At 66.8% G+C, this 54,548-nt stretch carries 59 protein-coding genes (1 of these 59 running past the window's edge); 27 read left to right on the top strand and 32 right to left on the bottom strand.

The features are described 5' to 3' along the window. Positions 1-985: the 5' portion of a choline-sulfatase gene (gene betC / locus VOI27_RS09355; RefSeq protein WP_323765067.1), read on the bottom strand. Its footprint begins 527 nt before the window's first position; only the first 985 of its 1,512 coding nucleotides appear in the window; its start codon is at positions 983-985; its stop codon lies beyond the left edge, outside the window. Positions 986-1,115: 130 nt separating this feature from the next. On the opposite strand from betC, the gene lepB reads away from it, so the two are divergent. Both lepB and rnc read left to right on the top strand, forming a co-directional pair. Then, positions 1,116-1,949, top strand: coding sequence for a signal peptidase I (lepB, locus tag VOI27_RS09350; protein ID WP_323765066.1), 834 nt, complete (start codon positions 1,116-1,118; stop codon positions 1,947-1,949). After that, on the top strand, positions 1,946-2,629 hold the full coding sequence (rnc, locus tag VOI27_RS09345; protein ID WP_323765065.1) for a ribonuclease III: 684 nt from the start codon (positions 1,946-1,948) through the stop codon (positions 2,627-2,629). Before lepB ends, rnc begins: the two co-directional genes overlap by 4 nt. 31 nt (positions 2,630-2,660) lie before the next feature. On the opposite strand, the gene VOI27_RS09340 is transcribed toward rnc, so the two are convergent. Next, on the bottom strand, positions 2,661-3,251 hold the full coding sequence (locus VOI27_RS09340) for a hypothetical protein (protein WP_323765064.1): 591 nt from the start codon (positions 3,249-3,251) through the stop codon (positions 2,661-2,663). A 299-nt stretch (positions 3,252-3,550) separates the two neighbouring features. On the opposite strand from VOI27_RS09340, the gene era reads away from it, so the two are divergent. From era to recO, 3 genes are all read left to right on the top strand, one after another. Further along, entirely contained in the window at positions 3,551-4,459 is a 909-nt protein-coding gene (gene era, locus VOI27_RS09335) for a GTPase Era (protein ID WP_323765063.1), read from the top strand. A 231-nt stretch (positions 4,460-4,690) separates the two neighbouring features. Then, a complete protein-coding gene (locus tag VOI27_RS09330; protein WP_323765062.1) occupies positions 4,691-5,014 on the top strand; it encodes a DUF1491 family protein in 324 nt (107 codons plus the stop codon). A 16-nt stretch (positions 5,015-5,030) separates the two neighbouring features. Beyond that, on the top strand, positions 5,031-5,747 hold the full coding sequence (gene recO, locus VOI27_RS09325; RefSeq protein ID WP_323765061.1) for a DNA repair protein RecO: 717 nt from the start codon (positions 5,031-5,033) through the stop codon (positions 5,745-5,747). Positions 5,748-5,893: 146 nt separating this feature from the next. Here recO and VOI27_RS09320 read toward each other — a convergent pair whose 3' ends face one another. After that, entirely contained in the window at positions 5,894-6,280 is a 387-nt protein-coding gene (locus VOI27_RS09320; protein WP_323765060.1) for an META domain-containing protein, read from the bottom strand. Positions 6,281-6,332: 52 nt separating this feature from the next. Continuing rightward, the gene (locus tag VOI27_RS09315) at positions 6,333-6,710 is read right to left on the bottom strand and encodes an META domain-containing protein (RefSeq protein ID WP_323765059.1); all 378 of its coding nucleotides are present in this window, start codon (positions 6,708-6,710) and stop codon (positions 6,333-6,335) included. 103 nt (positions 6,711-6,813) lie between these two features. Here VOI27_RS09315 and pgsA point away from each other — a divergent pair, with 103 nt between their 5' ends. From pgsA to VOI27_RS09300, 3 genes are read left to right on the top strand one after another with little or no spacing between them, the layout of a single operon-like run. Then, positions 6,814-7,479, top strand: coding sequence for a CDP-diacylglycerol--glycerol-3-phosphate 3-phosphatidyltransferase (gene pgsA, locus VOI27_RS09310; RefSeq protein WP_323765058.1), 666 nt, complete (start codon positions 6,814-6,816; stop codon positions 7,477-7,479). Further along, entirely contained in the window at positions 7,479-7,724 is a 246-nt protein-coding gene (moaD, locus tag VOI27_RS09305) for a molybdopterin converting factor subunit 1 (RefSeq protein ID WP_323765057.1), read from the top strand. Before pgsA ends, moaD begins: the two co-directional genes overlap by 1 nt. 5 nt (positions 7,725-7,729) lie before the next feature. Further along, a complete protein-coding gene (locus VOI27_RS09300) occupies positions 7,730-8,173 on the top strand; it encodes a molybdenum cofactor biosynthesis protein MoaE (RefSeq protein WP_323765056.1) in 444 nt (147 codons plus the stop codon). A gap of 42 nt (positions 8,174-8,215) precedes the next feature. On the opposite strand, the gene VOI27_RS09295 is transcribed toward VOI27_RS09300, so the two are convergent. From VOI27_RS09295 to VOI27_RS09280, 4 genes are all read right to left on the bottom strand, one after another. Next, entirely contained in the window at positions 8,216-8,803 is a 588-nt protein-coding gene (locus VOI27_RS09295; protein ID WP_323765055.1) for a YdeI/OmpD-associated family protein, read from the bottom strand. 73 nt (positions 8,804-8,876) lie between these two features. Beyond that, positions 8,877-9,311 carry a large conductance mechanosensitive channel protein MscL gene (gene mscL / locus VOI27_RS09290; protein WP_323765054.1) on the bottom strand — a complete coding sequence of 145 codons (435 nt, stop codon included), beginning with the start codon at positions 9,309-9,311 and terminating at the stop codon, positions 8,877-8,879. 122 nt (positions 9,312-9,433) lie between these two features. Beyond that, entirely contained in the window at positions 9,434-9,883 is a 450-nt protein-coding gene (locus VOI27_RS09285) for a YtoQ family protein (RefSeq protein WP_323765053.1), read from the bottom strand. Between the two features lie 132 nt (positions 9,884-10,015). Next, positions 10,016-10,708 carry a sugar transferase gene (locus tag VOI27_RS09280; RefSeq protein ID WP_416374663.1) on the bottom strand — a complete coding sequence of 231 codons (693 nt, stop codon included), beginning with the start codon at positions 10,706-10,708 and terminating at the stop codon, positions 10,016-10,018. A gap of 924 nt (positions 10,709-11,632) precedes the next feature. On the opposite strand from VOI27_RS09280, the gene VOI27_RS09275 reads away from it, so the two are divergent. The 6 genes from VOI27_RS09275 (at position 11,633) to VOI27_RS09250 (ending at position 15,547) form a co-directional block, all read left to right on the top strand. After that, entirely contained in the window at positions 11,633-12,244 is a 612-nt protein-coding gene (locus VOI27_RS09275) for a ribonuclease D (protein WP_323765051.1), read from the top strand. Positions 12,245-12,313: 69 nt separating this feature from the next. Continuing rightward, positions 12,314-12,937, top strand: a complete 624-nt coding sequence (locus tag VOI27_RS09270; RefSeq protein WP_323765050.1) for a hypothetical protein — start codon at positions 12,314-12,316, stop codon at positions 12,935-12,937. After that, complete coding sequence (gene lptA, locus VOI27_RS09265; RefSeq protein WP_323765049.1) at positions 12,934-13,428, top strand: lipopolysaccharide transport periplasmic protein LptA; 495 nt, start codon at positions 12,934-12,936, stop codon at positions 13,426-13,428. The genes VOI27_RS09270 and lptA overlap by 4 nt, the downstream gene beginning before the upstream one ends. Position 13,429: 1 nt before the next feature. After that, positions 13,430-14,188 carry an LPS export ABC transporter ATP-binding protein gene (lptB, locus tag VOI27_RS09260; RefSeq protein WP_323765048.1) on the top strand — a complete coding sequence of 253 codons (759 nt, stop codon included), beginning with the start codon at positions 13,430-13,432 and terminating at the stop codon, positions 14,186-14,188. 282 nt (positions 14,189-14,470) lie between these two features. Continuing rightward, on the top strand, positions 14,471-15,043 hold the full coding sequence (gene hpf, locus VOI27_RS09255) for a ribosome hibernation-promoting factor, HPF/YfiA family (protein ID WP_323765047.1): 573 nt from the start codon (positions 14,471-14,473) through the stop codon (positions 15,041-15,043). A 39-nt stretch (positions 15,044-15,082) separates the two neighbouring features. Further along, a complete protein-coding gene (locus VOI27_RS09250) occupies positions 15,083-15,547 on the top strand; it encodes a PTS sugar transporter subunit IIA (RefSeq protein ID WP_323765046.1) in 465 nt (154 codons plus the stop codon). 126 nt (positions 15,548-15,673) lie between these two features. On the opposite strand, the gene VOI27_RS09245 is transcribed toward VOI27_RS09250, so the two are convergent. From VOI27_RS09245 to VOI27_RS09200, 10 genes are all read right to left on the bottom strand, one after another. After that, positions 15,674-17,083, bottom strand: coding sequence for a nodulation protein NodH (locus VOI27_RS09245; RefSeq protein ID WP_323765045.1), 1,410 nt, complete (start codon positions 17,081-17,083; stop codon positions 15,674-15,676). 5 nt (positions 17,084-17,088) lie between these two features. Next, positions 17,089-18,789 (bottom strand): beta-1,6-N-acetylglucosaminyltransferase, encoded by a 1,701-nt coding sequence (locus VOI27_RS09240; protein ID WP_323765044.1) that lies wholly within the window; start codon positions 18,787-18,789, stop codon positions 17,089-17,091. Beyond that, positions 18,786-19,796 (bottom strand): glycosyltransferase family 2 protein, encoded by a 1,011-nt coding sequence (locus VOI27_RS09235; protein ID WP_323765043.1) that lies wholly within the window; start codon positions 19,794-19,796, stop codon positions 18,786-18,788. The genes VOI27_RS09240 and VOI27_RS09235 overlap by 4 nt, the downstream gene beginning before the upstream one ends. Before the next feature lie 42 nt (positions 19,797-19,838). Continuing rightward, positions 19,839-20,960 carry a glycosyltransferase family 1 protein gene (locus VOI27_RS09230; protein WP_323765042.1) on the bottom strand — a complete coding sequence of 374 codons (1,122 nt, stop codon included), beginning with the start codon at positions 20,958-20,960 and terminating at the stop codon, positions 19,839-19,841. Positions 20,961-21,015: 55 nt separating this feature from the next. After that, a complete protein-coding gene (galE, locus tag VOI27_RS09225; RefSeq protein ID WP_323765041.1) occupies positions 21,016-22,005 on the bottom strand; it encodes a UDP-glucose 4-epimerase GalE in 990 nt (329 codons plus the stop codon). A gap of 3 nt (positions 22,006-22,008) precedes the next feature. After that, positions 22,009-22,902, bottom strand: a complete 894-nt coding sequence (galU, locus tag VOI27_RS09220) for a UTP--glucose-1-phosphate uridylyltransferase GalU (protein WP_323765040.1) — start codon at positions 22,900-22,902, stop codon at positions 22,009-22,011. Positions 22,903-22,975: 73 nt separating this feature from the next. Further along, the gene (locus VOI27_RS09215; RefSeq protein WP_323765039.1) at positions 22,976-24,211 is read right to left on the bottom strand and encodes a glycosyltransferase family A protein; all 1,236 of its coding nucleotides are present in this window, start codon (positions 24,209-24,211) and stop codon (positions 22,976-22,978) included. A 6-nt stretch (positions 24,212-24,217) separates the two neighbouring features. Beyond that, complete coding sequence (gene cysQ / locus VOI27_RS09210) at positions 24,218-25,015, bottom strand: 3'(2'),5'-bisphosphate nucleotidase CysQ (RefSeq protein WP_323765038.1); 798 nt, start codon at positions 25,013-25,015, stop codon at positions 24,218-24,220. 138 nt (positions 25,016-25,153) lie between these two features. Next, the gene (locus VOI27_RS09205; RefSeq protein WP_323765037.1) at positions 25,154-25,684 is read right to left on the bottom strand and encodes a YcnI family protein; all 531 of its coding nucleotides are present in this window, start codon (positions 25,682-25,684) and stop codon (positions 25,154-25,156) included. A 45-nt stretch (positions 25,685-25,729) separates the two neighbouring features. Further along, positions 25,730-26,032, bottom strand: coding sequence for a hypothetical protein (locus VOI27_RS09200; protein ID WP_323765036.1), 303 nt, complete (start codon positions 26,030-26,032; stop codon positions 25,730-25,732). 246 nt (positions 26,033-26,278) lie between these two features. Here VOI27_RS09200 and VOI27_RS09195 point away from each other — a divergent pair, with 246 nt between their 5' ends. After that, the gene (locus tag VOI27_RS09195) at positions 26,279-27,100 is read left to right on the top strand and encodes an ABC transporter permease (protein WP_323765035.1); all 822 of its coding nucleotides are present in this window, start codon (positions 26,279-26,281) and stop codon (positions 27,098-27,100) included. A gap of 191 nt (positions 27,101-27,291) precedes the next feature. Here the strand turns inward: VOI27_RS09195 and radC are convergent, their stop codons facing one another. Next, complete coding sequence (gene radC, locus VOI27_RS09190) at positions 27,292-28,059, bottom strand: RadC family protein (protein WP_323765034.1); 768 nt, start codon at positions 28,057-28,059, stop codon at positions 27,292-27,294. A 128-nt stretch (positions 28,060-28,187) separates the two neighbouring features. On the opposite strand from radC, the gene VOI27_RS09185 reads away from it, so the two are divergent. Continuing rightward, entirely contained in the window at positions 28,188-29,042 is an 855-nt protein-coding gene (locus VOI27_RS09185; RefSeq protein ID WP_323765033.1) for a DUF6692 family protein, read from the top strand. Beyond that, positions 29,039-29,800: a MauE/DoxX family redox-associated membrane protein gene (locus VOI27_RS09180; protein ID WP_323765032.1), complete on the top strand. Its 762-nt coding sequence runs from the start codon at positions 29,039-29,041 to the stop codon at positions 29,798-29,800. The genes VOI27_RS09185 and VOI27_RS09180 overlap by 4 nt, the downstream gene beginning before the upstream one ends. Positions 29,801-29,964: 164 nt before the next feature. On the opposite strand, the gene dnaJ is transcribed toward VOI27_RS09180, so the two are convergent. Both dnaJ and dnaK read right to left on the bottom strand, forming a co-directional pair. Continuing rightward, on the bottom strand, positions 29,965-31,125 hold the full coding sequence (gene dnaJ / locus VOI27_RS09175; RefSeq protein WP_323765031.1) for a molecular chaperone DnaJ: 1,161 nt from the start codon (positions 31,123-31,125) through the stop codon (positions 29,965-29,967). Between the two features lie 94 nt (positions 31,126-31,219). Next, a complete protein-coding gene (dnaK, locus tag VOI27_RS09170; RefSeq protein ID WP_323765030.1) occupies positions 31,220-33,136 on the bottom strand; it encodes a molecular chaperone DnaK in 1,917 nt (638 codons plus the stop codon). A 210-nt stretch (positions 33,137-33,346) separates the two neighbouring features. Between dnaK and VOI27_RS09165 the strand changes: the two genes are divergently transcribed. Continuing rightward, entirely contained in the window at positions 33,347-33,949 is a 603-nt protein-coding gene (locus tag VOI27_RS09165) for an alpha-ketoglutarate-dependent dioxygenase AlkB (RefSeq protein WP_323765029.1), read from the top strand. Between the two features lie 496 nt (positions 33,950-34,445). On the opposite strand, the gene rnr is transcribed toward VOI27_RS09165, so the two are convergent. The 5 genes from rnr to dapE form a co-directional block, all read right to left on the bottom strand. Then, positions 34,446-36,713, bottom strand: a complete 2,268-nt coding sequence (gene rnr / locus VOI27_RS09160; protein WP_323765028.1) for a ribonuclease R — start codon at positions 36,711-36,713, stop codon at positions 34,446-34,448. Between the two features lie 31 nt (positions 36,714-36,744). Then, entirely contained in the window at positions 36,745-37,026 is a 282-nt protein-coding gene (locus VOI27_RS09155) for a YrhK family protein (RefSeq protein ID WP_323765027.1), read from the bottom strand. Between the two features lie 96 nt (positions 37,027-37,122). Next, positions 37,123-37,698, bottom strand: coding sequence for a TIGR04282 family arsenosugar biosynthesis glycosyltransferase (locus VOI27_RS09150; RefSeq protein ID WP_323765026.1), 576 nt, complete (start codon positions 37,696-37,698; stop codon positions 37,123-37,125). Then, on the bottom strand, positions 37,695-38,117 hold the full coding sequence (locus VOI27_RS09145) for a GNAT family N-acetyltransferase (protein ID WP_323765025.1): 423 nt from the start codon (positions 38,115-38,117) through the stop codon (positions 37,695-37,697). The genes VOI27_RS09150 and VOI27_RS09145 overlap by 4 nt, the downstream gene beginning before the upstream one ends. Beyond that, positions 38,114-39,259, bottom strand: a complete 1,146-nt coding sequence (gene dapE / locus VOI27_RS09140) for a succinyl-diaminopimelate desuccinylase (RefSeq protein ID WP_323765024.1) — start codon at positions 39,257-39,259, stop codon at positions 38,114-38,116. The genes VOI27_RS09145 and dapE overlap by 4 nt, the downstream gene beginning before the upstream one ends. 253 nt (positions 39,260-39,512) lie before the next feature. On the opposite strand from dapE, the gene VOI27_RS09135 reads away from it, so the two are divergent. Further along, on the top strand, positions 39,513-40,574 hold the full coding sequence (locus VOI27_RS09135; protein ID WP_323765023.1) for a Hint domain-containing protein: 1,062 nt from the start codon (positions 39,513-39,515) through the stop codon (positions 40,572-40,574). A 4-nt stretch (positions 40,575-40,578) separates the two neighbouring features. Here the strand turns inward: VOI27_RS09135 and VOI27_RS09130 are convergent, their stop codons facing one another. Continuing rightward, entirely contained in the window at positions 40,579-40,923 is a 345-nt protein-coding gene (locus tag VOI27_RS09130) for a hypothetical protein (protein ID WP_323765022.1), read from the bottom strand. Positions 40,924-41,087: 164 nt separating this feature from the next. Between VOI27_RS09130 and VOI27_RS09125 the strand changes: the two genes are divergently transcribed. Next, positions 41,088-42,143 (top strand): transporter substrate-binding domain-containing protein, encoded by a 1,056-nt coding sequence (locus tag VOI27_RS09125; RefSeq protein WP_323765021.1) that lies wholly within the window; start codon positions 41,088-41,090, stop codon positions 42,141-42,143. Between the two features lie 33 nt (positions 42,144-42,176). Here the strand turns inward: VOI27_RS09125 and dapD are convergent, their stop codons facing one another. Further along, positions 42,177-43,004: a 2,3,4,5-tetrahydropyridine-2,6-dicarboxylate N-succinyltransferase gene (gene dapD / locus VOI27_RS09120; protein ID WP_323765020.1), complete on the bottom strand. Its 828-nt coding sequence runs from the start codon at positions 43,002-43,004 to the stop codon at positions 42,177-42,179. Between the two features lie 136 nt (positions 43,005-43,140). On the opposite strand from dapD, the gene VOI27_RS09115 reads away from it, so the two are divergent. Beyond that, positions 43,141-44,019, top strand: a complete 879-nt coding sequence (locus VOI27_RS09115; protein WP_323765019.1) for a TIGR00730 family Rossman fold protein — start codon at positions 43,141-43,143, stop codon at positions 44,017-44,019. Here the strand turns inward: VOI27_RS09115 and VOI27_RS09110 are convergent, their stop codons facing one another. Continuing rightward, positions 44,020-44,229 carry a hypothetical protein gene (locus VOI27_RS09110; protein WP_323765018.1) on the bottom strand — a complete coding sequence of 70 codons (210 nt, stop codon included), beginning with the start codon at positions 44,227-44,229 and terminating at the stop codon, positions 44,020-44,022. It abuts the gene before it with no gap. Between the two features lie 176 nt (positions 44,230-44,405). On the opposite strand from VOI27_RS09110, the gene VOI27_RS09105 reads away from it, so the two are divergent. From VOI27_RS09105 to VOI27_RS09095, 3 genes are all read left to right on the top strand, one after another. Continuing rightward, positions 44,406-46,703, top strand: a complete 2,298-nt coding sequence (locus VOI27_RS09105; RefSeq protein ID WP_323765017.1) for a xanthine dehydrogenase family protein molybdopterin-binding subunit — start codon at positions 44,406-44,408, stop codon at positions 46,701-46,703. Further along, positions 46,681-47,784, top strand: a complete 1,104-nt coding sequence (locus tag VOI27_RS09100) for a DUF2235 domain-containing protein (RefSeq protein ID WP_323765016.1) — start codon at positions 46,681-46,683, stop codon at positions 47,782-47,784. Before VOI27_RS09105 ends, VOI27_RS09100 begins: the two co-directional genes overlap by 23 nt. A 226-nt stretch (positions 47,785-48,010) precedes the next feature. Continuing rightward, on the top strand, positions 48,011-48,478 hold the full coding sequence (locus tag VOI27_RS09095; RefSeq protein WP_323765015.1) for a CoA-binding protein: 468 nt from the start codon (positions 48,011-48,013) through the stop codon (positions 48,476-48,478). 10 nt (positions 48,479-48,488) lie between these two features. Here the strand turns inward: VOI27_RS09095 and VOI27_RS09090 are convergent, their stop codons facing one another. Both VOI27_RS09090 and VOI27_RS09085 read right to left on the bottom strand, forming a co-directional pair. Beyond that, complete coding sequence (locus VOI27_RS09090) at positions 48,489-49,274, bottom strand: 3'(2'),5'-bisphosphate nucleotidase CysQ (RefSeq protein WP_323765014.1); 786 nt, start codon at positions 49,272-49,274, stop codon at positions 48,489-48,491. Further along, positions 49,261-50,607 carry a TldD/PmbA family protein gene (locus tag VOI27_RS09085; protein ID WP_323765013.1) on the bottom strand — a complete coding sequence of 449 codons (1,347 nt, stop codon included), beginning with the start codon at positions 50,605-50,607 and terminating at the stop codon, positions 49,261-49,263. The genes VOI27_RS09090 and VOI27_RS09085 overlap by 14 nt, the downstream gene beginning before the upstream one ends. Positions 50,608-50,768: 161 nt before the next feature. Between VOI27_RS09085 and VOI27_RS09080 the strand changes: the two genes are divergently transcribed. After that, positions 50,769-51,377 (top strand): TetR/AcrR family transcriptional regulator, encoded by a 609-nt coding sequence (locus VOI27_RS09080; RefSeq protein ID WP_323765012.1) that lies wholly within the window; start codon positions 50,769-50,771, stop codon positions 51,375-51,377. Between the two features lie 45 nt (positions 51,378-51,422). Here VOI27_RS09080 and VOI27_RS09075 read toward each other — a convergent pair whose 3' ends face one another. Further along, a complete protein-coding gene (locus tag VOI27_RS09075) occupies positions 51,423-52,940 on the bottom strand; it encodes a DUF2125 domain-containing protein (RefSeq protein ID WP_323765011.1) in 1,518 nt (505 codons plus the stop codon). A 190-nt stretch (positions 52,941-53,130) separates the two neighbouring features. Between VOI27_RS09075 and VOI27_RS09070 the strand changes: the two genes are divergently transcribed. After that, positions 53,131-53,859: an SDR family oxidoreductase gene (locus tag VOI27_RS09070; RefSeq protein ID WP_323765010.1), complete on the top strand. Its 729-nt coding sequence runs from the start codon at positions 53,131-53,133 to the stop codon at positions 53,857-53,859. Then, the gene (locus tag VOI27_RS09065) at positions 53,856-54,470 is read left to right on the top strand and encodes an enoyl-CoA hydratase/isomerase family protein (RefSeq protein WP_323765009.1); all 615 of its coding nucleotides are present in this window, start codon (positions 53,856-53,858) and stop codon (positions 54,468-54,470) included. The genes VOI27_RS09070 and VOI27_RS09065 overlap by 4 nt, the downstream gene beginning before the upstream one ends. Positions 54,471-54,548 lie beyond the last annotated feature (78 nt).

The raw sequence follows: 54,548 nt of genomic DNA, 5'->3' as shown, positions 1-54,548 counted from the left end.
CTTCGACCAGACCGGGCGCCATCTGCGGTGCCGAGATCATCAGCGGCACCCGGGCCGAGCCTTCCAGAAAAGACATCTTGAACCACAACCCGCGCTCGCCCAGCATGTCGCCGTGGTCCGAGACGAAGAGGATGATCGCTTCCTGGCGGGTCGCCTCGAGCGCCTCCAAGATCTCGCCGATCTTGTCGTCGAGGTAGGAGAGATTGGCGAAATAGGCGCGTCGCGCCCGGCGGATGTCATCCTCGGTGATGTCGAAGCCGCGCCAGTCGTTGGCGTCGAGGATGCGCTGCGACTGCGGGTCGTGATCGGCGTAGGTGAGCGCCGGCACCTCGGGCAGCAGGTGGTCGCAACCCTCGTAGAAATCCCAGTACTTGCGCCGCGCCACGTAGGGATCATGCGGATGGGTGAAGCTGACGGTCAGGCACCACGGCCGGTCGTCGTGGCCGCGCGCCATGTCGTAGACCTTGGCGCGGGCGTGATGGGCGACCTCGTCGTCGTATTCCATCTGGTTGGTGATCTCGGCGACGCCCGCCCCGATGACCGACCCCATGTTGTGATACCACCAGTCGATCCGTTCACCCGGTTTGCGGTAATCCGGGGTCCAGCCGAAATCGGCCGGGTAGATGTCGGTGGTCAGCCGCTCCTCGAACCCGTGCAGCTGGTCGGGGCCGACGAAATGCATCTTGCCCGAGAGGCAGGTGTGATAGCCGGCCCGCCTCAGGTGGTGCGCGTAGGTCGGGATCGACGAGGCGAACTCGGCGGCGTTGTCATAGACCCCGGTGGCCGAGGGCAACTGCCCCGACATGAATCCCGCCCGCCCCGGTGCGCAGAGCGGCGAGGCGGTATAGGCATTGGCAAACCGGGTCGAGCGCCGCGCCAGCTTTGCCAGGTTGGGCAGGTGCAGCCAGTCTGCCGGACCATCGGGAAAGAAGGTGCCATTGAGCTGGTCGACCATGAAGATCAGGATGTTGGGCTTGTTCGCCATGTCGCCTCCCCGCGGGTTTTGCCACAGCTTGGCAGGCCGGATGGCCCGCGTCAAAGCCCCCGGTTGCTTGACACCTCGGGCACGGGGCCGCATGTAGCCTGCGACAGGTAACGCGGGGAGCCCCATGTCCATGGCCGAGGAAAAGAAAGGCAATGCGATCGTCGAGACGATCAAGACCGTTGTCTATGCATTGCTGATCGCGGGCGTCTTCCGCACGGTGTTCTTTCAGCCGTTCTGGATCCCCTCCGGCTCGATGAAGGACACGCTCTTGATCGGCGATTTCCTTTTCGTCAACAAGATGGCCTATGGCTATTCCTATGCCTCCTGCCCCTCGATCATCGTGCCGCGCTTCGGCATCGATCTCGACGCCACCGATTTCTGCGGCTGGGCCGATGGCGACAACGACCGGCTGTTCGGCTCCGAGCCCGCGCGTGGCGATGTCGCCGTCTTTCGCCATCCGGTCACGGGTCGCGATTTCATCAAGCGGGTTGTGGGCCTGCCGGGCGAGAAGATCCAGGTGCGCGCCGGTGTGCTGCATATCGACGGCCAGCCGGTCGAGCAGACCCCCAATGGCACTTTCGAAGAGGTCGCCGGACCGCAGGGCCCGCAGCGGCTCAGCCCGCGCTGCTCGAACGCGCCGGTGGGCGATGGCGCGCTGTGCGAAAAGGCGAAATACATCGAGACCCTGCCGGAGGGCACCAGCCATTCGGTGCTCGACATCGGGCGGCAGTCGTCCGACAACACGCCGGTCTTTACCGTGCCCGAGGGGCATTACTTCATGATGGGCGACAACCGCGACAATTCCACCGACTCGCGGTTTCCGCAGCAGGTCGGCGGCGTCGGCTTTGTGCCCTTCGAGAACCTTGTCGGCCGCGCTGACCGGGTGATGTTCTCCTCTGCCGGCAGCTCCATGCTGTTCTTCTGGACCTGGCGGGGTGATCGGTTCTTCAAGGCGATCGAGTGAAGCTCTCGGCGGAACTGAAGGCGCTGGAGACGCGGCTGGGCCATGAGTTTGCCGAGCCGCGCCACCTGCTGCGCGCGGTGACCCATTCGTCGATGTCGACGCCGACCCGCAGTGACAACCAGCGGCTCGAGTTCCTCGGGGACCGGGTGCTGGGGCTGGTCATGGCCGAGGCGCTGCTCGATGCCGACACCCAGGCCAGCGAGGGGCTGCTGGCACCGCGGTTCAATGCCTTGGTGCGCAAGGAGACCTGCGCCGATGTCGCCCGGCAGATCGATCTTGGCGCGGCGATGAAGCTTGGCCGGTCGGAGATGCTTTCTGGTGGCCGGCGCAAGATGGCGCTTCTGGGCGACGCAATGGAGGCGGTGATCGCCGCGGTCTATCTCGACGGCGGGTTCGAGGCCGCCAAGGCACTGGTGCTGCGGCTCTGGGGCAAGCGGGTCGACAGCGTCGAGGAGGATGCCCGCGACGCCAAGACCAGCCTGCAGGAGTGGGCCCAGGCCCGCGGCCAGAAGCCGCCGGTCTACGATCAGATCAGCCGCTCGGGGCCGGATCATGCGCCGGTCTTCATCATCGAGGTGCGGTTGGAGAGCGGCCAGAGCACGCGGGCCGAGGCCAAGTCGAAACGCCAGGCCGAACACGCGGCGGCCAAGGCTCTGCTCGCGAAGCTTGACGCGGGCTGATCACGGGCCTGCAGGCCGCAGGCCCCGCGGATCAGAACAGCGACATCACCTGAGCCAGTGCGCCGGTGGTATTGGCCGCCACGGTCACGCCAAAGGCAAAGGTGGCGGTGGCCACCCGGCGGCTCGGGCCGAGCTGGCCCAACTCGCGGCGCAATCGCCGGGTTTCTTCCTGCGGGATCGGGTCGCAGAGCAGCCGGCGGATCAGGGTCTCGCGCTGGCGCTGGGCGTCGGATGTCTTCAGCCTCTGTGCCGGCCGGGTGCCACGTGCCCTGGCGGTGCCCAGCGACTGCCGCGGGCGGGTCGGCCTGGGGGCGAGGGCATCGAGAAAGACCTGCCGGTCGATCACCGCCTCGGTGTTCAGCCAGCCGACGCCGGTCACCGGGTAGCGGGCGACGATCGCCTGGCTCATCCGCGCCAGCTCGACCTCGGCGGCAAGGCCGTTGTCTGCCGTCACCGATAGCAGGTAGCTGCGCGCCGCGCCCGCGCCGCTGGCGGTGAGCGTGACGCCTCTGACGGTCTGGCCGGTGTCGCGCGGGCGGCGGGCATGCAGCCGGGTGATGTCGCGGCGCAGGCGGGTTTCATGGACATCGCGGCGGCTGTGCGTCGCGACAGGCAGATGCAAGCGTGCGGTGAGTGTGACCTGGGCCTGCGGGCAATCGTGGATTGTTTCGCTGTGAGTGATCATAGGATTACGCTAGGCGGCGATTCGGGCGCAAATTCGGACCAATTTCGGCCTGGCTGCCCTATTGTGCCGATTTATTAAGGCAATCGCGCCACAATGTGGTGCCCTGCCAGCGCAACGCCATCGGATCGTCACAGGTTCGGTGAACAATCCCGCCGGGCGTCGGGGTGGTTTCGCCTCTGGTTTTAGGGCCGGATCTGCGCTAGTCGCTGTGGATTATTGACAGGAAGCCTGACCCCATGACCACACGCGCCGGATTCGTCGCCCTGATCGGAGAGCCCAACGCGGGCAAATCGACCCTCACCAATCGCATGGTGGGCGCGAAAGTGTCGATCGTGACCCACAAGGTGCAGACCACCCGGGCCCGCATTCGCGGCGTGGCGATTGAAGGCGACAGCCAGATCGTCTTTGTCGACACGCCCGGCCTGTTCCAGCCGCGCCGCAGGCTCGACCGGGCGATGGTCGCCGCCGCCTGGAGCGGGGCCGCCGACGCCGATATCGTGGTGCTGCTGGTCGAGGCGCACCGCGGCGTGACCGCGGGCGTCGAGAGTATCCTCGAGGGGCTTGTGGACATCGGCAAGGGCCGCCGGGTGGCGCTGGCGATCAACAAGATCGACCGGGTGAAATCCGACGTGCTGCTGGCGCTGACCGAAGACCTGAACGCGCGCTATGGCTTTGTAGAGACTTTCATGATCTCGGCCGAAAAGGGCTATGGCTGCGACGACCTGAAGACATGGCTGGCCGAGGAGCTGCCAGAGGGTCCCTGGCTCTATCCCGAGGACCAGATCGCCGATCTGCCGCTCCGGATGATCGCCGCCGAGATGACCCGCGAGAAGCTGACCCTGCGGCTGCATCAGGAACTGCCCTACCAGCTGACCGTCGAGACCGAGAATTGGGAAGAGCGCAAAGACGGCACCGCGCGGATCGACCAGGTGGTCTATGTGGCACGTGATGGCCATAAGGGCATCGTGCTGGGCAACAAGGGCGAGTCGATCAAGGCGATTTCCAAGGCGGCCCGCGAGGAGCTCGAGGAGTTTCTCGGCCGCCGGGTGCATCTGTTCCTGCAGGTCAAGGTGCGGGAGAAGTGGCTGGAAGAGGCGGCGCGCTATTCCGAGATGGGTCTGAATTTCCGCGACGGCAACGGCTGAGCTGCGCCGGGACCCCGGAGGAACGGCCGGGGCCCCGACCGCTGCCGGCGCCCTGGGGAGAGCGACACGCCGGCAGACCACGAGATGGCGGCGGCGGGAGAGAGACCGCCGGGCCTGCGGCGCCCCCGGGCGCGGCGGAGGTCTCGTGGCAATCGTGAGCGAAACCGTTGCCTGTATGTAGGGCGGTGCGGGAGGTCTTCAAATGATGATATGTGTCAGCACCGGTGCCGCATGCGGCTGACGGCGGATTTCTGGGTCGCGGCCTATATCGCGCGGCTGCGGCAGGCGGATATCCCGGCCTTCGTGGTGGCGCATGGCGATGACACCTCGGGCATGGTGGTGATCAAGCTCAACACGCTCGACGGCCGGGCGCGGGTGTTTCACCGGATGCATGACTTGATGGCCGACGAGACCCGCTGGCAGGAGATGCAGGCGGGTCCCGAGGGTGAGATCGACGCCACATTGGCCCGGCAACGCGCGATGGACCCCGACCTCTGGGTGATCGAGGTCGAGGACCGCGCCGGGCGGCATCTGCTGGACAGCGGCGGGCTTTGAGCCCAGCGTGGCGGCCATGGATTGGCGCGACACCGGAATACTTCTGGGCCTCAGGCACCATGGCGAGACCTCGGCCATCGTCGAGGTCTTTACCCCGGCGCACGGCCGTCACGCCGGCGTGGTGCGCGGCGCCACCAGCCGCAAGCTCGGCCCGGTGCTGCAGCCCGGCGCGCAGCTCGACCTGCACTGGCGGGCGCGGCTCGAGGAACATCTCGGCGCCTTTACGGTGGAGCTGCAGCGCTCGCGCGCAGTGCAGGCGATGGGCAGCCGGCTGGCGCTGTCGGGGCTGAACGCGGTCTGCGCGCTTCTGGCCTTCTGCCTGCCCGAGCGCGAGCCGCACCCGGCACTGTATCTGCGCACCGAGCAGTTGCTCGACCTGCTGGGGCAGGACGCGCTCTGGCCGCTGGCCTACCTGCGCTGGGAACTGGCGTTGCTCGAGGACCTGGGCTACGGGCTCGACCTGTCGTGCTGCGCGGTGACCGGGGCCGAGGGCGGTCTGGCCTATGTCTCGCCGAAATCCGGCCGGGCGGTCTCGCGCGCGGGCGCGGGCGACTGGGCGGATCGGCTGTTGCCGCTGCCTGAGGTGATGCTGGGGCAGGGGGCGGCCGAGAGCGCCGAGATCGCCGCGGCGCTGCGGGTCACCGGGTATTTCCTGAGCGAGAAACTGGCGCCGGCGCTGGGAAACCGGGCCCTGCCGGAGGCGCGGGCCCGGTTCGTGGAACGGGTCGGGTGACCCCGATGTGCGCCTGCGGCGCGCTGGGGTCCCGGGGTCCGCGGCGGGCGTGCGCCCGAGGGGGGCCATCGGAGGCTCTGTGGGGAGAGTGCGGGAGCCTCCGAACGGGGGGAGCCCTCTGGCAAGATGACGCCCGGGCAGCGGGGTCAGTTGATGGCGATGAAGACCATTTCACGGCCATCTTCGTTGCGCAGCACCAGTCGGGTGCCGTCGAATTCGCGAATTGTCATCTCGCGCAGGGCGGCGAGGAACTCGGCCTCCTGCTGGAACTGCAGGCACATCCGCTGGGTGACCCCCATGCGGCCGGGGTCAAAGCCTGGTTTCTGAGCCGACTGGACGCCGAAGAATCGGTTGCACGGCGTGGTGCCGGCGATCTGGGCCGGGGTCGGAAAGGTGAGCGTGGCGCTCGCCTCGAAGGCCTCGCCATCGATGGACTGGAGCTTCCAGAGGGTGTCGCTGTCTTGCGCACCGCTCAGCGTCGCTGAGAGGCTGGCAAAGGCGGAGGTGACCGCCGAGAGGAGTGTGTGTGTCATGCCGCCAATCTATGGCGTCCGCCGGCGGCGGGAAGCGGGGTAACGGGCTTTGTCATTCCGGCTCGGCGACAAAGATCATTTCGCGCCCGGCGTCATTCGACAGGATCAGCGTGTCGCCCTGTACCTCGGCCAGAGACATCGCGCGCAGGGCGGCGAGAAAGGCCTGTTCGGCGGCAAGCTCGGGGCAGGCACGGCGGGTGGTGCGCAGCGGGCCTGTGCCGAACCAGGGGTAGGGTTCGGTCTGTTGGCCGGAGAAACTGTTGCAGGGGCCCTGGCCCGCGATCACGCCCTCGGCGGGAAAGCTGAGGGTCGCGCGCGCGGTGAAAGGCGCGCCGTCGAGACGGTCGAGACGCCAGCTGGCCTCCGCCGCGCCGTAGGCGGCGAGGGTTTCATCCCGGTCGCAGGTGGCCAGCAGGGTGGCGGCGATCATTGTCAGAGCTAGTTTCATACCGGGGATATAGCCGCCGAAAGTCGCAATTGAAATATCGGTGTGCTCTCTTCCCTGTGGCGATGATGGGGGATAGAAGCGAAACATGCATTGGACCTTGCCGAATATCCTGACCGTGCTGCGCCTTGCCGCAGCTCCTGCCGTGCCGCTGATGTTCCTCTACTGGGCCCGGCCCTATGCGGATATCGCGGCGCTGGTGCTGTTTCTCACCGCCGCGGTGACCGACTGGTTTGACGGCTACCTGGCGCGGGCCTGGAAGCAGGAGACCAAGATCGGCACCATGCTCGACCCGATCGCCGACAAGGCGATGGTGGTGATCGCGCTGATGGTGATCGCGGCCTATTCGTCGTTTTCCGCCTGGGTGGTGCTGCCGGCGACGGTGATCCTGTTCCGCGAGGTCTTTGTCTCGGGGCTGCGCGAGTTCCTCGGCGACGTGGCCGGCACGCTCAAGGTGACCAAGCTGGCCAAGTGGAAGACCACGCTGCAGATGGTGGCGATCGCGGTGCTGTTCGGTCAGGGCATCTTCGAGCATTATTTCGGCATGTGGTCGATGGGCATGGACCCGGCGATCATCGGCGCGGTGCTGGACGGCCGCGAGAGCGACGAGCTGGGGCTGGTGCCGATGTATCGCGGCATGTTCTGGTCGGGCTATGTCGGGCTGATCCTGCTGTGGATCGCCGCCGCGCTGACGCTGATCACCGGTTGGGATTACTTCCGCAAGGCGCTGCCGCATCTCAAGGAGGACGGCTGATGGACGTGCTCTATTTCGCCTGGGTCCGGGAGCGGATCGGCGTGCCGAAGGAGCGGGTCGAGACCGGCGCCGCGACGGTGGCCGATCTGGTCGAGGAGCTCCGGGCGCGCGAGCCGCGCTATGCGGCGGCCTTTGCCGATCTCTCGGCGCTGCGGGTGGCGGTTGACCAGGAGCTGGCGGATTTCGATGCCGGGCTCGCGGGGGTGCGCGAGGTTGCCTTCTTTCCGCCGATGACCGGAGGCTGATCGGCATGCAGGTGCGGGTGCAGCAGGAGGCCTTCGATCTCGGTGTCGAGGCGGCGGGCTTCGCCGCCGCACAGAGCGACATGGGCGCGGTGGTGACCTTTACCGGCATCGTGCGCGATGGCGCCGAGGGCGGCATGGTGGCGATGGAAATCGAACATTATCCCGGCATGACCCAAAAGGCGCTGGAAGAGATTGCCGCGCAGGCCGTCCGGCGCTGGGACCTGGGCGATGCGCTGGTGATCCACCGCTACGGGCGGCTGGGGCGCGACGAGATGATCATGATGGTCGCCACCGCGGCGCGGCACCGCAGGGCGGCCTTCGAGGCGGCAGAGTTCCTGATGGACTACCTCAAGAGCCGGGCGCCGTTCTGGAAAAAGGAAATCGCCGCCGACGGGGCCGAATGGGTGGCGGCAAAGGATGAAGATGAGGATGCCCTGTCGCGCTGGTGAGCGGGCGGCAGCCTTTGGCCTTGTGTTGCGCCTCGGACGGCATCACCGGTCGTGCATGCCCTTGCCCTGAAGGATCAGCGGCGCCCATTTCTCCACCCGTCTGGCGCGTGTCGCCGATTGTTTGGCACCGGATATCTGCAGCACGTAGCCGCGCTGCCGGCCCGGGGTCAGCGCCTCGAAGGCGGCGTTCAGATCGGGATCGGCAGCGAGCGCCGCGCTCAGCTCCTCCGGCATCTCAAGGTCGTCGCTGGCAAAGGTGACCCTGCGTCCGGTTCGCTGGTTCTCGACTGCGCGCGCAAGGTAGTCGCGCACCGCGTCCTCGCGGGCCTCCACCTCGGCCAGATCGGTAAAGCAGATCATCCGGGCCGAGCGGGAATTCGGCCCCGGCGCCACCAGCAGCGCCTCGGGATCGTCCAGCAGCACCCCCTTGAAGAAGCCCAGAGCGCAATGCGCCTTGAACCCCCAGAGGATCGCGATATTGCCGCCGTGGGCGCGATAGACCGGGCCGCGCCACTTGAAGGCCTCGTCGACCGGACCGTCGAGCAGGAGCGCCCGCAGCGCGCGCAGTTCCTCTTGCCAGTGGTCGAGCCGGTCGAACCAGATGCCGCAGCGACGGTCGGGTGTGCCCATGGTCTCCTCCTGTCGGCAAGTCTGCCGCGACGCCGCGGCCCGGACAACAGGAAACCCGCCGTCGGGGGGCCGGTCAGCGCTTCAGCGCGTCGCGGATCTCGAGCAGCACGTCGAGCTGGCTGGGGCCGGCGGGTTCGGCTTCGACCGGGGTGGCAGTTTCCTCGCGGGCGGCGCTTTCCTTGATGCGGTTGACCATCTTGACCAGCATGAAGACCACGAAGGCGATGATCAGGAAGTTGATGACCGCCATGACAAAGCTGCCATAGGCGAAGATCGAGGCGCCGGCCTCGCGCGCGACCTCGAGGCTGGCCTCGGCCGGGACCTCGCCGGCAAGCACCACGTAATGGTCGGTGAAATCGATGCCGCCGGTGAACAGCCCGATGATCGGGTTGATGATGTCGCCCACCAGCGAGGTGACAATGGCGGTAAAGGCGGCGCCGACGATGATGCCGACGGCCATGTCCATCACGTTGCCCTTGGCAATGAAGAGCTTGAATTCCTGAAGCATGCTGCCTGTCCCTTCGCAGTGTGTCATCGCGCGGCCCAATGGCCCTGCCGCGCGATGATGCGAAGATGCGCGCCTGCCGCAAGCGCTTTCAGAGAAAGCGCGCGCGGCGTGTCGTCAGGGCCTCAGCCCGGCAGCTTGCCGGTCAGGACATAGCGCAGGATGTCGACCACCTGGGCGGGCTCGCGCGCCACCGCCAGCGCAGCGGCATCCACTTCCTTGAGCGCGTGGTCATGGTCGGGCTGCTGCAGCACGATCAGCGACTTGCCCATCGCTGCGGCATAGCCGGCGTCAAAGGCCGCGTTCCACTGGCGGTACTTCTCGCCGAAGCGCACCACCACCACATCGGCCTCTTCGATGCCTTTGCGGGTGCGGATGGCGTTGACCATGGCGCCCTTGTGATCGTGCCAGTACTTGTTGTCCTCGGCGCCGAGGATCGCCACGCCGCAATCGTCGCTCGCCGCATGGTCGGTGACCGGGGCAGAGAACACGATGTCGAGGCCCTCGGCCCCTTGGGTGATCTGTTCGCGCCAGTCGGTGTGGATCTCGCCGCTGAGATAGACGGACAGGGTCATGAGGAGGCTCCTTGCAATGCCTTCGGGGCTTGCCATGGCCTAGCATCCGGGCTGCCCGAGGTCGAGACTCAGGCAGACGGCCCGCGCCGGGGCAGGCGCGCGCCGTCTGGAGTGGACCGAAGGCAGGGGCTGTCAGCAGCCGGTGCCGCGCAGCACCACGCGGAAGGTGCGGCCGATCAGCGTCAGGTCGGTGCGCAACGACAGCTCGCGGAAATAGCGGGCGTCAAAGATCGCGCGTTCAGAAAAGCTGCTCTCGTTTCGGACCGAGGTCTGCCAGATGCCGGTGATGCCGGGGCGCATGGCGTAATAGGCGGTGCCGGGATAGAGCGCCCGCTGCTCGACCATCATCGGTCGCGGCCCGACCAGCGACATGTCACCGGTGAGCACGTTGAACAGCTGCGGCAGCTCGTCGATCGAGCTCTTGCGGATGAAGGCGCCCATCCGGGTGATCCGCGGATCGTGGCGCAGCTTCTGGCTGTGATCCCACTCCCGGCGCGCCGCCGGGTCGGCATCAAGATGGGCCTGCAGCCGGGCGTCGGCGTCATGCACCATCGAGCGCAGCTTCCACATCCGGAAGACCTTGCCGTTGCGACCGATCCGCTTTTGCCGGTAGATCGGCGAATGGCCGTCCAGCGAGATCAGCAGGCAGAGCGGTACCAGCAGCGCGATCACCGGCGGCAGGGCCAGCAGGACGACCCCGAAATCCAGAAGGCGCTTGGCCCATTGACGATAAAGACCGCGGCTCTGCGGGTGAAAGTCACTTATAAAAAGGCTGTCTGGTGAGGCTCCCTGAATGGGCTCCACCGGACGCATATGCATTGTCAACGTCATGCCCTCCTGAGGCGGTCAATGACGAAGCGCCGTGCACCGGTTCGGATGTCTGCGGGCACACCTCACCCGCACCGCAAAAAGCAGCGCGAACACAAGGTTCCCGATGTCGAATTTCAAGGCAGCCGGAGACCCCCAAAGGTGTCACCCGCCACGCGCAGACCCGTTCCCGTACACTTCACTCCCAGGTGAAAGCACCAACCCCCAAGTGCCGTTTGCAAAAAACCATCTTCGCCGAATGGCTCGGTCGATTTTCAGCTCGACTGGATCAAATCTGGCGGCTCACCCCAGTGTCGTCAAGTTGCCTCAAATGTCGTTCAACTTTTACGGTACTGGTCTCGGGGTGGCCTGATAACCTTGGGTAAACCTGGCCGTCCGGGGCCGCCGGGCGGCCTTGATCGGCGCGATCCGGGGCGCTGCCATCGGCCGGCGCGGCGCCGTCGGTGGTGCCTGAATACATCTCACACGTGTGTGTTGGGGTAGGATTGTAATCGCCTCGTTGACAATCCTGTCGATTTCGACCGGCCCGTTCCGAAGCGGCGACAGTGAAGCGGTTAATATCTCGTTACTTTTGCCGGTCACGGCGGGAAACCCAAGACCAACTCCCCTTTGCGACGGCGTCTCACGCCTTGGCACCCAGTCGAGGGCAGGCGCGGGAACCGTGCGCAAGGTCACAGAACTTGACGCCATCTAGCGCCAAAACCACCGAAAAGACACGAAAAGTTTTTTCGCAGTCGAGAGGGCCACTCCCCCTATGAGAGTGATCAATCGGCCTAATTTCCGAGGATTGGTGCCAAACCCGCCGACCCGGCGTCGCGCTTCGGCGGCGATGATTCGAGCCACGGCGGCCGGGTGGCGTTGCAAGGATGCCGCCAAGGCACTATTGCCGAGAAGGAGTTTTGCAGCCCGGAGCCCCAAGGCATGGCCAATCATCTGTACCAGCGCGACCTGCCGGCCGATCTCGATCTCGGCCCGGTCGTGGCCATAGATTGCGAGACCATGGGGCTGCATCCGCACCGTGACCGGCTCTGCGTCGTCCAGCTGTCGTCAGGCGACGGCCATGCCCATCTGGTGCAGATCGCCCGCGGCCAGACCGAGGCGCCCAACCTCTGCCGGCTGCTGGCCGATCCGGCGGTGCTCAAGCTGTTCCACTTCGGCCGTTTCGACATCGCCGCGCTGCTCAACGCCTTCGGCACGCTGACCGCGCCGGTCTATTGCACCAAGATCGCCAGCAAGCTGATACGCACCTACACCGACCGCCACGGGCTCAAGCACCTGCTGCAGGAACTGCTCGGCGTCGACATCTCGAAGCAGCAGCAATCGAGCGATTGGGGCGCTGACGAGCTGACCCGGGCGCAGCTCGATTACGCCGCCTCTGACGTCCTTTACCTGCACCGGCTGCGCGCCGCGCTCGACCTCAGGCTGGCCCGCGAGGGGCGGTCCGAGCTGGCGCAGGCCTGCTTCGACTTCCTGCCTGCCCGCGCCCGGCTGGATCTCGCTGGCTGGCCCGACCAGGACATCTTTGCCCATTAACCACGTTGCACGGCGCCGCTGCGCTCCTAGATTGAAGCCAAGACGAGGATGAAGGGCCGGACCATGGCCGTGACCGAGACATTCCATTCCAGAGTGGTGGCGGGGCTCAAGGTGCTGCTGCCGCTGACCGCGCTCGGCCTGCTCTCGACCGTGTTCCTGCTGTCGCGCACTGCCAATGACGAGCCCGACCTGACCTTCTTTGCCGACGCCTCGGAAATCCCCGAACGCGACAGTGTCACCCGGCCTTATTACACTGGCAGCACGCCGGAGGGTCATGCCGTGTCGGTCACCGCCGAAAGCGCCCAGCCGCAGCCAGAGGACCCGGCCGGGGTGCTGGCCGAACACCTCAGCGCCGCCTTTCGGCTGACCGACGGCACGCGGATCAACATCCTCGCCGACAGCGCCACGGTCAACGAGCCGGCCGACCGCATGGCGTTGCAGGGCGGGGTGGTGATCGACAGTTCCACCGGCTACCGGCTCGAGACCGCCGAACTGCATTCGGCGCTCCGCTCGGTCCACGCCGATGCGCCTCAGGGGGTGACCGGCACCAGCCCGATCGGCGACCTCTCGGCCGGGGCGTTGCGCATCCGCGACGGTGGCGGCGAAGGCCAGGTGCAAATGTTTTTCACAAAGGGCGTGAAGCTGGTATATCAGCCCGCAAGACAGCCCGCCCAGGAAGGTGACACCCCATGACTCCCATTCGTCTGATCGCGATCGCCCTGCTGTCGCTGCTGCCGTTCGCGCTGCTGGCCCAGGGCGCCCAGGTGGGGTTCGGGGCGCTTCAGGCCGATCCTGATGCGCCGGTCGAGGTCACCGCCGATAACCTGACGGTGAACCAGAACGACGGCACCGCGCTGTTCACCGGCAACGTGATCGTCGGCCAGGGCGAGATGCGCCTGTCGGCGCCGCGGGTGCTGGTGGTCTATGCCGAGGACCGTTCCGAGATCGCCAGGCTCGAGGCCCGCGGCGGGGTGACGCTGGTGTCGGGCGAAGAGGCGGCCGAGGGCGAGAGCGCCGATTACGACGTCGAGGCCGGGGTCATCGTGATGACCGGCAACGTGATGCTGACCCAGGGCGGCTCGGCGCTGACCGCCGACAAGATGGTCGCCGACATCAATGAAGGCACCGCGACGATGACCGGCCGGGTCAAGACCGTGCTGCAGACCTCGGGCAGCACCCAGTAACATGACGCCACCAGACCTGACCCTGACCGAAGGCTCCGTCGGGCTGCGCATCGATCACCTGCGCAAGAGCTACCGCAAGAAGGTGGTGATCCGAGATGTCAGCATGGAGCTGCAGCGCGGCGAGGTGGTGGCGCTGCTGGGTCCAAACGGCTCCGGCAAGACGACGACCTTCTACTCGGTGGCCGGTCTGGTCTTTCCCGAGGGCGGCCGGGTGACGATCGACGGCCAGGACGTGACCACGATGCCGATGTACCGCCGCGCCAAGCTCGGCATCGGCTACCTGCCGCAGGAGATGTCGATCTTTCGCGGCATGAGCGTCGAGGACAACATCCGCGCGATCCTTGACATTGCGGTCAGCGATGGCCGGCGGCGGCGCGAGCGCCTCGAGGAACTGCTGTCGGAGTTCCACATCGAACACCTGCGCCGTGCCCCGGCGCTGGCGCTGTCCGGGGGCGAACGCCGCCGGGTCGAGATTGCGCGCTGTCTTGCCGCCGAGCCGAAGTACCTGCTGCTCGACGAGCCCTTTGCCGGCGTCGACCCGATCTCGGTCGGCGACATCCGCGCGCTGGTCTCGGACCTGTCGAACCGCGGCATCGGCGTGCTGATCACCGATCACAACGTGCGCGAAACCCTCGAGATCGTCGACCGCGCCTACATTCTGCACGACGGCACGGTGCTGATGTCCGGCACGCCGGCGGAGGTGGTCGAGAACGAAAACGTCCGCCGCGTCTACCTGGGCGATCAGTTCCGGATTTCCTGAACCGTGCCGGTAGCTTGGACCGCCCGACGCTAACGCGCTGTTTACCGTTTGAGGTGCAATTGTCGTGACAAATCATTGACAGACGGGCGTGCTCTGTCCTCAAATGGGGGCATGACGCTCGAGTGGCTTGCCTTGATAGGAGTCGCGTTCCTGATTTTCGGGATGGGTCTACATGTACAAGCACCTCGTCGCGTCAGGATCCCGAGATGGTGAGTGGAAGCGTTCGGCTGCCCCCGGCGGCCGTGGCGCGACGCGTCACCGGAACAATAAGAAGGACGCAAGATGCGCTATCAAATCACCGGCAAGCAAATCGACATCGGCGCGGCCCTGCAGACCCATGTGCAGGATGGGTTGGGCGGTGTCGTGCAGAAATATGCCGAACGTCCGACCGATGCGAATATCGTGTTCTCCAAGGCGGCGCATGAGTTCGTCTGCGAGGCCACGGTGCATCTGTCAACCGGTCTGACTGCTCAGGCCAAGGCGCATGCTACTGAAATCTATGCCGCTTTCGAAAGCTGCTGCGACAAGATGGAGAAGCAGCTGCGGCGCTACAAGCGGCGCCTGAAGGACCACCACAAGGATCGGTCCGAGCCCGTTGAAACGTTTGGCGCTTCATCGTATATCCTCGCCAGCGACGCGGTGGACGAAGATTCGGAGCCGGAGAGCCTGCAACCGATGATCGTCGCCGAAATGAAAACGGACATTCCCGCACTCACGGTTGGCGAAGCTGTGATGCAGATGGAGCTTGCGGGTGCACCGGTGCTGGTGTTTCGGAACGAGAAGAAGGGTCTGAACGTCGTTTACCGGCGCGATGATGGCAATATCGGCTGGATCGAACCGCAAGAAAAGGCTTGAGCCCGCGGTCTGGTCAGGAATGGGAATACAGGCGAGCATATGGAACTTTCAGATTTGCTGAAACCCGAGGCAATCCGGGTCAATACCGGCTGCACGAGCAAGAAGCGTTTGATGCATGATGTCGCCGACCTGGCCCAGGCCGCCTATGGCATCGACGCTGGCCATGCCTTCGAGTCGCTGCTCGAGCGTGAATCCCTGGGGCCGACCGGTGTCGGCCACGGGGTGGCGCTGCCGCATGCACGGATCGCCGGCCTCGAGACCTGCGTCGGTGTCTTCATGCTGTTGGAAAAGCCGATCGATTTCGAGTCCGTCGACCGCCAGCCGGTCGACATCGTCTTTGGCCTGTTCGCGCCGGAGGATGCCGGTGTCGAACACCTCAAGGCGCTGGCACGGGTCTCGCGCCTGCTGCGCGACCCCTCGGTCTGCACCAAGCTGCGCGCCAACCAGAGTGTCGTGACGCTCTACACCATCCTCACCGAAGAAGAGGCGATGAAGGCCGCCTGAGCGGCCGCCTCATCCGGCCGCGCGTAGGGTGGGCAGTGCTCACCGATTGCCGCCAATCGCCCGTAGGGTGGGTCTGCGACCCACCGGCCGCCGACAGCCGTCCCGCAGGGTGGGTCTGCGACCCACCTACCGCCAGTCGCCAAACCCCAGCATCAGGTAATCCCGCGGATAGGCTGCCCGCGCCAGCGCCTCGAGATCTGCATCGTAGATCTCGGCCAGCGTCACCGGCCCGTCAGGCGCCGCCGCCACCACCTCCGGCGCGGCCACTCCGACCCGCTCCGCCAGTTGCGCCAGCCCCTCGGCCAGATCCTCCTCGCGCAGCACCACGTCTGGCAGGCAGAGATCGCCCATCCCCTGCAACAGACCGCTCTGGCTGGCCCAATGCGGATCGATCCGCAGGTTGGTCTGCCCCGCCAGGTTGGCTTTGATGAATTCGAGGAAGCCGCCAAAAGCCGCCCGGTGTGCGCCCGCGTCATAGGACGGATCGGGCCAGTTTTCTGGCAGGGGCAGGTCGTGGCGGTTGATCAGCACGCGTCGTATGCGGCCGAAACACTGCGGCCCGGTGGCGAGGATGCGCTGGCAAAAGACGTGATGCGCCCGCGCCAGCGGATGGCGCAGCACGGTAAAGCGCCGGTGGCCGGCGTTGCGGCGCAGCCATTGGCGCAGGCTCTTCTGGTTGAAATCGCGCGTCAGCCCACCGCCGGTCGCCGCCAGCCAGTCACAGACCGCGTCCTCCGGCCCGCCCTTGATCGGCATGTAGAGCAGCGGCGCCGCGCCGGCCGCCACGTAGCCCGGCACCGCCGCCCCGCGGCGCGGCTCGAAATTCGGCGTGCGCGACAGGTCGAACCGGTCGAGCCGGGCCAGCGCCTGCTGCATCTCGTCGAAATTCTCGACCTTGTCCGAGATCGGCGCCGGGTTCTGCCGCTTGAGATTGTGATCGAAGCCCTCGAGCTCGGTCTCGCAGCCCAGCCAGCGCGCCAGGCCGTTCATCACGCCCAGGTCCTGCACGTCCTCGTAAGCCACGTAGAACGCCGTCTGACCGCGCTTTTGCAACCCGTTCAGCAGCCGGACCTGAAAGCCTTGCAGCGCCTCGAGATGGGCCTCGAAATCGGCGCTGTCAAAGACCGCGCGCGCGTCCTTGCGGCGGGCGACATTGGTCAGCTTCCACTGGTCGGTCTGCTGCGCGATCTTCCAGCTGACGTAGCTCTCGACCGGGTTGCGGGTCAGCACGATCTTGGCGATGCGCGCATCGTCGAGCAGCGGCTCGAGAATGCGCGGGTCATGGTCGTGGAAATAGCGGAACCCCGCCAGCCCCTCGGCGCCGCGCACCCGGTCGAGCAAGGCCTGCGGATCGGCGTCGCGCGTCGCCTGGTCCAGCCCCAGCAGCTCGGTCTTGTTGGGGTAGCCGATGAAATGCGGGTTGAAGGCCTCGCCGAGGCAGGAAATGCCGTCAAAAAGATTCAAATTGGCTTCAAGCAGGTTGGAGCCGGTGCGCATCTCGGCAAAGACCACGAAGGCATCATAGGTTCGGGCCATGTGGCTCATCTCACCAAATAGGGTTTGCGGGTGCGCGGGCGTTGGCCCAACTGCCGGCCTTCGACCGGAAAATCACCCATCAGATAGGGGTGCATCCCCTGGTTCTTGAGGTTCTGCAGGAACTGGCCAAAGCCGGTCAGGTCCATCATCTTGGGCACCTCGGCCAGGCGCCGGGGATTGCGTATGCCGATCTCGTCGATGATGCTCTGCAGCGGCTCCATCGGCGCCTCGATGAACTCGGCCATGGTCCAGATGCGGATATGCGCCTTGGCATAGGGCGAACGATAGGCGTGGAGCGATTCCGCCTCGATCTTCTGCAGCTGGGCGGCGGCGCGGCGGATGGTGGCGAAGTCGAGGTTCGAGTTGAACAGCGGCACCGCCCAGGCCCCCGAGACCACCGAGATCTGGGCATTGGGGTCCTTGGCGAGGTTCCAGATCACCCCCTCCTGGGTGTCATGCGGCCCGAACTGGAAACACTGCCGCTCGCCACGGGTGTTCCAGATCAGGTTGGTGAGAAAGGCCCAGGGGTTGGCATCGCGGATCTCGGCGCTCGACGACAAACCGCCCTGGATCACCGCCTCGCCTTCGGAAAACTCGGCCTTTTCCGGTGCGAACAGGTGGCCGTGCACCCGCGTCCCGGTGGCGCGCGCCAGCCAGGGCTCGAAATCCTCGAACAGCTCGGCAAAGCCCTGGAACACCGAATAGGGCCCGGCGGTCATGCCATTTTCCCAGTTCTCGTTGGGAAAGCGCGAATGCATGTAAAGCCCGGGGCGGCCGCGGGTCCGCCGGTCGACCGCCCTGGCAAAGATCCGGTCGATCTTGCCGGGGTTGGGTTCGGTCCGGCTCATGGCGCCGGCGCGGTCGGTCAGGAAGGAGGTGTAGAGCAGATCGGCATGCGGCCAGATCTTGCGCGCGACGAAACAGTCGGACCGGCGCAGAAGCTGCAGGTGGTCGTCGTAGAAGATATGCGGCTTGCCCTGGAAATCGAACTTCGACAGCGTCAGAGACCGGCTCTCGAGCTCGCGGGAATAGAGCCGCGCTAGGGTCTGGTAATAGCTCTCGTCGGGGATCCAGACCCGGCGGAAGAAGGCGTCATAGGTGGCGCGGTCCGGGTCCTGCAGGATGGCCGTCAGGGTCTGACGGGTCAGGCACCACCACTGGCTGCCCATATGCGGCCGCAGGCCGTTGGGGATCTGCCGGGCCACCCCGAGCCGGCGCTGAAGCTGCACAAAGCGGTCAAAAAAGAACCGGTGTCGCCGCCACGAGAAGGGGAAATGCAGGGTAAAGCGCTCTTCATCCAGCCCGCCCACCGTCCAGGGCACATCCATCGTGGTGGCGCTTTCGATGAAATCGGTGCGCGGCCGGGCCGAGAGGTAATCGATCAGCTCCTCGACCGGGCGCAGCGGCAGGCAAGAGCCCGAGGCGAGGTAGACATGCTGCACCGCCGGAAAGTCGGCCAGCATCTTTTCCGCCGCGGCCTGGCTGGCGGCGACAATGCCCCAGGTGCCCCATTCGCAGCGGTATCGGCGGGAAAAGCGGATGTGATCGACATCCGCCACAGCCTCGGCAAAGGCCCGGAACCGCTTGGCGGCGACATTGCGGTCGACATGGATCACCACCGGACAGCCTGCACGGGCCCAGTGCCGTGCCACCTGCTCCGCCCGACCAAAGGCGGTGTGGACCAGCATGACGACCCCGAGGCTCATGCCCAGTTGCCCTTGGACATCAGCCCGAGGATCTCGAGCTGGCGCCAGTTGATGTAGCGCTCCGACCACTTGCACCAGAGATCGGGGTTCTCTTCGAGCGTCTTGGCATAGGCCTTGTACTCCACCGAGGCGGAGTAATGCTGCTTGCGCTCAAGCTCTTCGGCGGCCTTGGCGGTGAAGGTGTCGAGGAACTTGGTGTGCAGCAGGATGCCAGAGGCCTTTTCCCCGCCCCATTCGTCATAGACGAGGTTGAGCCCGCGCGGCAGCAGCATGTGGGTCGAGCTGACGTATGTGTAGCGCCGGTCCCATTTGACCAGCGGTATCTTGTTGAGCGCGGGCGCCTTTTCCGGCAGGTCGGGAAAGAACACCCGGCGCCGCGGCCCGCCCTGGATCCAGAGGTTGCCGAAGCGCGGATTGCGGCTGATCGCGTAATTGCCGCTGTCGAACCAGCAGGCGATGTCGATCGGGTTGTCGCCCGGCAGGTAGGGCTGCGCGTTGATCGGCCCCTTGGGATACATGTCGAGCAGCATCGCCGAGAACGACCGGATCGACGAGGCATCGAGCCAGTCGGTCAGCGCCCGAAGCGGCCGGGTGTCGCAGAACGGGAACAGGAAGAATTCGTCGGGGTCGACGGTCAGCGCCCAATGGCCATGGGCATGCTTGCGCGCCAGCCAGTTGAGCCAGTCGACGCCGAAGCGCGACCGCTTGTAGCTGGCCTCGGTGCGCCAGAGCGAGACGTCGGACTGCTCGGCCAGATAGGCGTCGGAGCCGTCGGTGCTGCCGTTGTCGACCATCAGGAAGTGGTTGATCCCGAGATCGCGGTAATAGCGCAGGAAATAGGGCAGGCGCACATGTTCGTTGCGCAGGGTCGAGAACAGCAGAAGATCGCCGGGGCGGATCTGATCCGTCCGGTCGACCGCGGCGCGCAGCTCTCGCGACTTGCGCAAGGCGCGGATGCGCCAGCGCTTGCGCTGAAGCCTGAGGCTGTATGACTGCCAGGCGCCCAATCCTGATCCTCTGTTAACCGTCCGAGACGCCCTGCGGAAATATCAGCCCTCTGTTAAGACAAGATTGAAATGCGTGTCCCAGCTTGGCGGCAGATAGGGGGGCGTCGGCGGTCTCTGCTCTTGTAGTTGTTCGATTTTCTGACGCCAAGAATAGGCGTCTTGCGGCGGCAGGTAAATGGGTATGTCCTCCAGCGTCTCGCGATAGACCGGGAGGTCGGCCAGCAACACCGGCACGCCAAGCGCTGCGGCCTCGATCGGCGGCAGCCCGTAGCCCTCGGCGAGGCTTGGAAACAGCAGCCCGCGCGAGCGCACCAGCAGCGCCGCGATCTCGGCGTCGCTGAGGCCGGGGCGCTCCTGCACCAGGGGGTTGCCGGCGTCGAGTCTGGCAAGCACCGCCGCGTTGGCCCAGCCACGGGCGCCGCAGAGCAGCAGATGCGGGCCGTTCCGCCCCTCGGCGGCGAACTGGTCCCAGATGTCGAGCAGCAGCGCGTGGTTCTTGCGCGGCTCGATGGTGCCGACGCTGACGAAGAACGGCCCCGGTGGCAGATCGTCGGGGCAGGGGCCGGGCCGGACCGTTTCGATCCCAAGCGGCGCGGCGAGGCCTGCGGGGATACGGCCAAAGACCTGCATGTGGCGCTGGCAATCATCGAGCGTGGCCTGCGAATTGCAGATCACCCGGTCGGCCACCTGTGCGGTGCGGCCGAGGAAGTGCTTGAACTTGCGCAGGGTTTCGGGCCGTTGGTACTGCGGGACGTCGAGCGGGATGGTGTCATGCACCAGAACCTCGATCCGTGCCCCCGGCAGGCTGCGCCAGGCGTCAACCACCCGCTCGGTCAGGTTGGAATGGCCGGTGTTGTAATAGGTGGTGCCCTCCGGCAGGTGCCGGCGCAGCAGCGCCGCGAGCCCCCAGGGCAGGGCGCGGCCAAGTGCTTCGCGGCGCAGGTCGGCCTCGGCCCGGCGGCGCATCGCGGGGCCCTTGGTGACAAGCCCGAGCGCGTCGAGCCGCCCCCAGCCGTCCTGCCGCGCGCGCCGCAGGATCTCCTCTGCACCGTCCTGCGAGAGCAGCACATAGCCCAGCCGGGTGCGCGCCAGTGCAAACAGCGGAACCGGATCGGCCACCAGAGCGCGCAGATAGGCAAATTCGACCCGGTCGACACCGGTCATCCGCCGCCCGGCGCGCCGGATCAGCCGCGTGATATCGAGGCAGCGGGCGGGCGGGCTAGGTCTCGTAATGGCCGCTCTGGTGCCAGCGCCAGGCATCGCGGATCATCGCCTCCAGGTTGGAACGCTTCGGGGTCCAGCCCAGTTCTTGCACGGCGCGGGTCGATCCGGAAACAAGTTTCGTGGCGTCGCCGCCGCGGCGCGCGCCGATCTCATGCGGCACCTCGCGGTTGGTGACGCTCTTGGAATGGGCGATCACCTCGAACACCGAAAAGCCCGAGCCGGTGCCGAGGTTGAACACCCGGCTTTCCTTGCCGTCCTCGAGCCATTTCAGCCCCAGCACATGCGCGTCCACAAGGTCGCAGACATGCACGTAATCGCGGATGCAGGTGCCGTCCGGCGTGTCGTAATCGGTGCCGAAGACGGTCAGCGCCGCCCGCTTGCCGTCGATCGCGTCGAGCATCAGCGGGATCAGGTGGGTCTCGGGGCGGTGGTATTCGCCGACCTCTCCCTCCGGATCGGCCCCGGCGACGTTGAAGTAGCGGAAGATCACCGAGCGCAGCCCGTGGCTGGCGCCGAAATCGGCCAGCATGTCCTCGATGGCGCGTTTCGACTTGCCGTAGGAATTGAGCGGCATCTGCGACGAATGCTCATCGAGCACCACGTTGTCCTGGTCGCCATAGGTGGCGCAGGTCGAGGAGAAGACGAAATCGAGGCAGCCGGCCTCGACCGCCGCCTCGATCAGGTTGAGCGAGCCCGCGACATTGTTGCGCCAGTAGAGCCCGGGGTTCGACATCGCCTCGCCGACCAGGCTGAGGGCGGCGAAATGCATCACCGCCAGCGGCTTGTACTCGGCAAAGACCTCATCGAGCCGCGCCCGGTCGAGCAGGTCGCCGCGCGCCAGCGGCCCGAACTTCACCGCATCCTGCCAGCCGGTCGAGATGTTGTCGAAGGTGACGGGCGTATAGCCCGCCGCCTTCAGCGCCTTGCAGGCATGCGAGCCGATGTAACCGGCGCCGCCGGTGACGAGGATATTGCCCTTGGTCATCGGTTACTGGGCCGCCTGGTCCACGGCCATCAGCTCGCGCAGATAGGCATGCAGGTCGTCGCGCAGCTCTTCGCGCGCCAGGCCGAAAGCCACCGTCGCCTGCAGGAAGCCCGCCTTGGAGCCGCAGTCGAAGCGCTGGCCCTTGAAGCGCATGCCATAGACATTGCGGCCCTCGGTGATCTCCTGGGCGATGGCATCGGTCAGCTGGATCTCGCCGCCCGCGCCCTGTTTCATCTTGTTGAGGTTTTTCAGCACGTCCGGCGTCAGGATGTAGCGGCCGATCACCGCCAGATTCGACGGTGCATCGCCGGCTTTGGGCTTTTCCACCATGCCCTTGACGTCGACCAGGTCGCCTAGCTCTTTCTTGACGTCGAGCACGCCGTAGGCCGAGGTCTTGTCCTGCGGCACTTCCATCGCCGCCACCATCGAGCCGCCTTGCTCCTGGTAGGCTTCGACCATCTGTTGCAGGCAGGGTTTCTCGGCCGCGATCACGTCATCGGGCAGCATCACGGCAAAGGGTTCATTGCCGATCAGGCGCCGCGCGCACCAGACCGCATGGCCGAGGCCCAGCGCCTTGTGCTGGCGGATATAGGCGATGGCGCCGCTTTCCATGTTGGTCGACTTGAGGATGTCCAGCAACTCGGTCTTGCCGCTCTTGCGCAGCTCGTTTTCCAGCTGCGGGGCGAGATCGAAGTAATCCTCGAGCGCGCCCTTGCCGCGGGAGGTGACGAAGATGAACTCCTTGATGCCGGCGGCACGGGCCTCGTCGATGGCGTATTGGATCAATGGCCGGTCGACCAGCGTCATGATCTCTTTCGGGACCGACTTGGTCGCTGGCAGGAACCGGGTGCCCAGACCGGCGACGGGAAAAATGGCTTTGGTAACTTTCGTACGCATAAACGCCCTCGAAATTTGCGGGTTTGTGAAATCACTATAGCACTGATTGCCGAACATGAATGCGGATTGCCACTCAGGCGTGCGGACCGAGCCCTCTGACCCGGCGAATGCGTGTTATTTCAGCATCGCATTTCCGGCGCAGGCTGCGCAGGGTGAAAAACCGCCCCGACCGTTCGGATTTGCCGAACTGCCCGCCGCTGTGCTCCCAGACCCCGGCCGGGGTAAAGCTGACCCGGCCATAGGCCGCGGTCAGCGAAAAGATCAGCGCGGTGGCGACATGGCCGGCCGCCACATCATGCGCCGCCTGATGCCGCAGCCGCGCCCGGTGCCACCAGCGGCCGCAGGTCACCTTGGGCCGCAACGCCGGGCGCGGCGGCAGGGCGGCAAAGGGCGCCGCGGCATGCGGCAGCGCCGGCAGCGGGGTGGGCGCGCGGTCTGCGCCCTCGGCAAAGCCCGCCGCCAGCCGCGCCATCAGCCGGCGCACGTCGCGCGGCTCAAGCCGCCCGGCCACCATGTGGCGCAGCAGCCGGCGGCGCTGTTCCTCGGCAAAACGGACCTGCTGCGCCGCACGCTCGCGCTCGGGGCAATGGCGCAGCAGAAAGGCCGCATGGCTGGCACCGATCTCGAACAGGTCGCGCGGCACCCGGTCGGTGCGCCGCCGGGCGCTCTCGGCAAAGCCATGGTGGACCTCGGCCAGCGGCACGATGGCGGTGGCATGACCGGCGCGGGCCAGCCGCAGGTTCACATCTGTCTCGTCGAGAAAGAAGCGAAAGGCCGGATCGAAGCCGCCGATGCCGGCGATCACCTCGCGGCGGAACGCCATGTTGGTGCCCTCGGTCTTGATCGCCCGCCCCGGTTTCGGGTGCAGCACCACCGGCCGCACGCCGGGAAGCGACAGGTCGTGACGCTCCCCGCAGCCATCCACCCAGGCGGCCCGCCACTGCCAGGAAATGCCGTTGCGGCCACGCACGTAGCCGCCCGCCGCCGCCACTTCCTCGTCATCGAAGGCCGCCGCAAGGTGGGTCAGCCAGGTCGGTTCGGGCACCGCGTCATCATCGACAAAGGCCACCACCTCGCCTGCCGCCAGCCCGAGGCCGAGGTTGCGCGCAAGGCTGATGTTTTCCGCGTCACAGGGCGCGGTCTTGATGCCCATCGCCTGCGGCAGGCCCTGCAGCGCGGCCAGCGACCGGCGGTCGGCCACGACCACCAGCTCGAGGTTCGGATAGCTCAGCTGGCGCAGCGCCTTCAGGCAGCGTTTCAGCGCCGTTTCCCGGCCATGCGACACGACGATGACGCTGACCGGGCGCATGGCGGCTCAGGCCTCCTTGAGCTCGACGCCCGGCGCATAGGCGATGAAGAACGGGTTGGCGTAGCCGTCCTTGCCATAGGCCAAGGGCGTGTGATCGTCGAACCGCACCACCTTGCCACCGGCGCCGTTGAGCACCGCATGGCCGGCGGCAGTATCCCATTCCATCGTGCGGCCGAGCCGGGGATAGAGATCGGCCTCGCCGGTGGCCACCAGGCAGAACTTGAGCGAGGAGCCGGCGCTCTTCATGTCGGCGACCTCGTAGCCGCCGATGTAATCGTCGGTCGCGGCGTCGCGGTGCGATTTCGACGCCACCACCAGAAGCGCGTCATTGTCGGGCGCGCGCACCTTGATCGGCGTGACCTCGCCGGGGGCCTCCTTGGCGAAACTGCCGGTCTCTTCCATCGCGTTGCCCATCGCCGAAGTATAAAACAGCCGCTCGCGCGCCGGGGCATAGACCACGCCGCGCACCGGCACACCGCTTTCGACATAGGCGATGTTGACGGTGAAATCGCCGCGGCGGTTGATGAACTCCTTGGTGCCGTCAAGCGGATCGACGATCAGGAAGGTGTCGGCGCGGGTGTCATGGCTGTCGGCCTGCTCTTCGGTGACCAGCGGCACATCGGGAAAGGCCTCTCGCAGCCCGGCCGAAATCAGCGCATCGGCGGCCTCGTCGGCGGCGGTGACCGGGCTGGCGTCGGATTTCGTCTTCACGTCGAAATCGTCGGAGTTGTAAATCTCCATGATCGCATCACCGGCCTCGAGCGCGAGCCTGCGCATCACCTTGATGAGAGTATCGTAATTCATTTCTGCTCCTGAACGACTTTGCGGGCCGGGCCCTAACCTGACACTTGCTAGCCCTGTCGTCGGGTCATGTCCACGGCTTTGGCGCCGGACCCCGGCCAAGCGGGGGCAGCGGCGTGCCGCCCCCGCCCGGAACGCCGATCAATGATGCGCATGCGCCCCGTCGATCAGTCTCAGCGCCGGCGCAGGCCCCTCGATGTCATGGCCTGACTGGCCCTTGGCCGGCAGGTTGACCCAGGCCTCCTCGCCGTTGGCACAGGTCTGCACGGTGGGGAAATGGATCACCTCACCGGCGGCAAAGGCATCGGTGATCCGCGCCCGGAAGACGAACTCGTCGTAGTGGGCATCCGGCAAAGCGCCCCCCGACCAGGTGATGCGGGTGACGCCCTCGGCGTGGCTGCCGTGATAATCATAACTGCGGGCATAGGGCGTGACCTCGGTTTCGAGCGTCCAGCCCGGCTTGGGCATGGGTTTGACCGCGATCACCCCTTCGGGGATCGAGATCGTCACCCGCAGCGTCGCCTCGCCATCGCAGCCGTGGCCGATGCGCATCACGCCCTTGTAGGTGCTGTTGAGCGCCGCCTGCTGCTGTTCCAGCGTGGCATGGGCGAGGCCCAGGTGCGGCACAAGGGTCAGGGCTGCGGCCAGCGCCGCAGGGATCATGTGGGTCATGGTGTTTCTCGTCTGATGTGGTTGAAAATAAGCGGACGTATCAGCTCAGACGAGAGGCGGCGGCCCACGGATCGGCCCCAGCCGCAGCGGCGCGCGGGCGGGCAGGGTATCGGTCTGTGCCTGCCAGCGCATCCGGCGCAGGGCCAGGGCCAGCGGCACCGGTTCGGCGCGGGGCGGCCAGATATCGCCGGGCAGTGGGCAGCAGTCGCAATCGGGATGCGCCGCGCCGGGGCCGCCGCAGATGTCACCGGGCCCGAAGAGCGCCAGCAGCTCGGCCTGCGCCGCGCCGCCGTCGCGGTCGGGCGGGCCAGAGGCGGCAAAGGGGTGCTGCGCGGCCAGACCGGCCACCAGGAGCAATCCGAAAAGGAACCTGCGCAGCAGAAACATCGAAAGCACACACACCGGGTTGCACGAAACTGGCGCCAGTGCTGGCCCACCGGCAGTCTGAGGTCAATTCGCATCGCTGCGGATGCGGCGGGGTGCCACAGGCAAGGCTCTTGTTGTCGGACCGCGGGAGGGTGGTTATGCTCGCGGTGCAAGGAAACAGCAAGAATTCCGTGCCATACCGGCAGAAACCAGGCGGAGCAGAGCCTCATGTTCGTACAACGACGCCCAAGAACGACGCTGGATTCTGTCGTCACCACGGTCGAACTGGTCTATCACGGTGCGGTTCGCAACGTGCGCAAGACCCATGGCAATGCCTTCATGTCGATCTTCATGAACGTTTTGCAGACAATCATCATGGTGATGGTCTTTTATGTCATGTTCACCGTGCTTGGCCTGCGCGGGCTCAAGCTGCGCGGCGATTTCCTGATCTACATCATGTCGGGGATCTTCCTTTACATGACCCACATCAAGACCATGAGCGCAGTGGTCGGGGCCGATGGGCCGACCGCGCCGATGATGCAGCATGCGCCGATGAACACCATCATCTCGATCCTCTCGGGGATGCTCGCGGCGCTCTATATCCAGGTGCTCTCGGTGCTGATCGTGCTCTTCGTCTATGACGTGGGCTTCACCGATGTCGAGATCAACGACCCGGCAGGCTGCATGGCGATGATCCTGCTGGCCTGGTTCACCGGCGCCGCCGTCGGCATGGTCTTTCTGGCGCTCAAGCCGTGGTTTCCCTCGGCGATCTCGATCCTGTCGTCGATCTATCAGCGCGCCAACATGATCGCCTCGGGCAAGATGTTCGTGGCCAACACGCTGCCCGGCTACCTGCTGGCGATGTTCGACTGGAACCCGCTGTTTCATGCCATCGACCAGGCGCGCGGCTATGCCTTCGTCAACTACTACCCGCGCAATTCCAATATCGAGTATCCGCTCTGGCTGGGGATCGGGCTGATCACCATCGGGTTGATGGGCGAATTCTACACCCGACGCCACGCCTCGGCCAGCTGGTCGGCGCGCAGCTGATCCGCGGGGGTGATGCCTTCCCATCGTGCCCCATGCCGTCACGCCCTTGGCTGACACTGCCGCAGGCATGGCACCGCCAGCGTGCCTGATTTGGCCCGGTCCGCCAATTCCGTAACCCCATCGTTATGGGGGCGATGCCTGCCAACCATCCCCGGCGGGCCACCACGCCCCGCCATCCTCCGACATGCGTGCTACAACAACCCCTCCGCCCGAAAACTTAGCTCGCGCGATTTGCCGATGATGATGTGGTCGTGCAGCACCAGCCCGAGCGCCTGCGCCGCGGTCTCGATCTGCGCCGTCATGTCGATGTCCTCGCGGCTCGGCGTCGGGTCGCCGGAGGGGTGGTTGTGCACCAGGATCAGCGCCGAGGCGTTGATCTCCAGCGCCCGTTTCACCACCTCGCGCGGATAGACCGGCACGTGATCCACCGTACCGCGGCCCTGCGCTTCGTCGGCGATCAGACGGTTCTTGCGGTCGAGGTAGAGCACCCGGAACTCCTCGGTCTCGCGATGCGCCATGGCGGTGTGGCAATAGGCAATGAGCTGGTCCCAGCTGGTGACCACCGGCCGTTCGATCACCCGACTGCGCGCCAGCCGCTGTGCCGCCGCCTCGACCAGCTTGAGCTCGCAGATCACCGCCGCGCCGACGCCCTTGACCTCGCCCAGCCGTGTGGCGGGGGCCGAGATCACCCGGTTGAAGTCGCCGAAGGTGTCCAGCAGCAGATGCGCCAGCGGCTTGACGTCCTGCCGCGGGATGGCGCGAAACAGCAGCAGTTCGAGCATCTCGTAATCCGGCAGCGCCTCGGCCCCGCCGGCCATGAAACGCGCCCGCAGCCGCTTGCGATGATCGCGGATATACGACGGCAGCCGCGTACCCTGCGCCAGGGTCTCGGGCACGTCGGCCTCGTCGCCGTGAAACAACGGCAGGGGCGCCTCGGAAAATGATCTGCTGCGGTCCATGCCGTCAGCATTGCGCCTCCAGGTAAACGCAAGATTAACGCCGCCGACGGGAAAAACCGGCAATTCGGGAACCTTCCAGTGCTGGAGCCGCGTTGTCAGGGCAGGTCCGGCAAAAACTGGAGGCCCGCATGTCCTATGGACGCTTCTTCGCGATGATCGGCACATCCACCGTGGTGATGTTCGGTCTGATGTACCTCAACACCTATCTCTGGCCGCATGCGCTGTTCAGCGAAACCCGCGCCTATATGGCGGTGCTGATGGGCGGGACTATGGCGGTGATCATGCTCGGTTTCATGCTGTCGATGTATGATAACAAGACGCTCAACGCCGCGATCTTTGCCGGCAGCCTGCTGGTTTTCGGCGCGATGCTCTATCTGGTGCGCAGCCAGGCCACGGTGGGGGATGTCAGCTTCCTGCGGGCGATGATCCCGCACCATTCGATCGCCATCATGACCTCGAGCCGCGCCAACCTCTCGGATCCGCGGGTGCGCAAGCTGGCGGATGAGATCATCGCGGCGCAGAACAAGGAGATCGCCGAGATGAAATACCTGATCGCCGATCTCGAGGGTGAAGCCGGCGGCGCCCCGATTCCCGAGCGCGCCCCGGGCACGCCCGCTCCGGAGGCCACGGTCGCCGAGGCGCTGGCGACGGTTGAGGTGCCCGGGCTCGACGCCGCGGCGCTGACTGAGGCCGAGATCGACAGCGCGCTGGGCCGCGAGACCTCCTGTCGTTTCCAGCGCACCCTCGAGAGCCCGGCAATCCTGGCCGTCGGTCCCGCGGGCGAGGCGGCGCTGATGAAGCTGAACGGCAAGCTGATCGCGCTCAGCGCCGACGGCGCGGGGCGGTTCGCGGCCGAGGGTGTCTCGATGCGGGTCACTGCGGCCGATGGGCTGCCAGAGGGGTCCGCCGACCTGCTGTTCGACCTCGACGCGGGCCACACCGTCGGATACCGCGGCATCTATCGGTGCGGAGCGGACCAATGATCGATGGCGCCGACGACCGCACCGCCCACCTGTTCCGCATGGTGATGGAAGATCACATCTGCCCTTACGGGCTTAAGGCCAGGGACCTGCTCGAGCGCCAGGGCTATGACATCATCGACCATCCGCTGACCTCGCGTGAGGACACCGACGCCTTCAAGCGCACCCATGACGTGGAGACCACGCCGCAGGTCTATATCGGCGACCGGCGCATCGGCGGCTATGACGACCTGCTCGAACACTTCGGCCATGAGGTGCCGGACGAGGACGCCACCAGCTACCAGCCGGTGATCGCGATCTTCGCGGTGGCGGCGCTGATGGCGCTGGGGCTGAGCTGGGCGATGCATGAGACGATCTTCACCCTGCGTGCTGTCGAATGGTTCCTGGCGATCTCGATGTGCTTTCTCGCGGTGCAGAAGCTGCAGGACATCGAGAGTTTCTCGACCATGTTCCTCAACTACGACCTGTTGGCACGGCGCTGGGTGCGCTACGGCTATCTCTACCCCTTCGGGGAGGCTGCCTCGGGCATCCTGATGGTGGCCGGCGCGCTGGTCTGGGTCTCGGCGCCGATCGCGCTGTTCATCGGCACCGTCGGCGCGGTCTCGGTCTTCAAGGCGGTCTATATCGACAAGCGCGAACTGAAATGCGCCTGCGTCGGCGGCGCGTCGAATGTGCCCCTGGGCTTCGTCTCGCTGACCGAGAACCTGATGATGATCTTCATGGGGCTGTGGATGCCGCTGCGCGCGCTGGGCGTCTTCTAGGCGGGCCACCCTCGTTCTTCTGGCCGCAGATAGTCCGGCGGGTCCGCGGGCACAGCCCCCGGAGTTGGCCGCCGGAGCCCACCGTCTGCGACCCGCAAAAAAGGCCGGGGAGCAAAGCCCCCCGGCCCGCCGATGTGCGCAGGCGTGGCGAAAGCGCTGCGGTCTCAGCCCTTCATCGAATCCCAGAACCCCTTGACCGAAGAGAAGAAGCTCTTGCTCTCGGGGTTGTTGTCCTCGCTGAGCTGTTCGAATTCGCGCAGCAGGTCCTTTTGCCGCGAGGTCAGGTTGACCGGGGTCTCCACCGCCAGCTCGATGAACATGTCGCCCGATCCGGCGCCGCGCAGGGCGGGCATGCCCTTGCCGCGCAGGCGCATTTGCCGGCCGGACTGCGAGCCTGCGGGGATCTTCACCCGCGAGCGGCCGCCATCGATCGTCGGCACCTCGATGTCACCGCCAAGGGCCGCCGCCGACATCGACACCGGCACCCGGCAATGCAGGTCGGTGCCGTCGCGCTCGAAGATCTTGTGCGCCGTCACCTCGATGAAGATGTAGAGATCGCCCGGCGGGCCGCCGCGCATCCCGGCCTCGCCCTCGCCGGCGAGCCGGATTCGCGTGCCGGTCTCAACCCCCTTGGGAATGTTGACCGAGAGCGCGCGCTCCTTCTCGACCCGACCGGCACCGTGGCAGGTGTTGCAGGGGTTCTTGATCGTCTGGCCGAGGCCCGAGCAGGTCGGGCAGGTGCGCTCGACGGTGAAGAAGCCTTGCTGCGCCCGCACCTTGCCCATGCCCGAGCAGGTCGGGCAGGTGGTGGGCTCGGCGCCGCCCTCGGCACCCGACCCGTGGCAGGCGCCGCAGGCCACCGAGGTGGGCACGTTGATCGTTTTCTGCAGGCCCGAGAAAGCGTCTTCCAGCGTCACCCGCAGATTGTAGCGCAGGTCGGCGCCGCGCGCCGCACGCTGGCGTCCGCCACGCTGCTGGCCGCCCATGAAATCGCCAAAGAGATCGTCGAACACATCCGAAAAGGCCGAGGCGAAATCGCCCTGCTGGCCGGGGTGGAAGCCACCGCCGCCGGGACGCCCGCCACCGCCGCCCATGCCGCCCTCAAAGGCCGCGTGACCGAAGCGGTCATAGGCCGCCTTCTTGTCGGCGTCCTTGAGCACCTCATAGGCCTCGTTGGCCTCCTTGAACTGCGATTCCGCCTCCGGATTGTCGGCGTTGCGGTCGGGGTGCAATTCCTTGGCCTTCTTGCGATAGGCCTTCTTGATCTCGTCGGCGGAGGCGGTCCGGGCCACGCCCAGAACCTCGTAAAAGTCACGTTTGGACATCAGTCCGTCCTCCTGTTGCCGGAACATGCGAGGGCCGGTCCGGCGTCCGGACCGGCCCCCAGCAGTGGTTCCATCGCGCTGTCGTCACTGACGATCAGGCGCGCTTGTCGTCGTCAAGGTCCTCGAAATCGGCGTCGACGATGGTGTCATCGTCATTCGCCGGGCCATCGGCCTCGGCAGGGGCCTCTTCGCCGGCCTCTTCCTGAGAGTTCTTGTAGATCGCCTCACCCAGTTTCATCGAGGCTTCCATGACGTTCTGAATGCCGGACTTGATCTTGTCGGCATTGTCGGTCTCGAGCTCGTCCTTGAGCGCGGCCACCGCCAGTTCGATCGCCTCGACGGTGGTCGGGTCGACCTTGTCGGAATGCTCCTCGAGCGATTTCTCGGTCGAGTGGATCAGGCTCTCGGCCTGGTTCTTGGCTTCCACAAGTTCCTTGCGCGACTTGTCGGCCTCGGCGTTCTCCTCGGCCTCCTTGACCATCTTCTCGATGTCCTCGTCGGACAGACCACCAGACGCCTGGATGGTGATCTTCTGTTCCTTGCCGGTACCCTTGTCCTTGGCCTGGACCGAGACGATGCCGTTGGCGTCGATGTCGAAGGTCACCTCGATCTGCGGCATGCCGCGCGGCGCCGGCGGGATGTTCTCGAGATTGAACTGGCCGAGCATCTTGTTGTCGGCCGCCATCTCGCGCTCACCCTGGAAGACCCGGATGGTCACCGCGTTCTGGTTGTCCTCGGCGGTCGAGAAGATCTGCGACTTCTTGGTCGGGATCGTGGTGTTGCGGTCGATCAGGCGGGTGAACACGCCACCCAGCGTCTCGATCCCCAGCGACAGCGGCGTCACGTCGAGCAGGACCACGTCCTTGACGTCACCCTGCAGAACACCGGCCTGAATGGCGGCACCCATGGCAACCACCTCGTCCGGGTTCACACCCTTGTGCGGCTCTTTCCCGAAGAACTTGGTCACCTCTTCGATGACCTTCGGCATCCGGGTCATACCGCCAACCAGAACAACCTCGTCGATTTCGGAGGTCGAGAGGCCGGCGTCCTTCAACGCCGCCTGGCAAGGCTTGATCGAGGCCTTGATCAGGTCGCCAACCAGGCTTTCCAGCTTGGCGCGGGTCAGCTTCATCACAAGGTGCAGCGGCTGGCCACCGTTCGGGTCCATCGAGATGAACGGCTGGTTGATCTCGGTCTGGGACGAGGAGGACAGTTCGATCTTGGCCTTCTCGGCCGCCTCTTTCAGACGCTGCAGCGCCATCTTGTCCTTGGTCAGATCGACGCCGTGCTCTTTCTTGAACTGCTCGGCCAGGTAGTTGACGATCCGCATGTCGAAGTCTTCACCACCGAGGAAGGTGTCGCCGTTGGTCGACTTCACTTCGAACAGACCGTCGTCGATCTCGAGGATGGTCACGTCAAACGTCCCGCCGCCGAGGTCATAGACCGCGATGGTGTGGGTGTTTTCCTTATCGAGGCCATAGGCCAGCGCCGCCGCGGTCGGCTCGTTGATGATGCGCAGCACTTCGAGGCCGGCGATCTTGCCGGCGTCCTTGGTGGCCTGACGCTGGGCGTCGTTGAAGTAGGCCGGAACGGTGATCACCGCCTGGTCGACTTCCTCGCCGAGGTAGGATTCTGCGGTCTCTTTCATCTTGCCGAGGATGAAGGCCGAGATTTGCGACGGGCTGTACTTGTCGCTCTTGGCTTCAACCCAGGCGTCGCCGTTGCCGCCGTCGATGACGTTGAACGGCATGTTCTTCTTGTCCTTGGCCAGGTCGGTGTCGTCGAACCGACGACCGATCAGACGCTTGACGCCAAAGACGGTGTTTTCCGGATTGGTGACGGCCTGACGCTTGGCCGGCTGACCCACCAGGCGTTCGTTGTCGGTGAAGGCGACGATCGACGGCGTCGTGCGCGCACCTTCGGAGTTTTCGATGACCCGCGGCTGGCTGCCGTCCATGATGGCCACACAGCTGTTTGTGGTGCCGAGGTCAATCCCGATGACTTTACCCATTGTTTCGATCCCTCTTAATCTTCAAGGCGATGACACGAGGCGGAACCCATATGAGGCATCCCGACCCCGAAGCGAGTGGCGGTGAGCCTTGCGGCCCGTTCCGCGCTTCGGCGTGTATATAAGGACCGGGTTTCTATGCTGCAAGCGGTGTGGGCATCGGTATTGTGCAAATGCGCGAGGAATTCAGGGTGGCAGGCGAAAGGAGGCCGCATGGAGGCGCTTGATCTGCGCGGGGTAAAGGTTTTTCCCGGATATCTCGATCACGGACAACAGGTTGAAATGCTTGAGGCGCTGCGCGAGGTGGTGCGGCAGGCGCCTTTCTACCGCCCGGTGACGCCGGGCGGGCGGCCGATGTCGGTCAGGATGACCGCCGCGGGCAGATTCGGCTGGGTCACCGACCGGACCGGCTATCGCTATGAACCGCGTCATCCCGAGGGCATGGACTGGCCGGCGATTCCCGATGAGGTCATGGCGGTCTGGCGCGACCTCGCGCCGCAGGCCCGGGCGCCGGAGTGCTGCCTGGTGAACTACTATGGCGAGGGCGCGCGCATGGGGCTGCATCAGGACCGCGACGAGGCGGATTTCACCCAGCCTGTGGTCTCGGTGTCGCTGGGCGACGAGGGGCTGTTTCGCGTCGGCAACGTCGAGAAGGGCGGCAAGACGCAATCGGTCTGGCTGCGCTCTGGCGACGTGCTGGTGATCGGCGGCGCGGCGCGGCTGGTGCACCATGGGGTCGACCGGATCAAGTTCGGCAGCGCACCGCTTTTGAAGGATGGCGGCCGGATCAACCTGACGCTCAGAGTGGTGACTTAAAAAGTCATGCGCGCCCGCGTCCCGGGCTTGACCCGGGACCTCACGGTTCCCCTTGCGCGCAGCCGTGCCGCGGTCAGACCGGGCGGGGGTGCGGGACATGTCTTTGCCACGCGGGGTGCCCCTGAAGACCAGACACCCCGTCCCGGGCCTGACTCGGGACCTCCGCGCCAACCATATGACGCCGCCGGTCGCGATGCTGGTGGAGAGGCCCCGGATCACGTCCGGAGCGCGGGCTGTGACAGGGCGACCGGCAGCGCACCCTGCGCGCCTAACGGGCGCCAGGACCCGGCCCACCCGGCTCTCTCAATAACCCCACCTCGTCCCGGGCCTGACCCGGGACCTCCGCGCCGGCCATATGACGCCGCCGGTCGCGACGCTGGCGGCGAGGCCCCGGATCACGTCCGGGGCACTGACAGGGCCACCGGCAGCGCGCCCAGCGCGCCTGCCGGGCGCCGGGACCCAACCCCGTCGCCCGAAACCTCTCAGGTCGCGCCGCCTACCGCCGCTTGCGGCTCACCTTCGCAGCCTTCTTCTTCGATTTGACCAGCTTGCGCTTCGCCGGCCGGCCCGTGCCGCCGCCACGCCGCCCCCGCGGGCCGGTGCCATTGCCGCGCGGCGGCTTGGCGCCGTCGATCTCCAGCAGTTCCAGCGCGATGCCGCCGGTCACCGGCGCCGCCTCGGTCAGCCGCACGGTGACCCGCTGGCCGATGGTGATGGTCAGCCCGGTGTCGGACCCCATCAGCGTGGCGCTCTCTTGGTCGAAGTGGAAATACTCCCTCCCGAGATTGCGCATCGGGATCAGCCCGTCGGCGCCGGTCTCGTCAAGCTTCACGAAGGCGCCGAACCGCGCGATGCCCGAGATCCTGCCTTCGAACTCGTCGCCCACCCGTTCCGACAGGTAAGACGCGAGATAGCGGTCGGTGGTGTCGCGCTCGGCGATCATCGAGCGGCGCTCGGTGTCGGAGATATGCGCCGCCGTCGGCTCCAGCTTGTCGATGTCCTCTGGCGAGAGCCCGTCCTTGCCCCAGCCATGCGCCGTGATCAGGCCGCGGTGCACGATCAGGTCGGAATAGCGCCGGATGGGCGAGGTGAAATGGCCGTAATTCTGCAACGCCAGCCCGAAATGACCGAAGTTCTTCGGGCTGTAATAGGCCTGGGTCATCGAGCGCAGCGTGGCGAGGTTGATCAGTTCCGACTCCTCGGTGCCGGCGGCGTCATGCAGCAGTTTGTTGAGATGTGCGGTCTTCAGCACCTGCCCCTTGGCCAGCGTCAGCCCGGCGGCATCGGCGGTGTCGCGCAACGACTCCAGCTTGTCCTGCGGCGGTTCTTCGTGGACGCGGAACAGAAGCGGCACCTTTTGGGCGATCAGCGTCTCGGCGGCGGCGACATTGGCGAGGATCATGAACTCCTCGATCAGCCGGTGCGCGTCCAAGCGGTCGCGGAAGTTGATCGAGGTCACCTTGCCCTCGTCCGACAGTTCGATCCGCCGCTCCGGCAGGTCGAGATCGAGCGGCTGGCGGGCGTTGCGCGCCCGGACCAGCGCGTCGTAGGCGGCATAGAGCGGCCGGATCACGTCCTCCATCAACTCCGCGACGCGCGCGTTCGGCTGGCCATCCATTCCGGCCTGCACCTCCTGATAATTCAGCGAGGCGGGCGAGCGCATCAGCCCGCGCACGAATCGGTGACCGATCTTCTCGCCGGCGGCGGTGATCTGCATCCGCACCGCGAGACAGGCGCGCGGCACCCCCTCGTGCAGCGAACAGAGGTCACCCGACAGCCGGTCAGGCAACATCGGCACCACCCGGTCGGGGAAATAGCTGGAGTTGCCGCGCTTGCGCGCCTCGCGGTCGAGCGCCGAGCCGGGGCGGACGTAATGCGCCACATCGGCGATGGCGACCCAGATCACATGACCGCCGCGGTTCTTCGGATCATCATCGGCATGGGCATAGCAGGCGTCGTCATGGTCGCGCGCATCGGCCGGGTCGATGGTGATCAGCGGCAGCTCGCGCAGGTCCTCGCGGCCAGAGAGGCCGGCGGGTTTCATCGCGTCGGCCTCGGCGATCACCTCGTCGGGAAAGGCATCGGGTATGCCATGCTGGTGGATCGCGATCAGCGAGACCGCCTTTGGCGCGGTCGGATCGCCCAGCCGCTCGACGATGCGGGCGCGGGGCAGGCCCATGCGGCTCTTGGGCCCGGCCAGTTCCGCCTCGACCAGTTCGCCGTCCTTGGCCCCGTGCTCGTCGCCGGCATTGACCTGCCATTCCTTGTCGGCGCCCTTGTCGACCGGTTTGATCCGGCCGCCTTCGGAGCGCTTGGAAAACACCCCGAGGATGCGCCTCGGGTTGGTGCCGATGCGGCGGATGAGCCGCGCCTCGTAGTTGTGGTCCTCCTCATGCACTACCTGCAGCTTGGCAAGGATGCGGTCGCCCTCGCCAAGGGCCGGGTCCGAGGCGCGCGGCACCACCAGCACGATCGGTTCGACGCCTTCGCCGTGCCATTCCAGCGGCTTGGCAAAGAGATCGCCATCCGGCGTCGGTTCCTTGATCTGCAGCACAGAGACCGGCGGCAGCCGGTCGGGGTCGCGATAGGTCTTTTTGCGCTTTTCCAGATGACCTTCGGCCTCGAGCTCCTTGAGCAGGCGCTTGAGATCGATCCGGGCGGCGCCCTTGATACCGAAGGCCTTGGCGATGTCGCGCTTGGCGGTGAGGGTCGGGTTGGCGGCGATCCAGTCGAGGATCTGGGCTTTGGTGGGCAATTGGCTCATGGCGTTGGCCTAGCACGGGTGCGCGGGGGCGTCACTTGCCAAACCGCCGGGCAAGGTCGTCCTCGTAGCCCTCGGCCGCCAGCCGCAGCTCGCGGACAAAGCGCATGGTCGGTTTGGTGGCAAACAGGATCGAACCGATGAGAAACATCCAGGTGCCGGCGGTCTGCCAGGCGTCGAAGAAAAACATCACTGAACCCGCAATGAAGCACGAGGCCGCGGCGAAATCGACGGCGGTATAGGCCAGCTCGAAGGCGGCATAGATCCGGCGGGTCTCGGGGGTGTTCTGGCGGTTGCGATGATAGAACAGTGGCATGGCTCTCGGGTCTTTCGCGGTGTGTCCGAGAAGACTAGCGCGCGGGGCGGGAGGGTCCAGCCGCTGCGGGCGGGGAGACGCGCCGCCAGATGCGGGTCAGGGGGCCAGGTCCGCGGCGGTATCGACATCTGCCAGCGTGTCGACCTGGGCGATGCGGCATCCGGGCAGGGTGGCGCGACTGTCTGAGAGAGCGTGTTCCGACGACCAGCGCACGCCGTCCAGAAACCCAGAGGGCGCACGGCCCGGATGGCGCAGCCCGATGAGCCAGTAGCCGCCATCGGGGGCGGGGCCAAAGCAGGCGTCATGATCGCCCAAAGCGGCAAAGGCGCGGGCCACATGCGCCGGTGTCACGCCGGGAATGTCGCCGCCGATGACGCAGGCGCGCCCCGGCGGCAGGCCGCGAAACACCCGCGCCATCCGTGCGCCAAGATCGCCACGGCCTTGCGGGATGCGCGGAAGGTGTCCCGGCCAGACGCGGCTGTGCAGGCCCTCGCGGTCCGGTGCCACGGCGAGGATCAGATCCCAGCGCGGATCCTCCAGCCGGCGCAGCAGCCGCGCGGTCTGATGACGAAACCACCAGGCGGCCGCGACCATGCCGATGTCGCGGCCCAGCCGGGTCTTGACCCGTCCGGGGCGCGGCTCTTTCAGCATGACGACGAGGCGCTGCCTCACAGGGCGCGTTCCATCATCCGATGCGGAATGCCGGCGTCGTCGAACTCCGCGCCATAGGCGGCGAACCCCAGCTTCTCGTAAAACGGGATCGCATGCAGCTGCGAGCCCAGCGCCGCCTTGGCGAACCGCCCGTCGGCGCGCATCTCGTCGAGCGCCGCGCGGATCAGTGCCGCGCCGAGGCCGGTGCCGCGCGCCCGTTTGACCACGCAGACCCGGCCGATCTTGCCGATCTCGCCATTGGGCAGGATGCGGGCAGTGCCGAGCGGCGTGCCATCCTCGACCGCCAGCAGATGCAGCGCCACAGCGTCATAGGCATCGCGCTCGATCACGGCCGGCACGCCCTGCTCGTCGACGAACACCTCGAAGCGCAGCTTCAGGCAGGTCTCCAGATCCTCGGTACGGGCGATCGTCACGCTCATGCAAAGTAATCCCCGAGGATGCGGCGATAGATCGCCTTGAGCTGGTGCACCTGCTCCACCGCGACGCGCTCGTCGACCTGGTGCATGGTGCGACCGACCAGGCCGAACTCGACCACCGGGCAGTGATCCTTGACAAAGCGTGCATCCGACGTGCCGCCGGTGGTGCTGAGCTCGGGCGTGACGCCGGTCTCGGCCGCGACCGCGCGCGCCACAAGGTCCGACAGCGGCCCCGGCGGGGTGAGGAAGCTTTCGCCGGAGATCTTGATCTTCATCGTGATCTCGACACCGAAGGCATCGGCCACGGCATCGGCTTCGGCGCGCAGCCAGTCGCTCAGCGAGGCGCCGGAATGGGCATCGTTGAAGCGGATGTTGACGGTGGCGGTGCTCTTGGCCGGGATCACGTTGGTCGCCGGGTTGCCGGTGTCGATGGTCACTACCGCCAGGGTCGAGGCATCGAAATGCGCGGTGCCGGTATCGAGCTCATGGCTCGACAGCCGATCCATCAACCGCGCCATCGCCGGCAGCGGGTTCCTGGCACGATAGGGATAGGCGGCATGACCCTGCTGGCCCACCACTTCGATCCAGGCGGTGACCGAGCCGCGACGGCCGATCTTCATCATCTCGCCCATCCGGTCGGGGCAGGTCGGCTCTCCCACCAGACAGACCGACATCTGTTCGCCTTGCGCCGCCATGTAATCGAGCAGCGCCTTGGTGCCGTGATCGGCGTCGCCCTCCTCGTCGCCGGTGATCGCAAGGATCACCGCGCCCTCGGGCGGGGTCTCGGTAACGAAATCCGCCGCCGCGGCGGCAAAGGCGGCGACGCCGGATTTCATGTCGGTGGCGCCGCGGCCATAGAGAAAGCCGTCGCGGATCTCGGCGCCGAAGGGATCGGCGCTCCAGTCTTCGCGCTTGCCCAGCGGCACCACGTCTGTATGGCCGTTGAAGCCGAACGTGCGGGCGTGGCCCTTGTCGCCCCAGCGGGCAAAAAGGTTGGCGATGCCGCCGCGGTCGACCCGCGTGCAGGCAAAGCCCGCAGCCTCCAGCACCCCCTGCACCACGTCCAGCGCGCCGCCATCCTCTGGCGTCACCGAGGCGCAGCGCACAAGGGCTGCGGTCAGCTCAAGCGGGTCGGTTTGCGGCATGACATCACCTCTTGGGAATAGTGACCTATTTGCAGCGGCTTGCCCGCAGCATCTTGCCATCGCTTAACAGAAGCCGCCGCGCGGTGCTAGGCTGGCCGCAACAACGACGCGGCCCTCGATGATCCCCCCAGGCCCGGCCGGAGACCCCGGCGGCAGAGACGGTGGCAGGAGGCAAGACCGCGCGGTAGGGCTGGAGCAGTGAGATGAACAGTGCAACGTCGCGATCCGTCGCGTCCGTCAGCGGGTGTGCCCGATGAGCTGGGTGGCCGCATTGGCCGCGGGCGGCCGGACACAGCTCTATCCCCCCTTCGACAGGTTGCCGCCGCGGGGCGCGATGCGTCGCGGCACGGTGCTGCTGGAGTGCAGCCTGAGCCCGGTCGCCAGCGCGCAGCCGATCCTGCGCATTCCGCTGCAGGCCCATGCCGCCGGTCACCTGTCGATCCTGGCGCTGCCAGAGGGCTGTTTTGCGCTGGTGGTGGCGCAGGGCCGGACCATGGTGCACCGCACCCTGCGGCTGCCGCTGCCAGAGGGCGCCCCGGTGCTGCGGCTGAGCTTTGCCTGGGATTGCGAGGCCGGGCTGGCGCGCTTTGCGGTCGAGCGGGCGGACGGGCAGGGCTTTGTCACCGGATCACTCGACCTGCCGGCGCCGATGGCGCTCGACAGCCTGACGGCCTTTCCGGCAATGGCCCTCTGCGCGCCCGATGAGGCCGAACTGGTCTTTCTGGCGATCTCCAACACGGTCGAGCCGGTGGGGCCCCTGCCGGGTCTGGCGGCGCGGACCTTCGTCGACACGCCGTTCGGCGCGCGCGAGGTCTCGAAGCTGCGCTGTGGCGATCTGGTGCTGACCCGCGACGCGCCGCCAGAGCCAGTGCTGCATGTGGCACAACGCATCGTGCCGGGCCTCGGCAGCTTTGCCCCGATCCGCCTGCGCGCGCCCTATTTCGGGCTGGAGCGCGATATCGTTGTGGCCCCGCATCAGAAGATCTTCGTCAGCGGCGCGGTGGTGGATTACACCTTTGGTTGCGAGGGTGTGCTGGTGCCGGCGGCCTTTCTGGTGAACGGTCAGTCGGCGCTGTTCGAGCCGAGCCTGCCATTGGTCAGCTATGCCCAGGCGCTCTTGCCCTCGCATGCGGTCTTTGCCGCCAGCGGCGCCTGGACCGAGAGCCTCTATATTGGCCGGCTGCGCCGCGATCCCGACAGGCTGGCGGCGACGCTGCTGGCGCAGGTTAGGCCAAAGCTCTTGCCGGAACAGGCGCATCTGACGCCGCCGGTGCTGCAACGGTTCGAGGCGCAGGCGCTGGCGGACGTTGCCTGAGGCGTCAGGCGTCGCCGTCGACCAGCGGGTCGTAGAACGGCTCCATCTGCGCCACCACGACGGAATTCTCGTCGCGCGCGCGCTGCATCAGCGCCTCTTCCTCGGCGGCGATCTCCTCGCCCGCTGCGCGGCGCTCCTCGAGCGATCCGTGGCCGGTGACATCGAGCGGCGCGAGGTCGGCCTGCTTGAGCAGGGCCACGGTCTCGCGCACCGCCTCGGCCTCGTCGACGCCGGAGGCATAGCAGACCAGGCCGGCACCGGTGGCGCCCTTGGGCAGGCCGTCGCCGGACTTGCGGCCGACCTGGACGACGAGGGTATAGACTTGCTGGTTGCGGGCTTTCTTGGTCATGCGCTGCGGATGCGGTCCGGGCGCGCGCTTGTCAAGCCGCTTCCGCCCCGTGCTGCGGCAATCCGGCCCGCCCGGGCGCGCAATCGGCCGTCTCGCGCCGCGGCGCTGTTGCATCGCGCGCCGGGCTGCCGATAATTCTCGGGACCCAACACGAAGGACGCGCCATGGCCCTCAGGCCCCCTCTGCAGCTGATCGCCTGCGCCCTGCTCCTGCTGCCGCTCTGGGCCGGCACCCTGAAGGCCCAGACGCTCGAATTCGTCACCGTCGAGCGGCCGCCCTTTGCAATGGGCACCGAGGCGCAGACCGGCTTCAGCATCGACCTGATGCGGATGATGGCCGAGCAGATCGGCCGCGAGGTGCGGTTCGAGACGGTGCCGGCCTTTGGCGAGATGCTGGCGCGGGTGGCCTCTGGCGCGGTCGACGGGGCGATTGCCAATATCTCGATCACCGCCGCGCGCGAGGCGCAGATGGATTTCACCCTGCCGGTGTTCGAGAGCGGCGTGCAGCTGATGGTCTCGGGCTCCGACCGGACGCCGCTCTGGCAACAGGTCTTTACCCGCGACATCGCGATCTATCTCGGCGTGGCGATCGCCATGCTCTGCGCGGCCGGCTTCTTCATGTGGCTTTTCGAGCGCCGCCATCAGCCCTATTTCGAGAAACCGGCGCGAGAGGCGTTCTTTCCGTCGTTCTGGTGGGCGCTCAATCTGGTAGTCAACGGCGGTTTCGAGGAACGCCAGCCGCGCTCGATCCCGGGGCGGCTTCTGGCCACGGTGATGGTGTTCTCGAGCCTGTTCGTGGTGTCGATCTTCGTTGCCAAGATCACCGCCGCGATCACCGTCAACGAGCTGACGGCGAGCGTCTCGGGGCTCAACGATCTCGATGGTCGGGCGGTGGGATCGGTGGCCGGTTCGACAGCGTCGGATTTCCTCGACACGCGGGCGGTGGCGCACAGCGCCTATCCCGGTCTGGCCGAGATGATCGCCGCCTTCGAGGCCGAGGAGGTCAGCGTCGTGGTCTATGACGGGCCGTTGCTGCGCTATTACCTGTCGCAGAACCGCGACGGCGAGGCCTATCTGGTCGAGACGGTGTTCCGGCGCGAGGACTACGGCATTGCCCTGCCCACCGGCAGCCCCCTGCGCGAGCCGCTGAACCAGGCATTGCTGCAACTGCAGGAAGACGGGCAATACAACGCGCTGGTGCGCAAGTGGTTCGGCGGGTGAGGGCGGCGCCGCGGCGCCACCCCCGGTATCGGCTCAGTCGCGTAAGAGCTCGTTGATGCCGGTCTTGGAACGGGTCTTCTCGTCGACGCGCTTGACGATCACCGCGCAGTAGAGGCTGACGTTGTTCTTCGACGGCATCGACCCCGCGACCACCACCGAATAGGGCGGCACTTCGCCATAGGTGAACTCGCCGGTTTCACGGTCGACGATCTTGGTCGACTTGCCGATGAACACGCCCATGCCCAGCACCGAGCCTTCGCGCACGATGCAGCCCTCGACCACTTCGGACCGCGCGCCGATGAAACAGTTGTCCTCGATGATGGTGGGGCCGGCCTGCATCGGTTCCAGCACGCCGCCGATGCCGACGCCGCCCGACAGGTGCACGTTCTTGCCGATCTGCGCGCAGGAGCCGACGGTGGCCCAGGTGTCGACCATGGTGCCCTCGCCGACATGGGCGCCGAGGTTGACGAAGGAGGGCATCAGCACCACGCCGGGCGCGATATAGGCCGATTTGCGCACCACGCAGTTGGGCACCGCGCGAAAGCCCGCGGCTTTCCACTCGTTCTCGCCCCAGCCCTTGAACTTGCTGTCGACCTTGTCCCACCAGCCGGCGCCTTGCGGGCCGTTGTCCTGCAGCTCCATGTCCTTGATGCGGAAGCCCAGCAGAACCGCCTTCTTAGCCCATTGGTTGACGTGCCAGTCACCGTTTTCCTGCCGTTCGGCGACCCGCAGCTTGCCGCTGTCGAGCGCCTCGAGCGTGTCCTCGATCGCCTCGCGGGTCTCGCCGCCGGTGGTCGGCGTGATGGTGTCGCGTGCCTCCCATGCCGCTTCGATGGCTGTCTCAAGCTGGGCGTTGGACATGGATGTTCCTCCGTCTGGTCCGTCAGTCAGGTTGCGGCGCCTTAGACAGCAAAAACCGCGCTTGCGCAATCGGGGTTGAGTTCGCCCGCCGAACGTTCTTGGATGACGGTCAAGACAAGAAAGAGCAGGACATGACATGAACGATCCCCGCCGCAGCCGGTTTCGCGACGCCCAGGAAGACCGCCGCGAAGCCGACCGCACGCCGGACACGCCGCAGACCCGCGCGCCGGCCTATCGCCTGGCCTTTGCCGACGAGGATTTCCTCTGCCGCGACGCGCTGCGCCCGGTCAGGCTGCAGCTCGAGCTGCTCAAGCCGGAGCTGATGATGACCGAGGCCGGGGTCGAGAGCACCATCGTGCTGTTCGGTGGCGCGCGCATTCCCGAACCCTCCGAGAAGCACACAGCCCGCACCGAGACCCTGGCCGAACTGTCACGGTTCTACGACGAGGCGCGCAATTTTGCCCGGCTGATGACGGAGGAATCCAACAAGTCCGGCGGCCGCGAGAACGTGGTGGTCACCGGCGGCGGGCCGGGCGTGATGGAGGCCGGCAACCGCGGCGCCGAGGAGGCCGGCGGCAAGTCCATCGGCCTCAATATCGTGCTGCCGCACGAGCAGGCGCCGAACCAGTACGTGACGCCAGAGCTCTGCTTCAACTTTCACTACTTCGCCATCCGCAAGATGCATTTCCTGATGCGCGCCAAGGCGATCTGCGTCTTTCCCGGCGGCTTCGGCACCATGGACGAGCTCTTCGAGGCGCTGACGCTGATCCAGACCGGCCGGATGGACCGAGTGCCATTCCTGCTGTTCGGGCGCGATTTCTGGCAGCGGATCGTGAATTGGGAGGCGCTGGCCGATGCCGGCACCATCGCCGCGCAGGACCTTGACCTGTTCCGCTTTGTCGAAACCGCCGAGGAGGCGCTCGAGATCATCCACAACTGGGCCCCGGCGCCGCCGCGCGACGAGATACCGGGCCGGCAGAAGACCGACCCGGCTCAAGCCGCGGAGAGGGAATGATCAGGCCGACAGCTGGGCCGGCAGGGCGCAGACCTCGCGGCCGTGCGGCAGGGTGGTGATCATCTCACCCTGCTCGGTGCGCTTGATGGCATAGCCGTAGCCGGCGATGCGGTGCTGCCATTCGCGGGGGCTGAGCGCCTTTTCGCGCTCTTCTTCCAGCAGCATGAGAATCCGGGAAATGGCGTTCTGGTCAATGATTGTGTTGGTCATGAGCTCTACTCTCGGGTTGGTTTTTTGATTGTTTATGCTTCATGGCTAATCCCCGATTCGGACGGGGATCGTTCGGAAATGTGGCATTTTCTGGCATTGGTCCGCGGCCGAGGGCAGTGACTGGACAGTGGCGCTCAAACCCCTAGTGTCGGGGCATTCGTCGACGGAGAGATTTCATGGAAAAATTTGGCAAGAGCCAGCCCGTGTCACGGGTAGAAGACCTGCGTTTCCTCACCGGCGAGGGCCGCTACGTGGATGACATCGCGCCCGACGGGGCGCTGCATGGCGTGGTTTTCCGCTCACCGGTCGCCCATGCCGAGATCACCACGCTGGATGTCACCGAGGCGCGCGACGCGTCCGGCGTGAAGCTGGTGCTGACCCTGGCCGATCTCGAGGCCGCGGGGCTCGATCCGACGCTCGAGGGCGCCCTGGTTCCCAACATCGACGGCAGCAAGGGCGCCAAACCGGAACGCCCGGTGCTGGCCCGCGACCGGGTGCGCTTTGTCGGCGAACCGGTGGCGATGGTCTTTGCCGAGACCCTGCAACAGGCCCGTGACGCCGCCGAGCTGATCGAGTTTGACTACGACGACCTGCCGGTCTGCCTCGCGCTGGACGAGGCCGAAACCGCGATCCACCCCGAAGCCCCCGGCAACCTCGCCTATCACTTCGGCATGGGCGATGCCGAGGCCACCGATGCCGCCTTCGACGCGGCGGCGCATGTGGTGGCGCTGCAGGTCGAGGACAACCGGGTGATCGCCAATTCGCTCGAGCCGCGCGGCTGCTACGCCGAGCCCGAGGGCGACCGGCTGCACGTGGCAATCAACGGTCAGGGGGTCTGGGGCTTCAAGACCACCATTGCCCGCGCCCTGCGGCTCGACCCGGAGATGCTGCGGATCACCAACCCCGATGTCGGCGGCGGCTTTGGCATGAAGGCGCAGGACTATCCCGAATACGTGATCTGCGCCCATGCCGCCCGCGCCCTGCACCGGCCGGTGCGCTGGATGGCCGAGCGCACCGAAAGCATGCTGAGCGACAATGCCGGCCGCGACCTGACGACGCTGGCCGAACTGGCGTTTGACGAAAATCACCGCATTCAGGCCTATCGTGTCACCACCCGCAACAACCTCGGCGCCTACAACTCCGGCTTCGGCCAGCCGATCCAGACCCAGCTGTTCTCCAAGGTTCTGATGGGCTGCTACGACGTGCAGGCGGCCTACATGTCGGTGAAGGGCTATTACACCAATACGGTGCAGGTCGACGCCTATCGCGGCGCCGGCCGGCCAGAGGCGATCTATGTGCTTGAACGGCTGATGGACCGCGCGGCGCGAGAGCTCGGCGTCGATGGATGGGAGCTGCGGCGGCGGAACTTTATCCCGACAGCGAAGTTTCCCTACCAGACCGTCACAGGCGAGCTTTACGACGTCGGCGATTTCGACCGGGTCCTCTCACATGCCGAAGCCAGCTGCGACCGGGCGGGCTTTGCCGCGCGCAAGGCCGCCTCCCTGTCGCGTGGCAAATTGCGCGGCTTGGGGCTCTGTTACTATATCGAAAGCATTTTGGGCGATCCTTCGGAAGGCGCCCGGGTAACCTTTGATGAGGACGGCGGCGTGTCGCTCTATGTCGGCACGCAGTCGAACGGGCAGGGCCATGAAACCGTCTATGCCAGTTTCCTCGCCGATCAGACCGGCCTGCCGATGGACCGTATCCGGGTGGTGCAGGGCGACAGCGACCTGATTGCCAGAGGCGGCGGTACCGGCGGCTCGCGTTCGGTGACGGTGCAGGCCAACGTGACACTGACGGTGGTGAACCGGATGGTGGCCGCATTCACGCCGTTCTTGGCGGATATGATGGGGGTCGAGGAGAAGGCAGTGCGATTCGACAATGAGACATTCCGGGCCGAAGGGTCGAACATGACCCCGACCCTGCTGGAAGCGGCCGAGATGGCCCGCGAGGCCGGGCGCGAGGATCTCTTGCGGCACGAGGCGCGCGACAGGATTGCCGGCCGCTCCTACCCAAATGGCGCCCATATCGCCGAGGTCGAGGTCGACCCCGAGACCGGCGCGCTCAGCGTCGAGCGCTATACCGTGGTCGATGACTTCGGCAACCTGATCAACCCGATGCTGGCCGAGGGACAGGTGCATGGCGGCGTGGCGCAGGGCATCGGCCAGGCGGTGACCGAGCACGTGGTGCACGACGAGGATGGCCAGCTGCTCACGGCAACTTTCATGGATTACGGTCTTCCGCGCGCTGATGATCTTCCCATGTTCCGTTTTGAGACCGAGCCGGTGCCATCGACCGCCAACCCGATGGGCATGAAGGGCTGTGGCGAGGCCGGAACCGTGGGCGCGATGGCGGCGATGGGCAATGCGGTGCAGGATGCGCTGTGGGATCGCGGGGTGCGGCAGGCAGACATGCCTTTCACGCCGCTGCGGGTTTGGAGTATGTTGAAGGATGCGTCTGAAGCGTCTGCATAAACAGGTCACCGGCTGGCTGGCGCGCAAGCTCCGGCTGCGGCAGACGCGCACCGGCCCTCGGCGGGGGCAGCGGATCCATGTCATCCTTCTTGACGGCACGATGTCGAGCCTGCGGGAGGGCGCCGAGACCAACATCGGCCAGATCTACAAGCTGCTCTGCGACGCGCCCGGCGACCTGTCGATCTACTACGAGCCCGGGGTGCAGTTCCCCGACTGGCGCGCCGCCTGGGCGGTGATGACCGGCAAGGGCATCAACCGCCAGATCCGCCGCGCCTATGGCTATCTTGCCTCGCGGTACCGCCCGGGCGACCAAATCTTCCTTCTGGGCTATTCCCGCGGCGCGTTCGCCGTGCGCTCGCTGGCCGGGATGATCGACCGGGTCGGGCTGGTGACCGCGCGCCATGCGCTTGAACGCAATGTCGCCACCGCCTATCGCCACTACCAGACCGCGCCCGACAGCGATGCGGCGCAGGCGTTCCGGGCCGAGTTCTGCCACGAGACGGCGCCGATCGAGATGGTCGGCGCCTTCGATACGGTCAAGGCGCTCGGCCTGCGGCTGCCGGTGGTCTGGCGACTGAGCGCCGATCCGCATGCCTTTCACAACCATCACCTGGGCGACAGCATCCGCCACGGCTATCACGCGCTGGCCTATGACGAGCGCCGCGCTGCCTATGCGCCGCTGCTGTGGGACGTGCCCGAGGGCTGGACCGGCCGGGTCGAGCAGATGTGGTTTCCCGGCACCCATGGCGATGTCGGCGGCCAGATCGCCGGATTCGAGCCTGCCAGACCGCTGGCCAACCTGCCGCTCTGCTGGATGCTGGAGAAGGCCGAGGCCTGCGGCCTGCCGCTGCCGGAGGGCTGGCAGGCGCGGTATCCGGTGGATGCCAAGGCGCCGGGCATCGGCACCTGGTCGGGCTGGGGCAAGATGTTCGTGATCCGCTCGGCGCGCAAGCGCATGCTGGACGCCTCGGAGCGGCTGCACCCGACGCTGCAGGACCGGCAGGACCATATCGGCCCGCTGACCCGCCTGCGCGACAAGACCCGCGACATGCAGGCCATGATGATGCGGCGCAACGGCTGAGATCCCGCAATTCACGAAACGGTGAGCCGCCCTTTTCCAACCCGGATTGTTGCCTATTTGTCTATCATGACATGCGAGGCCGGAACCCTTGCATGATTTCACTGTCCCTCGTTCCGCACTCAGCGCCCGGGCCTTGCCTGGGCGCTTTTTTCTTGCCTGGCCTTTTTCCGGTCCGGCCTTGTCGCCGCGGCTTTTGTCCACCCCGGCCCGGTGCTAGCCTGCGTCCATGAGCTACAGCGACCCCTTCCTGCGCACCATCCTGACCCGTACCAAATGCATCGCGGTGGTGGGTGTCTCGCCCAACACCGTGCGGCCGAGCTACTACGTGGCGCGCTATCTCAAGCTCAAGGGCTTCACCGTGATCCCGGTCAACCCGGTGCATGCCGGCAAGGTGCTCTTTGGCCAGACCGTGCGCGCCGACCTGTCGGAGGTGCCCGAGGAGGTCGACATGGTCGATGTCTTCCGCCGCTCAGAGGCTGTGCCCGAGATCGCCGAGGCGGCCTTGACGCATCTGCCGAACCTCAGGACCTTCTGGATGCAGATCGGTGTCGAACATGCCGCGGCGGCCGAGCGGCTGCAGGCGGCAGGGGTCGACGTGGTGATGAACCGCTGCCCCAAGATCGAGTATCAGCGGCTGTTCGGCGAGCTGCGGATGGGCGGGTTTTCCACCGGGATCATCTCGTCGAAACTGTAGCGGTGCGGCGCTAGGCCAGCTGGGCCCGGATCGCCCGGTAGAGCGCCGGATTGGCGGTCAGCACGCCGGGGCTTTGCGGCGTCTCGGTGTTGAAGGTGAGCGGCGTGCCGTCCGCGCCGGTGGCCAGTGCGCCGGCCTCGCTGGCGATCAGCGCGCCGGCGGCAATGTCCCAGTGCCAGGTCGGGCGGATCGTCAGCATCGCGTCAAAACGCCCCTGCGCGATCAGTGCCATGCGATAGGCCAGCGACGGGCGAAAGACGCGGGTCACCTCTGGCGGGCCGTTGCGCCAATGCAAGGGCTGAAGCGTCGGTTTCGGTGCCATCAGGCTGGCCCCGGTCAGCTCGGCACGCTGTCCGGCGGCAATCGCCGCGCCGTTGAGCGTCGCGCCCCGGCCAAGGGCGGCGGCAAAGGTGCGCTCGCGCGCGGGCAGGTGGATGACGGCCGCGGTGACCGTGCCGTGGCGGGCCACGGCGATGGAATGCGCCCAGGTGCCGGAGCCTTCGATGAAGCTGCGGGTGCCATCGATCGGATCGATGATGAAGACATGCTCGCAATCGAGCCGCGCCAGATCGTCGGGCGTCTCCTCGCTGAGCCAGCCATAGTCCGGCCGGGCGCTGCGCAGGATGTCATGCAGCACGTCGTTGACGGCAAAGTCGGCCTCGGTCACCGGGCCCTGGCCGGGCTTGTCCCAGGCCCGCGCGGTGGGGCCGGTGAAGCCCAGCGCCACCTCTCCGGCGGCCTTGGCGGCGCGCAGGAGCAGGGCGAGGTCGGTGTCGCGCGCCTCAGGTGCCGGCAAGGGTCATGCCTTCGACCAGCAGCGAGGGCACCACCCGCGACAGATGCGGGCGGGCGTCATTGGCCGGCACGATGCGGGCCAGCATGTCGCGCAGGTTGCCGGCGATGGTGACCTCGTTGACCGCATGGGTGATCTCGCCGTTCTCGACCCAGAGGCCCGAGGCGCCGCGGGAATAGTCGCCGGTGTTGGGGTTGATGGTCGAGCCGATCATCGAGGTCACCAGCAGCCCGGTGCCCATGTCGGCGATCAGCTCGGCGCGGCTCCGTGCGCCTTGGGTCAGTTCGATGTTCCAGTTCGACGGATGCGGCGGGGCGGAGGTGCCGCGCACCGCGTTGGCGGTGCTCTCCAGCCCCAGCTTGCGCGCGGTGGCGAGGTCGAGCGTCCAGCCGGTGAGCACGCCGCGGTCGACAATGGCGCGGCGGCGGGTGGCCAGCCCCTCGGCATCGAACGGCCGAGAGCCTGCGATCCGCGGCCGGTGCGGGTCCTCGATCACGCTCAGCGCCTCTGGCAGCACCTGCTGGCCCAGCGCATCGCGCAGGAACGACGAGCCGCGGGCGATGGCGGCGCCGGAGATAGCCGAGAGCAGGTGGCCGATCAGCGTGGCCGAGATCCGCTCGTCAAACAGCACCGGATAGCTGCCGGTGGGCGGCTTGCGCGGGCTCAGCCGTTCCACCGCGCGTTCACCGGCGGTGCGGCCGATCTCGTCGGCGCTGCGCAGGTCGGCGGCAAAGGTGCGGCTGTCGCCGTCGTAATCGCGCTCCATGCCCAGTCCCTCGCCGGCGATGGCGACGCAGGAGATCGAGGAGCCGGTGCGCCCGTAGCCTGCGGAAAAACCGTTGCTGGCGGCAATATGAACGTCGCGGGCGGAGTAGCTGGCCGAAGCAGATTGCACCTGGCTCACCTGCGCCACCGCCTGCGCCGCCGCTTCCGCCGCCTCGGCGCGGGCCTGAAGCGCGGCCGGGTCGGGCTCGGCGGCCGGGTCCGAGAGCTCAAGCGCGCGGGCATCGGTGTCGGCGGCGAGCTGCGCCGGATCGGCAAGGCCCACATGCGGGTCTTCGGGCGCTTCGCGGGCCATGGCGACGGCGCGTTCGGCCATAGCGGCCAGGGTGTCGGGACGGGTGTCCGACGCCGAGACATTGGCCTGCCGCTTGCCCAGCAGTACCCGCAGGCCGATGTCGGTGGCCTCCGAGCGTTCTGCCTGTTCCAGCGCGCCGGCGCGCACGTCGACAGTGACCGAGGTGCCGCGCAGAGCGATGGCATCGGCGCTCTCGGCCCCGGCCTTGCGGGCGGCGTCGAGCAGGGCTTGGGTCAGGTCGGACAATGGCTGCGGCATTTGGGCTCTCCTTGGAGCCAACAGGTAGAGCGCGGGCGGCCGAGGTGCAAGATCCGGCGGCCGTTCGCGCGCCTGCGGCGGGGAATGCGGCGGCCTGCGGCCTTCCGCGCGTTGATTTTTGTGGCGTGGCGTGGGCAACTGGGCAAAACCCGGAGGCCCGCATGACCACAGCCCTCGCGCCGCGCAAGGCGCCCCGTCAGGACCGCAGCCGCAAGACCCGTGACGCGATCCTGCAGGCCGCCGGCGGCCTGCTCGCCCGCGAGGGGCTGCGCGGGCTGACCACCAACCACGTGGCGCGCGCGGCGGGCATCTCGATCGGCTCGCTCTACCAGTATTACCCCAACAAGCAGGCGATCATCGGCGCGCTGCTGTCGCAGAGCCGCGCCGGGGTGTTGGCGGCGATGGAGGCGGCGGCCGAGGACAGCGACGGCGCGGCGCTCGACGCGGTGGTCTGCGCCATGGTGCGGGCGCGTCTGCAGGAGCAGCTCAGGCAGCCGGCGCTGGCCGAGGCGCTGGCGCGGGCCGAGGCCGAGCTGCCCGACGATCCGGGCCTCTCGCGGCAGAGGACACAGGTCCAGGCGCAGGTGGTGGGGGTGCTGGCGGAATATTACGTCGACGACCCCGAAACCGCGGCCCGCGACGTGCTGGCCCTGGCCGAGGGGATGACCTCCGCCGCGGTGCGCGCCGGCGAGACCGAAGCCGCGCCGCTGGCCGACCGGATGGAGCGCGCGGTGAGAGGCTATCTCTCGGCGCTGCTGCCCGAAGGGTAGCGGGGCGGGCTGCCCCGACGGTCTCCCGCCGGGGCGTGCCACGGGTTACTGGATGCGCTGGCCGTTGGCGATGACATGGCCCTGGCGGTTGATTTCGAGGGTCGAGCTCAGGGTGTCGTCGCCCTTGGCGACCGCGAACATCCCCATCATCATCCGCGCGCCCATTGCCTGTTCCTCGGGCAGCAGGCCCATCGCCACCAGCTTGTCGATCAGCGCGTTGGCGCCGCGCAGCTCGGCGGTGAGCGCGCCTTCGGGGCGGGGCAGCCCGTCAAAGGTCTGCAGGTCGGAATTGTCGAAGGTGAAGGCACCGGTGGCCGTCAGCACGGCGCCCACCGCATCGACCATCAGCGAATTGAGCTTCAGCTCGTGCAGCTCGGCCGGCATCTCGGCGGCGGCCAGCGCCTCGGCCTGGTCGGGGTCGAACAGGTCATAGAGCATCCGCACCTTGCCCGACAGGTCGATGGCGATGGTCGCGGGATCGCGCGGCAGCTGGCTGGCGGGATCGAAGATGTTCCAGATCAGGTCGTTCATCCGGAACTCGGTCAGGTTGAGCCCGGCCGCCACGTCCTGCGGTGTCTCGCTGCGGGCGGTGGGCATGGCGAAATGGCCGCCCAGCTCGCTGGCCTCGAGCGCCACCGGGAAGGGCAGGTCGCCGCCCTGCACCTGCATGTCATAACCCTGCAGCCGGAAATCGAAATTCCAGGCCTCTGGCGAGAGCGCGACGCCGATGCTGCCGCCCTCGGAACTCGAGGCAAAGCTCGCGGCCTGGCCCTCGTCGACGCCGTTGAACTGCGAGGTGCCGCCGGAGAAGGAGACGCTGCCGTCGACATCCAGCACCGACATCACCGCCATCGGATCGTCGCTGTCCATCTCGGTGGGCAGGGTGCCGGTGCCGCTGTAGGCGAGGTCGGTCATGCCGCCCTTGAACAGCACGGTATTGGCGGTGTTCTCAGGATCGCGGCCGGCGATGTCATAGGACAGCGCGCCGATCTTGACCTCCTGCGCCACCTCACGGGTTGCGCCGGTGGCCATCGAGGAGGCGCCGACCAGCCCGTCAAGCAGCAGTTCGCCGCGGATCACGTCGCGCGGCAGCGAGATGCCCTCGACCACCAGGTCGGCCAGCGAGATCCGCGCGGTGCTGGCGGAATAGGCCCAGGCGGTGGTGCCGGGATCGCCCGAGACCCGCGCCTGCAGGTCGGCGGTCTCGTAGAGCAGCGTCGCCTGCACCTCTTCGGCCCCCTCGGTGAAGGTGAACGCGACCTCCATCTCGGCCGGCCAGGAGACATCGACCGCGCCGTCCTCGGTGGCGCTCAGGGTCAGCTCGGGCATCGCCATCACCACGGAGGCGTCATCTTCTGGGAACGGCATGGTGGTGACCAGGTCGGTGAGGGTGAGCACGCCGCCGCTCGAGGCGCTCTGGGCGGTGATCTCGTAGCCGTAGCCCTGCATGTAACCGCGCAGCTCGTCCCAGACCTGGTCGGGGGTGATGTCGGCGGCGGCGCTTTGCGCCAGCATCAGGGTGGCCAGCGCGGTACCGCCGGCAAGTTTGGTATAACCGGACATGTCAAATGTACCTTTCCATGAATTTCCCGTGCAGCTTCCCAAGGCCACAGGGCGAGGTCAAGGGGAAGGCGGCCCGCGGCACGTCACCTCCGCGCGACTGGACCAATCTCTGCCGAGGGTCTACCAAAGGCCGAAAGGTCGGCCACAGGCGGAGGTAAGCATGTCGGGTGAATTCAGCGAAAAATGTGTAATGATCACAGGCGCAAGCCGCGGCATCGGCGCCGCCGCGGCGCGCGCCTTCGCGCAGGCGGGGGCGCATGTCGTGCTTGTGGCCCGCAGCGAGGAAAGCGTCGCCGACCTGGCCGGAGAGATCGGTGACCGGGCGCTGGCGGTGCCCTGCGACGTCAGCCGCTACTGGGAGGTCGAGGCGGCGGTCCGGGTCTCGGTCGAGACCTTCGGCCGGCTCGACGTGCTGATCGGCAACGCCGGGGTGATCGAACCGATTTCGCTGCTGGCCAGTTCGGACCCCGAGGGGTGGGGCCATGCGATCGACATCAACCTCAAGGGCGTCTACCACGGCATGCGCGCGGCGCTGCCGGTGATGACCGGGCAGGGTGGCGGCACGATCATCACCATCTCCTCCGGCGCGGCCCACGGCCCGGTCGAGGCCTGGAGCCACTATTGCGCCTCCAAGGCGGGCGCGGCCATGCTGACCCGCTGCGCCGACAAGGAAGGCCGCGATCAGGGCATCCGCGCCATGGGCCTCTCGCCCGGCACGGTAGCGACGCAGATGCAGCGCGAGATCAAGACCAGCGGCATCAACCCGGTAAGCCAGCTTGACTGGTCAGATCACATTCCGCCGGAGTGGGTGGCCAAGGCACTGCTCTGGATGGCCGGTCCCGCGGGCGATGCGCATCTCGGCGAGGAACTCTCGCTGCGCGACGAGGCCTGGCGGCGGCAGCTCGGGCTGGTGGCATGATCGAGCTGACCCGCGAGGACGGGCTCTGGCGGGTGACGCTCAATCGCCCCGACAAGGCGAACTCGCTGACGCCCGAGATGCTGGAGCGGTTGGTGGAGATCGCCATCGAGGCGCAGGAGGCGCGGGCGCTGGTCCTGACCGGCGCCGGCACGGTGTTTTCCGCCGGCGCCGATCTCGAGGCCGCGAAGGCCGGGCTCGCCACCTCTGACGTCTGGGAGCGGCTCTCGGCGGCGCTGGCGGCGCTGCCCGGGCTGACCATCGCGGCGCTCAACGGCACGCTGGCGGGTGGCGCCTTCGGCATGGCGCTGGCCTGCGACCTGCGGATCGCGGTGCCGGAGGCCAGGTTGTTCTATCCGGTGATGAAACTGGGCTACCTGCCGCAGCCCTCCGACCCGGTGCGGCTGGCGGCGCTGGTCGGCCCGGCGCGGACCAAGCTGATCCTGATGGGCGGCGCGAAGCTGTCGGCGGAAGAGGCGCTGCGCTTCGGTCTGGTCGAGCGACTGGTGCCGCGCGACCAGCTGCTGGCAGCGGCGCACGACCTTGCAGCCCACACGCTGGCGGCGCCGGAGGCGGTGGCGCAGGGCATCAAGGGGATGTGCCGGCCGGTGTGAGGGCGGAGGAGGTCCCTGTCTAACCAGTTTTCTGTATAATGGAGGTGCGGACGGCATCCCGTGAGGTCCCTGGGCAAG

The organism is Marinovum sp. (genome assembly GCF_034669705.1).
Classification (GTDB): domain Bacteria; phylum Pseudomonadota; class Alphaproteobacteria; order Rhodobacterales; family Rhodobacteraceae; genus Marinovum.
This window is presented reverse-complemented; position numbering and strand designations above follow the sequence as displayed.

Excerpts from the sequence above, each read along its gene's own strand:
- lepB (WP_323765066.1), top strand. The coding sequence starts at position 1,116 with ATGGCCGAGGAAAAGAAAGGCAATGCGATCGTCGAGACGATCAAGACC.
- era (WP_323765063.1), top strand. The coding sequence starts at position 3,551 with ATGACCACACGCGCCGGATTCGTCGCCCTGATCGGAGAGCCCAACGCG.
- VOI27_RS09330 (WP_323765062.1), top strand. The coding sequence starts at position 4,691 with ATGCGGCTGACGGCGGATTTCTGGGTCGCGGCCTATATCGCGCGGCTG.
- recO (WP_323765061.1), top strand. The coding sequence starts at position 5,031 with ATGGATTGGCGCGACACCGGAATACTTCTGGGCCTCAGGCACCATGGC.
- VOI27_RS09320 (WP_323765060.1), bottom strand. The coding sequence starts at position 6,280 with ATGACACACACACTCCTCTCGGCGGTCACCTCCGCCTTTGCCAGCCTC.
- VOI27_RS09315 (WP_323765059.1), bottom strand. The coding sequence starts at position 6,710 with ATGATCGCCGCCACCCTGCTGGCCACCTGCGACCGGGATGAAACCCTC.
- pgsA (WP_323765058.1), top strand. The coding sequence starts at position 6,814 with ATGCATTGGACCTTGCCGAATATCCTGACCGTGCTGCGCCTTGCCGCA.
- moaD (WP_323765057.1), top strand. The coding sequence starts at position 7,479 with ATGGACGTGCTCTATTTCGCCTGGGTCCGGGAGCGGATCGGCGTGCCG.
- VOI27_RS09300 (WP_323765056.1), top strand. The coding sequence starts at position 7,730 with ATGCAGGTGCGGGTGCAGCAGGAGGCCTTCGATCTCGGTGTCGAGGCG.
- VOI27_RS09295 (WP_323765055.1), bottom strand. The coding sequence starts at position 8,803 with ATGGGCACACCCGACCGTCGCTGCGGCATCTGGTTCGACCGGCTCGAC.
- mscL (WP_323765054.1), bottom strand. The coding sequence starts at position 9,311 with ATGCTTCAGGAATTCAAGCTCTTCATTGCCAAGGGCAACGTGATGGAC.
- VOI27_RS09285 (WP_323765053.1), bottom strand. The coding sequence starts at position 9,883 with ATGACCCTGTCCGTCTATCTCAGCGGCGAGATCCACACCGACTGGCGC.
- VOI27_RS09275 (WP_323765051.1), top strand. The coding sequence starts at position 11,633 with ATGGCCAATCATCTGTACCAGCGCGACCTGCCGGCCGATCTCGATCTC.
- lptA (WP_323765049.1), top strand. The coding sequence starts at position 12,934 with ATGACTCCCATTCGTCTGATCGCGATCGCCCTGCTGTCGCTGCTGCCG.
- lptB (WP_323765048.1), top strand. The coding sequence starts at position 13,430 with ATGACGCCACCAGACCTGACCCTGACCGAAGGCTCCGTCGGGCTGCGC.
- hpf (WP_323765047.1), top strand. The coding sequence starts at position 14,471 with ATGCGCTATCAAATCACCGGCAAGCAAATCGACATCGGCGCGGCCCTG.
- VOI27_RS09250 (WP_323765046.1), top strand. The coding sequence starts at position 15,083 with ATGGAACTTTCAGATTTGCTGAAACCCGAGGCAATCCGGGTCAATACC.
- VOI27_RS09245 (WP_323765045.1), bottom strand. The coding sequence starts at position 17,083 with ATGGCCCGAACCTATGATGCCTTCGTGGTCTTTGCCGAGATGCGCACC.
- VOI27_RS09240 (WP_323765044.1), bottom strand. The coding sequence starts at position 18,789 with ATGAGCCTCGGGGTCGTCATGCTGGTCCACACCGCCTTTGGTCGGGCG.
- VOI27_RS09230 (WP_323765042.1), bottom strand. The coding sequence starts at position 20,960 with ATGACCGGTGTCGACCGGGTCGAATTTGCCTATCTGCGCGCTCTGGTG.
- galE (WP_323765041.1), bottom strand. The coding sequence starts at position 22,005 with ATGACCAAGGGCAATATCCTCGTCACCGGCGGCGCCGGTTACATCGGC.
- galU (WP_323765040.1), bottom strand. The coding sequence starts at position 22,902 with ATGCGTACGAAAGTTACCAAAGCCATTTTTCCCGTCGCCGGTCTGGGC.
- VOI27_RS09215 (WP_323765039.1), bottom strand. The coding sequence starts at position 24,211 with ATGCGCCCGGTCAGCGTCATCGTCGTGTCGCATGGCCGGGAAACGGCG.
- cysQ (WP_323765038.1), bottom strand. The coding sequence starts at position 25,015 with ATGAATTACGATACTCTCATCAAGGTGATGCGCAGGCTCGCGCTCGAG.
- VOI27_RS09205 (WP_323765037.1), bottom strand. The coding sequence starts at position 25,684 with ATGACCCACATGATCCCTGCGGCGCTGGCCGCAGCCCTGACCCTTGTG.
- VOI27_RS09195 (WP_323765035.1), top strand. The coding sequence starts at position 26,279 with ATGTTCGTACAACGACGCCCAAGAACGACGCTGGATTCTGTCGTCACC.
- radC (WP_323765034.1), bottom strand. The coding sequence starts at position 28,059 with ATGGACCGCAGCAGATCATTTTCCGAGGCGCCCCTGCCGTTGTTTCAC.
- VOI27_RS09185 (WP_323765033.1), top strand. The coding sequence starts at position 28,188 with ATGTCCTATGGACGCTTCTTCGCGATGATCGGCACATCCACCGTGGTG.
- VOI27_RS09180 (WP_323765032.1), top strand. The coding sequence starts at position 29,039 with ATGATCGATGGCGCCGACGACCGCACCGCCCACCTGTTCCGCATGGTG.
- dnaJ (WP_323765031.1), bottom strand. The coding sequence starts at position 31,125 with ATGTCCAAACGTGACTTTTACGAGGTTCTGGGCGTGGCCCGGACCGCC.
- dnaK (WP_323765030.1), bottom strand. The coding sequence starts at position 33,136 with ATGGGTAAAGTCATCGGGATTGACCTCGGCACCACAAACAGCTGTGTG.
- VOI27_RS09165 (WP_323765029.1), top strand. The coding sequence starts at position 33,347 with ATGGAGGCGCTTGATCTGCGCGGGGTAAAGGTTTTTCCCGGATATCTC.
- rnr (WP_323765028.1), bottom strand. The coding sequence starts at position 36,713 with ATGAGCCAATTGCCCACCAAAGCCCAGATCCTCGACTGGATCGCCGCC.
- VOI27_RS09155 (WP_323765027.1), bottom strand. The coding sequence starts at position 37,026 with ATGCCACTGTTCTATCATCGCAACCGCCAGAACACCCCCGAGACCCGC.
- VOI27_RS09145 (WP_323765025.1), bottom strand. The coding sequence starts at position 38,117 with ATGAGCGTGACGATCGCCCGTACCGAGGATCTGGAGACCTGCCTGAAG.
- dapE (WP_323765024.1), bottom strand. The coding sequence starts at position 39,259 with ATGCCGCAAACCGACCCGCTTGAGCTGACCGCAGCCCTTGTGCGCTGC.
- VOI27_RS09135 (WP_323765023.1), top strand. The coding sequence starts at position 39,513 with ATGAGCTGGGTGGCCGCATTGGCCGCGGGCGGCCGGACACAGCTCTAT.
- VOI27_RS09130 (WP_323765022.1), bottom strand. The coding sequence starts at position 40,923 with ATGACCAAGAAAGCCCGCAACCAGCAAGTCTATACCCTCGTCGTCCAG.
- VOI27_RS09125 (WP_323765021.1), top strand. The coding sequence starts at position 41,088 with ATGGCCCTCAGGCCCCCTCTGCAGCTGATCGCCTGCGCCCTGCTCCTG.
- dapD (WP_323765020.1), bottom strand. The coding sequence starts at position 43,004 with ATGTCCAACGCCCAGCTTGAGACAGCCATCGAAGCGGCATGGGAGGCA.
- VOI27_RS09115 (WP_323765019.1), top strand. The coding sequence starts at position 43,141 with ATGAACGATCCCCGCCGCAGCCGGTTTCGCGACGCCCAGGAAGACCGC.
- VOI27_RS09110 (WP_323765018.1), bottom strand. The coding sequence starts at position 44,229 with ATGACCAACACAATCATTGACCAGAACGCCATTTCCCGGATTCTCATG.
- VOI27_RS09105 (WP_323765017.1), top strand. The coding sequence starts at position 44,406 with ATGGAAAAATTTGGCAAGAGCCAGCCCGTGTCACGGGTAGAAGACCTG.
- VOI27_RS09100 (WP_323765016.1), top strand. The coding sequence starts at position 46,681 with ATGCGTCTGAAGCGTCTGCATAAACAGGTCACCGGCTGGCTGGCGCGC.
- VOI27_RS09095 (WP_323765015.1), top strand. The coding sequence starts at position 48,011 with ATGAGCTACAGCGACCCCTTCCTGCGCACCATCCTGACCCGTACCAAA.
- VOI27_RS09085 (WP_323765013.1), bottom strand. The coding sequence starts at position 50,607 with ATGCCGCAGCCATTGTCCGACCTGACCCAAGCCCTGCTCGACGCCGCC.
- VOI27_RS09080 (WP_323765012.1), top strand. The coding sequence starts at position 50,769 with ATGACCACAGCCCTCGCGCCGCGCAAGGCGCCCCGTCAGGACCGCAGC.
- VOI27_RS09075 (WP_323765011.1), bottom strand. The coding sequence starts at position 52,940 with ATGTCCGGTTATACCAAACTTGCCGGCGGTACCGCGCTGGCCACCCTG.
- VOI27_RS09070 (WP_323765010.1), top strand. The coding sequence starts at position 53,131 with ATGATCACAGGCGCAAGCCGCGGCATCGGCGCCGCCGCGGCGCGCGCC.
- VOI27_RS09065 (WP_323765009.1), top strand. The coding sequence starts at position 53,856 with ATGATCGAGCTGACCCGCGAGGACGGGCTCTGGCGGGTGACGCTCAAT.